Source organism: Pseudooceanicola profundi (genome assembly GCF_050897955.1).
Lineage (GTDB): Bacteria > Pseudomonadota > Alphaproteobacteria > Rhodobacterales > Rhodobacteraceae > Pseudooceanicola.
Genome location: NZ_JBPAXZ010000004.1, coordinates 56,649 through 110,088 on the forward strand (window position 1 = coordinate 56,649; position 53,440 = coordinate 110,088).

Annotated in this window: 67 protein-coding genes and 1 pseudogene (2 of these 68 only partly in view); 19 read left to right on the top strand and 49 right to left on the bottom strand. The window is 61.1% G+C overall.

Annotated features, from left to right (window positions below):
- The 13 genes from ACRARG_RS18855 to ACRARG_RS18915 form a co-directional block, all read right to left on the bottom strand.
- A protein-coding gene (locus ACRARG_RS18855) for a TrbI/VirB10 family protein (protein WP_432691734.1) crosses the window boundary here: on the bottom strand, positions 1-932 show its 5' portion. The gene continues 511 nt to the left of window position 1, outside the view; 932 of the gene's 1,443 nt are visible here — the first part of the coding sequence; the start codon lies at positions 930-932; its stop codon lies off the left edge, out of view.
- Between the two features lie 2 nt (positions 933-934).
- Positions 935-1,657, bottom strand: a complete 723-nt coding sequence (locus ACRARG_RS18860; protein WP_432691735.1) for a TrbG/VirB9 family P-type conjugative transfer protein — start codon at positions 1,655-1,657, stop codon at positions 935-937.
- 5 nt (positions 1,658-1,662) lie between these two features.
- Entirely contained in the window at positions 1,663-2,343 is a 681-nt protein-coding gene (locus ACRARG_RS18865) for a VirB8 family type IV secretion system protein (protein WP_432691736.1), read from the bottom strand.
- A gap of 17 nt (positions 2,344-2,360) precedes the next feature.
- Positions 2,361-3,374, bottom strand: coding sequence for a TrbL/VirB6 family protein (locus ACRARG_RS18870; protein ID WP_432691737.1), 1,014 nt, complete (start codon positions 3,372-3,374; stop codon positions 2,361-2,363).
- Entirely contained in the window at positions 3,375-3,809 is a 435-nt protein-coding gene (locus tag ACRARG_RS18875; RefSeq protein ID WP_432691738.1) for a hypothetical protein, read from the bottom strand.
- On the bottom strand, positions 3,806-4,573 hold the full coding sequence (locus tag ACRARG_RS18880) for a type IV secretion system protein (protein WP_306286047.1): 768 nt from the start codon (positions 4,571-4,573) through the stop codon (positions 3,806-3,808). Before ACRARG_RS18880 ends, ACRARG_RS18875 begins: the two co-directional genes overlap by 4 nt.
- Positions 4,570-5,682, bottom strand: coding sequence for a lytic transglycosylase domain-containing protein (locus ACRARG_RS18885; protein WP_432691739.1), 1,113 nt, complete (start codon positions 5,680-5,682; stop codon positions 4,570-4,572). The genes ACRARG_RS18880 and ACRARG_RS18885 overlap by 4 nt, the downstream gene beginning before the upstream one ends.
- Positions 5,679-5,888 (bottom strand): hypothetical protein, encoded by a 210-nt coding sequence (locus ACRARG_RS18890; protein ID WP_432691740.1) that lies wholly within the window; start codon positions 5,886-5,888, stop codon positions 5,679-5,681. The genes ACRARG_RS18885 and ACRARG_RS18890 overlap by 4 nt, the downstream gene beginning before the upstream one ends.
- Positions 5,885-8,314 carry a VirB4 family type IV secretion/conjugal transfer ATPase gene (locus ACRARG_RS18895; RefSeq protein WP_432691741.1) on the bottom strand — a complete coding sequence of 810 codons (2,430 nt, stop codon included), beginning with the start codon at positions 8,312-8,314 and terminating at the stop codon, positions 5,885-5,887. The genes ACRARG_RS18890 and ACRARG_RS18895 overlap by 4 nt, the downstream gene beginning before the upstream one ends.
- The gene (locus tag ACRARG_RS18900; protein ID WP_038070148.1) at positions 8,253-8,531 is read right to left on the bottom strand and encodes a VirB3 family type IV secretion system protein; all 279 of its coding nucleotides are present in this window, start codon (positions 8,529-8,531) and stop codon (positions 8,253-8,255) included. The genes ACRARG_RS18895 and ACRARG_RS18900 overlap by 62 nt, the downstream gene beginning before the upstream one ends.
- Positions 8,532-8,662: 131 nt before the next feature.
- The gene (locus ACRARG_RS18905; protein WP_065335126.1) at positions 8,663-8,944 is read right to left on the bottom strand and encodes a TrbC/VirB2 family protein; all 282 of its coding nucleotides are present in this window, start codon (positions 8,942-8,944) and stop codon (positions 8,663-8,665) included.
- A gap of 16 nt (positions 8,945-8,960) precedes the next feature.
- A complete protein-coding gene (locus ACRARG_RS18910) occupies positions 8,961-9,494 on the bottom strand; it encodes a lytic transglycosylase domain-containing protein (protein WP_432691742.1) in 534 nt (177 codons plus the stop codon).
- 103 nt (positions 9,495-9,597) lie between these two features.
- On the bottom strand, positions 9,598-9,912 hold the full coding sequence (locus ACRARG_RS18915) for a hypothetical protein (protein ID WP_040181319.1): 315 nt from the start codon (positions 9,910-9,912) through the stop codon (positions 9,598-9,600).
- A 132-nt stretch (positions 9,913-10,044) separates the two neighbouring features.
- Here ACRARG_RS18915 and ACRARG_RS18920 point away from each other — a divergent pair, with 132 nt between their 5' ends.
- On the top strand, positions 10,045-10,623 hold the full coding sequence (locus tag ACRARG_RS18920; protein ID WP_040181322.1) for a hypothetical protein: 579 nt from the start codon (positions 10,045-10,047) through the stop codon (positions 10,621-10,623).
- Here ACRARG_RS18920 and ACRARG_RS18925 read toward each other — a convergent pair.
- From ACRARG_RS18925 to ACRARG_RS18980, 12 genes are all read right to left on the bottom strand, one after another.
- Positions 10,617-10,817, bottom strand: a complete 201-nt coding sequence (locus tag ACRARG_RS18925) for a hypothetical protein (protein ID WP_037210192.1) — start codon at positions 10,815-10,817, stop codon at positions 10,617-10,619. The two genes, ACRARG_RS18920 and ACRARG_RS18925, sit on opposite strands and share 7 nt — an antisense overlap.
- 76 nt (positions 10,818-10,893) lie before the next feature.
- Positions 10,894-11,079: a helix-turn-helix transcriptional regulator gene (locus ACRARG_RS18930; RefSeq protein WP_227513933.1), complete on the bottom strand. Its 186-nt coding sequence runs from the start codon at positions 11,077-11,079 to the stop codon at positions 10,894-10,896.
- A gap of 347 nt (positions 11,080-11,426) precedes the next feature.
- On the bottom strand, positions 11,427-11,696 hold the full coding sequence (locus tag ACRARG_RS18935; protein ID WP_432691743.1) for a hypothetical protein: 270 nt from the start codon (positions 11,694-11,696) through the stop codon (positions 11,427-11,429).
- Positions 11,697-11,712: 16 nt separating this feature from the next.
- Complete coding sequence (locus ACRARG_RS18940; protein ID WP_432691744.1) at positions 11,713-13,059, bottom strand: ISNCY family transposase; 1,347 nt, start codon at positions 13,057-13,059, stop codon at positions 11,713-11,715.
- Between the two features lie 111 nt (positions 13,060-13,170).
- Positions 13,171-14,004: an MBL fold metallo-hydrolase gene (locus ACRARG_RS18945; RefSeq protein ID WP_240672155.1), complete on the bottom strand. Its 834-nt coding sequence runs from the start codon at positions 14,002-14,004 to the stop codon at positions 13,171-13,173.
- Positions 14,005-14,142: 138 nt separating this feature from the next.
- Positions 14,143-14,709 (bottom strand): biotin transporter BioY, encoded by a 567-nt coding sequence (locus ACRARG_RS18950; protein WP_074838768.1) that lies wholly within the window; start codon positions 14,707-14,709, stop codon positions 14,143-14,145.
- Positions 14,710-14,758: 49 nt separating this feature from the next.
- Entirely contained in the window at positions 14,759-15,127 is a 369-nt protein-coding gene (locus ACRARG_RS18955; RefSeq protein ID WP_074838771.1) for an acyl-CoA dehydrogenase family protein, read from the bottom strand.
- Positions 15,128-15,203: 76 nt separating this feature from the next.
- A complete protein-coding gene (locus tag ACRARG_RS18960; protein WP_283984061.1) occupies positions 15,204-18,284 on the bottom strand; it encodes an efflux RND transporter permease subunit in 3,081 nt (1,026 codons plus the stop codon).
- 31 nt (positions 18,285-18,315) lie between these two features.
- Complete coding sequence (locus tag ACRARG_RS18965) at positions 18,316-19,437, bottom strand: efflux RND transporter periplasmic adaptor subunit (RefSeq protein WP_276154497.1); 1,122 nt, start codon at positions 19,435-19,437, stop codon at positions 18,316-18,318.
- Positions 19,438-19,450: 13 nt separating this feature from the next.
- Positions 19,451-20,002: a TetR/AcrR family transcriptional regulator gene (locus tag ACRARG_RS18970; protein ID WP_224769550.1), complete on the bottom strand. Its 552-nt coding sequence runs from the start codon at positions 20,000-20,002 to the stop codon at positions 19,451-19,453.
- Between the two features lie 72 nt (positions 20,003-20,074).
- Complete coding sequence (locus tag ACRARG_RS18975; RefSeq protein WP_036540318.1) at positions 20,075-20,677, bottom strand: TetR/AcrR family transcriptional regulator; 603 nt, start codon at positions 20,675-20,677, stop codon at positions 20,075-20,077.
- Positions 20,678-20,914: 237 nt separating this feature from the next.
- A complete protein-coding gene (locus ACRARG_RS18980) occupies positions 20,915-21,268 on the bottom strand; it encodes a winged helix-turn-helix transcriptional regulator (protein WP_224556225.1) in 354 nt (117 codons plus the stop codon).
- Between the two features lie 132 nt (positions 21,269-21,400).
- On the opposite strand from ACRARG_RS18980, the gene ACRARG_RS18985 reads away from it, so the two are divergent.
- The 5 genes from ACRARG_RS18985 to ACRARG_RS19005 all read left to right on the top strand — a co-directional run bounded on the left by ACRARG_RS18985 (position 21,401) and on the right by ACRARG_RS19005 (position 24,771).
- Positions 21,401-21,808 carry a DoxX family protein gene (locus tag ACRARG_RS18985; protein ID WP_157802081.1) on the top strand — a complete coding sequence of 136 codons (408 nt, stop codon included), beginning with the start codon at positions 21,401-21,403 and terminating at the stop codon, positions 21,806-21,808.
- A 63-nt stretch (positions 21,809-21,871) separates the two neighbouring features.
- Positions 21,872-22,687 carry a DODA-type extradiol aromatic ring-opening family dioxygenase gene (locus ACRARG_RS18990; protein ID WP_037931959.1) on the top strand — a complete coding sequence of 272 codons (816 nt, stop codon included), beginning with the start codon at positions 21,872-21,874 and terminating at the stop codon, positions 22,685-22,687.
- 8 nt (positions 22,688-22,695) lie between these two features.
- Positions 22,696-23,193 (top strand): luciferase domain-containing protein, encoded by a 498-nt coding sequence (locus tag ACRARG_RS18995; protein ID WP_037931962.1) that lies wholly within the window; start codon positions 22,696-22,698, stop codon positions 23,191-23,193.
- A gap of 28 nt (positions 23,194-23,221) precedes the next feature.
- Positions 23,222-24,118 (top strand): SDR family oxidoreductase, encoded by an 897-nt coding sequence (locus ACRARG_RS19000; protein ID WP_037931965.1) that lies wholly within the window; start codon positions 23,222-23,224, stop codon positions 24,116-24,118.
- Positions 24,119-24,138: 20 nt separating this feature from the next.
- Positions 24,139-24,771, top strand: a complete 633-nt coding sequence (locus ACRARG_RS19005) for a glutathione S-transferase family protein (protein WP_027238702.1) — start codon at positions 24,139-24,141, stop codon at positions 24,769-24,771.
- 101 nt (positions 24,772-24,872) lie between these two features.
- Here the strand turns inward: ACRARG_RS19005 and ACRARG_RS19010 are convergent.
- The 7 genes and pseudogenes from ACRARG_RS19010 to ACRARG_RS19040 all read right to left on the bottom strand — a co-directional run.
- A pseudogene (locus ACRARG_RS19010) lies at positions 24,873-25,193 on the bottom strand (IS3 family transposase); the annotation flags it as partial.
- Positions 25,194-25,216: 23 nt separating this feature from the next.
- Positions 25,217-26,578, bottom strand: a complete 1,362-nt coding sequence (locus ACRARG_RS19015) for an ISKra4-like element ISUnCu19 family transposase (RefSeq protein ID WP_076612408.1) — start codon at positions 26,576-26,578, stop codon at positions 25,217-25,219.
- A gap of 376 nt (positions 26,579-26,954) precedes the next feature.
- The gene (locus tag ACRARG_RS19020; protein ID WP_089852425.1) at positions 26,955-27,644 is read right to left on the bottom strand and encodes a copper-binding protein; all 690 of its coding nucleotides are present in this window, start codon (positions 27,642-27,644) and stop codon (positions 26,955-26,957) included.
- 47 nt (positions 27,645-27,691) lie between these two features.
- Complete coding sequence (locus ACRARG_RS19025) at positions 27,692-29,050, bottom strand: multicopper oxidase family protein (RefSeq protein ID WP_110506225.1); 1,359 nt, start codon at positions 29,048-29,050, stop codon at positions 27,692-27,694.
- Between the two features lie 11 nt (positions 29,051-29,061).
- Entirely contained in the window at positions 29,062-30,525 is a 1,464-nt protein-coding gene (locus tag ACRARG_RS19030) for a TolC family protein (protein ID WP_089852428.1), read from the bottom strand.
- 294 nt (positions 30,526-30,819) lie between these two features.
- Entirely contained in the window at positions 30,820-31,242 is a 423-nt protein-coding gene (locus tag ACRARG_RS19035) for a hypothetical protein (protein ID WP_089852430.1), read from the bottom strand.
- Positions 31,243-31,440: 198 nt separating this feature from the next.
- On the bottom strand, positions 31,441-31,641 hold the full coding sequence (locus ACRARG_RS19040; RefSeq protein WP_009815466.1) for a heavy-metal-associated domain-containing protein: 201 nt from the start codon (positions 31,639-31,641) through the stop codon (positions 31,441-31,443).
- A 140-nt stretch (positions 31,642-31,781) separates the two neighbouring features.
- On the opposite strand from ACRARG_RS19040, the gene ACRARG_RS19045 reads away from it, so the two are divergent.
- The 4 genes from ACRARG_RS19045 to ACRARG_RS19060 all read left to right on the top strand — a co-directional run bounded on the left by ACRARG_RS19045 (position 31,782) and on the right by ACRARG_RS19060 (position 36,520).
- Positions 31,782-34,289 carry a heavy metal translocating P-type ATPase gene (locus tag ACRARG_RS19045; protein WP_089852432.1) on the top strand — a complete coding sequence of 836 codons (2,508 nt, stop codon included), beginning with the start codon at positions 31,782-31,784 and terminating at the stop codon, positions 34,287-34,289.
- A gap of 19 nt (positions 34,290-34,308) precedes the next feature.
- Positions 34,309-34,728 (top strand): Cu(I)-responsive transcriptional regulator, encoded by a 420-nt coding sequence (gene cueR, locus ACRARG_RS19050; protein ID WP_037941731.1) that lies wholly within the window; start codon positions 34,309-34,311, stop codon positions 34,726-34,728.
- A 132-nt stretch (positions 34,729-34,860) separates the two neighbouring features.
- The gene (locus ACRARG_RS19055) at positions 34,861-35,733 is read left to right on the top strand and encodes a DUF305 domain-containing protein (protein WP_089852434.1); all 873 of its coding nucleotides are present in this window, start codon (positions 34,861-34,863) and stop codon (positions 35,731-35,733) included.
- A 22-nt stretch (positions 35,734-35,755) separates the two neighbouring features.
- Complete coding sequence (locus tag ACRARG_RS19060) at positions 35,756-36,520, top strand: MauE/DoxX family redox-associated membrane protein (RefSeq protein WP_205964851.1); 765 nt, start codon at positions 35,756-35,758, stop codon at positions 36,518-36,520.
- 103 nt (positions 36,521-36,623) lie between these two features.
- Here ACRARG_RS19060 and ACRARG_RS19065 read toward each other — a convergent pair whose 3' ends face one another.
- The 11 genes from ACRARG_RS19065 to ACRARG_RS19115 form a co-directional block, all read right to left on the bottom strand.
- Entirely contained in the window at positions 36,624-37,361 is a 738-nt protein-coding gene (locus tag ACRARG_RS19065) for a cytochrome c biogenesis CcdA family protein (RefSeq protein WP_089852005.1), read from the bottom strand.
- The gene (locus ACRARG_RS19070) at positions 37,361-37,852 is read right to left on the bottom strand and encodes a hypothetical protein (RefSeq protein WP_089852003.1); all 492 of its coding nucleotides are present in this window, start codon (positions 37,850-37,852) and stop codon (positions 37,361-37,363) included. Before ACRARG_RS19070 ends, ACRARG_RS19065 begins: the two co-directional genes overlap by 1 nt.
- Entirely contained in the window at positions 37,849-38,544 is a 696-nt protein-coding gene (locus ACRARG_RS19075) for an SCO family protein (protein WP_242656847.1), read from the bottom strand. Before ACRARG_RS19075 ends, ACRARG_RS19070 begins: the two co-directional genes overlap by 4 nt.
- Before the next feature lie 60 nt (positions 38,545-38,604).
- Entirely contained in the window at positions 38,605-38,877 is a 273-nt protein-coding gene (locus tag ACRARG_RS19080) for a hypothetical protein (protein WP_089851998.1), read from the bottom strand.
- A 40-nt stretch (positions 38,878-38,917) separates the two neighbouring features.
- The gene (locus ACRARG_RS19085) at positions 38,918-39,073 is read right to left on the bottom strand and encodes a hypothetical protein (RefSeq protein WP_432691745.1); all 156 of its coding nucleotides are present in this window, start codon (positions 39,071-39,073) and stop codon (positions 38,918-38,920) included.
- A 208-nt stretch (positions 39,074-39,281) separates the two neighbouring features.
- Complete coding sequence (locus tag ACRARG_RS19090; RefSeq protein WP_066010346.1) at positions 39,282-39,794, bottom strand: TlpA family protein disulfide reductase; 513 nt, start codon at positions 39,792-39,794, stop codon at positions 39,282-39,284.
- The gene (locus ACRARG_RS19095; protein WP_043772511.1) at positions 39,791-40,387 is read right to left on the bottom strand and encodes a DsbE family thiol:disulfide interchange protein; all 597 of its coding nucleotides are present in this window, start codon (positions 40,385-40,387) and stop codon (positions 39,791-39,793) included. The genes ACRARG_RS19090 and ACRARG_RS19095 overlap by 4 nt, the downstream gene beginning before the upstream one ends.
- Entirely contained in the window at positions 40,384-40,761 is a 378-nt protein-coding gene (locus tag ACRARG_RS19100; protein ID WP_237267629.1) for a c-type cytochrome, read from the bottom strand. The genes ACRARG_RS19095 and ACRARG_RS19100 overlap by 4 nt, the downstream gene beginning before the upstream one ends.
- Before the next feature lie 202 nt (positions 40,762-40,963).
- Entirely contained in the window at positions 40,964-41,098 is a 135-nt protein-coding gene (locus ACRARG_RS19105; RefSeq protein WP_009503829.1) for a hypothetical protein, read from the bottom strand.
- A gap of 66 nt (positions 41,099-41,164) precedes the next feature.
- Entirely contained in the window at positions 41,165-41,632 is a 468-nt protein-coding gene (locus tag ACRARG_RS19110; protein ID WP_242656846.1) for a DUF411 domain-containing protein, read from the bottom strand.
- A gap of 25 nt (positions 41,633-41,657) precedes the next feature.
- Positions 41,658-43,070, bottom strand: a complete 1,413-nt coding sequence (locus tag ACRARG_RS19115) for a multicopper oxidase family protein (RefSeq protein WP_432691746.1) — start codon at positions 43,068-43,070, stop codon at positions 41,658-41,660.
- Positions 43,071-43,086: 16 nt separating this feature from the next.
- On the opposite strand from ACRARG_RS19115, the gene tnpA reads away from it, so the two are divergent.
- From tnpA to tnpC, 3 genes are all read left to right on the top strand, one after another.
- Positions 43,087-43,524, top strand: coding sequence for an IS66-like element accessory protein TnpA (gene tnpA, locus ACRARG_RS19120; protein WP_432691747.1), 438 nt, complete (start codon positions 43,087-43,089; stop codon positions 43,522-43,524).
- Positions 43,521-43,874 carry an IS66 family insertion sequence element accessory protein TnpB gene (tnpB, locus tag ACRARG_RS19125; RefSeq protein ID WP_432691748.1) on the top strand — a complete coding sequence of 118 codons (354 nt, stop codon included), beginning with the start codon at positions 43,521-43,523 and terminating at the stop codon, positions 43,872-43,874. The genes tnpA and tnpB overlap by 4 nt, the downstream gene beginning before the upstream one ends.
- A gap of 68 nt (positions 43,875-43,942) precedes the next feature.
- Entirely contained in the window at positions 43,943-45,508 is a 1,566-nt protein-coding gene (gene tnpC / locus ACRARG_RS19130; RefSeq protein ID WP_432691749.1) for an IS66 family transposase, read from the top strand.
- A 211-nt stretch (positions 45,509-45,719) separates the two neighbouring features.
- Here the strand turns inward: tnpC and ACRARG_RS19135 are convergent, their stop codons facing one another.
- The 6 genes from ACRARG_RS19135 to ACRARG_RS19160 all read right to left on the bottom strand — a co-directional run bounded on the left by ACRARG_RS19135 (position 45,720) and on the right by ACRARG_RS19160 (position 49,551).
- Complete coding sequence (locus tag ACRARG_RS19135; protein WP_089851992.1) at positions 45,720-46,079, bottom strand: hypothetical protein; 360 nt, start codon at positions 46,077-46,079, stop codon at positions 45,720-45,722.
- Between the two features lie 221 nt (positions 46,080-46,300).
- Positions 46,301-46,663 carry a SpoIIAA family protein gene (locus tag ACRARG_RS19140; RefSeq protein WP_089851990.1) on the bottom strand — a complete coding sequence of 121 codons (363 nt, stop codon included), beginning with the start codon at positions 46,661-46,663 and terminating at the stop codon, positions 46,301-46,303.
- On the bottom strand, positions 46,635-47,600 hold the full coding sequence (locus ACRARG_RS19145) for a cation diffusion facilitator family transporter (RefSeq protein WP_089851988.1): 966 nt from the start codon (positions 47,598-47,600) through the stop codon (positions 46,635-46,637). Before ACRARG_RS19145 ends, ACRARG_RS19140 begins: the two co-directional genes overlap by 29 nt.
- Positions 47,590-48,345, bottom strand: coding sequence for a transglutaminase-like domain-containing protein (locus ACRARG_RS19150; protein ID WP_066010342.1), 756 nt, complete (start codon positions 48,343-48,345; stop codon positions 47,590-47,592). The genes ACRARG_RS19145 and ACRARG_RS19150 overlap by 11 nt, the downstream gene beginning before the upstream one ends.
- Before the next feature lie 95 nt (positions 48,346-48,440).
- On the bottom strand, positions 48,441-49,019 hold the full coding sequence (locus ACRARG_RS19155) for a cation efflux transmembrane domain-containing protein (RefSeq protein WP_037941752.1): 579 nt from the start codon (positions 49,017-49,019) through the stop codon (positions 48,441-48,443).
- A 103-nt stretch (positions 49,020-49,122) separates the two neighbouring features.
- Positions 49,123-49,551, bottom strand: coding sequence for a MerR family transcriptional regulator (locus ACRARG_RS19160; protein ID WP_037954972.1), 429 nt, complete (start codon positions 49,549-49,551; stop codon positions 49,123-49,125).
- A 171-nt stretch (positions 49,552-49,722) separates the two neighbouring features.
- On the opposite strand from ACRARG_RS19160, the gene ACRARG_RS19165 reads away from it, so the two are divergent.
- The 6 genes in view from ACRARG_RS19165 to ACRARG_RS19190 are tightly spaced (at most 23 nt apart) and all read left to right on the top strand, a layout consistent with a single transcriptional unit that may run on beyond the window.
- Positions 49,723-50,325 (top strand): SCO family protein, encoded by a 603-nt coding sequence (locus tag ACRARG_RS19165; protein ID WP_242656845.1) that lies wholly within the window; start codon positions 49,723-49,725, stop codon positions 50,323-50,325.
- A 5-nt stretch (positions 50,326-50,330) separates the two neighbouring features.
- Positions 50,331-50,753 carry a disulfide bond formation protein B gene (locus tag ACRARG_RS19170; RefSeq protein ID WP_089851986.1) on the top strand — a complete coding sequence of 141 codons (423 nt, stop codon included), beginning with the start codon at positions 50,331-50,333 and terminating at the stop codon, positions 50,751-50,753.
- Positions 50,750-51,409 carry a DsbA family protein gene (locus tag ACRARG_RS19175; RefSeq protein WP_432691750.1) on the top strand — a complete coding sequence of 220 codons (660 nt, stop codon included), beginning with the start codon at positions 50,750-50,752 and terminating at the stop codon, positions 51,407-51,409. The genes ACRARG_RS19170 and ACRARG_RS19175 overlap by 4 nt, the downstream gene beginning before the upstream one ends.
- A gap of 23 nt (positions 51,410-51,432) precedes the next feature.
- On the top strand, positions 51,433-51,900 hold the full coding sequence (locus ACRARG_RS19180) for a copper chaperone PCu(A)C (RefSeq protein ID WP_089851983.1): 468 nt from the start codon (positions 51,433-51,435) through the stop codon (positions 51,898-51,900).
- Positions 51,900-52,526 carry an SCO family protein gene (locus tag ACRARG_RS19185; RefSeq protein WP_089851981.1) on the top strand — a complete coding sequence of 209 codons (627 nt, stop codon included), beginning with the start codon at positions 51,900-51,902 and terminating at the stop codon, positions 52,524-52,526. Before ACRARG_RS19180 ends, ACRARG_RS19185 begins: the two co-directional genes overlap by 1 nt.
- Positions 52,523-53,440, top strand: partial view of a M23 family metallopeptidase gene (locus ACRARG_RS19190; RefSeq protein ID WP_089851979.1) — the 5' portion only. The gene runs 456 nt beyond the window's last position; only the first 918 of its 1,374 coding nucleotides appear in the window; the start codon lies at positions 52,523-52,525; its stop codon lies beyond the right edge, outside the window. The genes ACRARG_RS19185 and ACRARG_RS19190 overlap by 4 nt, the downstream gene beginning before the upstream one ends.

A 53,440-nucleotide genomic window follows, 5' to 3' on the forward strand; every position in this document is an offset into this window, starting at 1 on the left:
GCGGTCTGGAGCGCGGCCTGGATGACCGAGCCTTGCGTTAGCGTGCGCTCGGGATGGGTGAGGCGGGCGGCCTCCTGCACCTCGAGCGGTCGCGCACTCTGCAGGAACTGCTCGTTGCCCGAGAGGACCGGCCCGCCAGTGACAGCGCCAGCAGGATCGGCAACCCCCGCGCCACTTTGGCCACCGCGCGGACCGTCAGCGTAGACCACGGCGGGGGATTTGATCTGCGCGGACAGAAGCTCCTCGGCGACCCGCGCGGCCTCGCGCTGGCGCTGCTCCTCTTCCTGACGGCGGCGTTCTTCGAGAAGGCGCTGATCGGCGATCAGCCCTTCGCGGTCGAGCTCAGCCTCGAGCCCCTCGCGCTGCGCCCGCTCGGCGTCGAGCATGGCCTGCAGACCTTCGATGCGGGTCTCGGTTTGGCGCTGTAGGTTGGCAAGCTCGGCCTCTTTCTCCGCTATAAGTGCTTGCAAGGCTGCCTTCTGTTCGTCGAAGGCCTCTCGCAGGTCGGCAACGGCGGATTGAATTTCCGAGTTGCGGGCGGCCTGGCTGGCGGCAAGGGCTTCGCGTAGCTTGGCGATTTCGGCCAGCACCTCGGCGCCCGGTTCCGGGGCAGGGGCGGCGGGTACGTCGAGCGCTTCCTCGACGGCGATCAGCGCGTCATTGACCCGCTGTTCTGTCTCGTCGGGCGGGAACTCCAGCCGCCCGCCGGTGCCGGGGCGTCGGTCCTGGAAGGTCTCGACATCGGAGGTCTCAAGCGCGCTGTCGCCCTCCTGCAATCCGGTGGCCAGGAAATACGCGGCCCCGGCACCACCGAGGGCGAGGGCGGCGGCGAGCGCGCCGACCCCAAGGCTGTTGCCGCGGCGTTTCTGTTTACCGCGCTGGTTGAACTGGTCGAGGCGGTTCTGCAGGTCAGGAGGGGTTTGATCTGCCATGGTCAGTTACTCACATAGATGGCGCTCTCGTCCCGCCAGGCGCAGATCGCCTCGTCGCCGATGCGGAGCGTCCAGTAGGTGTTCACCCCGAGCACGCGGACGGTGTTGCCTTGCAGCGTCCAGTTGACCGTGCGTTCGCGGCCCTGGTCGTCGGCCTTGAAGAGGGCGGGCTGGCGGCCGTTTTCCGGGAACACGAAATACGTGTAGCGCCCGTCGTCATAGATATGGCTGGGCCGGAAATCGCCCTCTCCCGAGACGCGGTAATTGTAGTTGTGCGGGGCCTCAAAGCCCTTGGGGTGGGAGGCGGCCGCAGTGCGGCGTTCCTCGTCGGGGTAGCGGAAGCGGACCTCAAAGAACATGCCGGTGCGGTTCGGGATCGAGCCCTCGCGCAGGTGGAAGGAATAGGTGCGGCGGTTGGTGATCACCGTCATGTTGGTCGAGGCATTGGCCACATGCGGCTTGATGGTCAGCACGTTGCCGAGCTCCGGGATCGGGTCGACCTGGAAGCTTTCGGTGTCGCCGACGATCACCGCCTCGAAGCGTTCCCCCGCCCCGAAATGGATCGTCGTCGAATGTCTGAGATCGGTTTCGATCCGGTAGACCTGGTTTTCGTTATAGACGGCGGTGCGGATGCGGATGTCGAGCGGGCCGCCTTGCGGCGTGGCCTCGGCCAAAGCGGCAACAGGAAGGGCAAGCGCGAGGAAGAGCGCGGGCAGGGATTTCATCTTGATCAGTTCTCCAGGGTCTCGGCGTCGACGCGGTAGGAGGTCACCACGAAGCCCAAGGGGTTGGCCCAGACATCCTGAAGGCGCTGGCGGGTTTCGGGTTGGAAGTCGTAGCCGACAGTGGCAACATAGGACCGGGTGACAGTGCGCGTGTCGCGGGGACGGCGCAGCGTGCGGGTGAAGCGGACCTGGGCCACGCCGCGCTCGATCTGGTTGACGGACTTGATCACCACCTCGATCTTGGCATCGCGCCCATAGACGGTGATCGGGTAATCCTCGTTGGTGGAAGACCAGAGATCGCGCAGCGTCCGGGCGGCATCGCCGTCCGAACGGTCGAGTACCGAGTTGATACGCTGCTCGCCATCGGTCAGGTCATAGGTCTCGCGGTCGTCGACATAGGCCACGAGGTTGGCCTGGATGATGGCGTCGCTCTCGGAGAGCGTCAGCGCCTGAACGGCGGCAACCCGGTCCATCTCGCCGGTTTCCTTGTCTACCACGACCACGAAGGTCTCAGTCGACTTGAGGGGAAAGAGGCTTGCGCCCGCGACCATGCCAGCCACGCCGACCACCACGCCTGCCGCCGCGACAAACCAGGCGAAGCGCTCGCGCCGCCTTGGCCCGTAGATGAAATCCGCCTCGAAAGCGTCGCGGTCAGGCGCGGGGGAACTGGTCACAGGTTTCTTCAAGTCAGTCGTCTTTCACATCAGGGTTTGCGGAAGGATTTGGCGGCGGAGAGAAGCGCGCCGGGGCTTTGACGGATCATCTCGCCGGTCTTCACCACGCCCGCATTGGCCATCTGGTTCAGCTCGTGTGGGGATTTGCCGGTGACGAGGCGGGAGGTCGCGCCGGTGCCGTATTGGCGCGTGTTCACGAACCCCTGCCGCGCAAGGCCGGTCAGGCCCACGGCGTTCGACGCAATACCCACCACGCCGGTGAGGTTGGAGGCGATGTAGGGAACGGACGCCATAATCCCAGCACTGAGGATCAGGATCACGAGGAAGGGCAGGATAAGGCTGACGGTCTCGACATCGCCGGGATCGGCGGAGGCGTCCCCGATCGCTTCGGCGATGGCGACGATGATGCCCGCGGCCCCGGCGGCCGCGACGGGCATGAGCGCATAGCCGATGGTGGCGCGGGTCCAGGCCTCGAAGAGGGAATGGGTCGGTTTGAAGAGCGAGGTCACGATCATGAAAGGGGCGATGACGATCATCAGCGCGAAGACGATGCGGGCGAAGGCGATGATCCCGGCGGTGACGGCGGCGAAGACGGCGGAAAGCACGAAGAAGATCGCACCGAGGACCGCGCCGAAAACCCAGCCCGCGCGGTCGCCGATCGTGTCGCCATAGGCGGTGATGCGGGCGACCATGTTGTCGAGGCTCTCATAGACCCCGGCCTCGTCGCCCGACCCGGTGAGGGCTAAGATGGAGGCGCCGATAGAGTCGGGGACTTGTGTAACAATGCCATAGATGACGCTGAAATTGTCCCAGCTCTGCGCGAAGATCCCGACCAGTGCCACCTTCATCCCGAAGGCAAAGCCGGTGCCGAAGGGCAGGGGACGGAGTTGCATGACCGCGTTGACCCCGAGAAGCACGACGAGGAGCGCGGCCCCGGCGGAGATCACGTCGCCGACGGCACCCGCCGAGGAGACAAAGCCGTCCTGTGCCACGGTATCTACCGCGGCGTCGACCTGGCTCAGGATGTCGCGAATGACCCCCATCTATTCCGCACAGACCTCCGCAACTTGCGCCTCGAGCGCGTCGGCTTGGGCGTAGAGATCGAGCACCTTGAACGGCAGGCGCGGGTTGTCCGAGGTCTGAAACCGGGGCAGTGCGTCAAGCGCCTGATCCCAGGTGAACTGGTCCAGCAGGCAGGTGCAGGTTTCCGAGGCCAGCGCCTCTTCGGCGATCAGGATGCGCAGGATCGCGCGGTAGCCATTGCGCAAGTATGCGGTCTCGGCGATATCCATGGGGGGTTTTGGGACGCGGCACGCATCGTCGTCCTCTCGTGCGATCTCCATAGAGGTGAAGGGCCGATCCTGACCTGATGCCGCGTCAGGCAAGACAAGGAGGCCGAGCGGCAGGGCAAGCGAAAGGCTCAGAAGTCCGGCTTCCATCAGGGTGAAGCGGCTCGTGGTAAGCTTGGAGGTCCTCATGGATCCACCGCCATCGAGCGGAACTTGCGCTCATCCGCGAGGGTGGCTGCATCGACGACGCCAAGCTGGCCGGCACTGACGCCCTGGGCCGCTTCCAGCCGCCAGATCTGGGTCAGGATGATCCCGAGCTCGGCGGTGACGCGGGTGTTGAGATCGACCGCGGACTTCAGCCCGTCCTGATCGTCGATGAGCCCGACCATGGTCTCGAGCCGCTCAAGGCTTTGCCCGGCTTCCTCATGGCTTTCCTGCGCCGCGACCGACAACATGGCGCTGGCCCCGGCGGAAGCGGCGATGCGGTTGTCGGCAGGCTGATCCGATCCCGAAAGCGTGCTCAGTCGTTCCGAGGTGAAGCCGCTGCCTGAAAGTACGCGCTCGACCGAGGCCGACAGTTCGGTACCGGGATTGAAGCCGCTCAGGAAATCGCCGCTCGCCAAAGACTGCGCGGTGTTGAGGGGCGCGACCAGCTTACCACGCAGCGCGCGGAACTCTTCGACCGTGGCAAAAAGCTCGCCCAACCCGCTGCCCTCAATGAGCGAGGTCAGTTGCGCCTCGAGGTTCGTCAGCTGCGACAGCTGGGTCTCCAGTTCCAGCCGCATGGTGGCGAGCTGCTGCATCTGGACGTTCAGATCCTCAGCCATGTGTTCGAGCTGCGCCACGAGTTGACCAAGCTGCGAGCCATCGAAGGTTGGTACGCCCTGGGCCGTTGCGGGCGAGGCAAACCCGAGTGTGGTGACCGTGGCCACCGTCAGAAGCAGGTGTCTCATTCGGGAACTCCCATCTGCATGAAGTCGCGCTCGGCCAGCCGGTCGGCGACGAGGTGTTGGGCGTAGGCCGCCTCACGTTGCTGGTTTGCCGCCATCAGCCGGACGCGAAGGTTGAGGATGCGGCCGATCTCGGCCTTGGCGTAGGTGTTGAGTTCCCAGGCCGCCTTGGCATTGGGTTGGGCATCGATCTGCAGGATGATCGCGCGGAGGCGGTTGATCACTTGCTCGGTCGTGGCGGAACTGTCGGCGGCATAATAGACGCCCGCCTCGGAGATGCTGGCATATTCGGCCAGCGCAAAGTCCGAAGGCGAGAGCGTGCCGAGCGCGTCGGCTCCGCCCACCACGGCCAGGTATTCGTTGTAGAACTTGGAGATGTTGCGGACATAGCCTTGGGTCTCAGTGAAGGGCGGCACGCCACCGTATTCGATGACCCGGCCGGGGCCCGCGTTATAGGCCGCGAGCGCATGGGGGATGTTGCCGAAACGGTTGAGCTGCGTGGTGATGTAACGTGCGCCGCCGCGGAGGTTGTCTTTCACGTCATAGCGGTCGACTCCAAGATCGGAGGCGGTGCCGGGCATGAGCTGAGTCAGGCCATAGGCCCCGACCGGGCTTTGGGCGGCGACGTTGAATCGGCTCTCCTGCTTGATCAGGGCCTGGAAGAGGCAGCGCCACTGGGTGGCCGAGAGACCCGCGCGGGCCACGCCGGGGGCGCCTGCGAACTCGCCGGCGACCTCGACGATCATCATCTCGACCGTCTCGCGGCCCTCGCCGAAGAGGCGGCTGTTCATCGGGCTTGGATCGGTGTTCGGATAGACCGCAGCCACCCCGAAATCCGCATTGCCCTCGAGCGCGCGGATATCGAAGCCGGGTCCGGTGATGGCCGCGGTCATCTCCTCGAGGACGCGCAGCTGGTCGGCCTGGACATCGGCCAGAGTGGACTCCGTCCGATCCTTGTCCTGCTGGACGCCCAGATCCTCGGCAAGCGCCGTTACCCGCGCTATGGCGCGGCCGATCGCGGAATTGTCCTGCGTCGGCACGCCTTGGGCGAGCGCGGGCAGCGCACCGAGGCCGAGGCAGAGCCCGGCGGATATGATCGCGGCACGGCTCATTCCGGACGCGGCAGGGGCTCGAAGCTGCAGTCAGACTTTGCAGCCTGCTGGACCGGAGCGCCCATGGTCGAGACCGAAAACGCGGACCGTGTCACCTGCGGCTCGCCATTGCGTCCGAAGCAGGGCGAGGTCTGTTCGGTGTATTTTTCGCAAGCCGAGAGAAGGCCAACGGCGGCGCAAAGCACGAGGAGAGGTTTCGAACTCATATCACATGTCTCCAGAAATCGGGATTGGCGCGCCAATCGGCGGGCACGCGGGCCTCGCCGGTGGCGCCGCCGCCAAGGATGGGAAGGAGGTTGCCGAGGGCGGAGAGGTCGGCGTCCACAAAGACGCTGTCGCCCGCCGAGCGGACAAGGGCGATGCGCTGGCCAATGGTGGGCTGGACAAGGAGGGCGGCCTCCTTGGCGTTCACGCGCAGGAAGTCGTAGTCCGAGATGGTGGCGCGGTCGTTGGGGAAGAGGATCTGCGTCGGCACCGTCTCGACGATGGTCTTGCCGACGCGGCTGTCGCGCAGCTGGCTCGGATATTGCGTCATCATGATCACGACGCAGTTCATCTTGCGCAGCGTCACCAGCCAGTTTTCCAGCCGCGCCCCGAAGTAGGGATCGTCCAAGAGCTTCCAAGCCTCGTCGAGCACGATGATGGTGGGGCGGCGATCCTCGACCACGCGTTCGATCTGGCGGAAGATATAGGAGAGCACGGCCATGCGTTCGGTGGTCATGTCGAGGATTTCGGTCATGTCGAAACCGATGATGTCGGAGGCCAGTTCAAGCCCGGCACCCTGTTCCGGCTCATCGAAGACCCAGCCATAGCGGCCGCCCGGGGCCCATTCGGCGACGCGGGACTGCAGCTCGCCATCGTCATCGAGCGATTGAAACAGCGTCTCGAAACTCGCGAAGCGCCGGAGTGAGCCCTCGGCATGGGCATTTTGTGAGACCGCGCCTTGGATGTGTCGTGACTGCTCGCCCGTTAGGGTTCCATTGCGTGTGAGAAGTGTCGCAAGCCAATCCGAGAGCCAGGCGCGGCCACGTTCGTCGATTTCGGTATCGAGCGGGTTCAGGCCCGTGGGCACGCCCGCGCGGATCTCGTTATAGCGGCCACCGAGGGCGCGCACGGCCATCTCGAGGCCGCGATCCTTGTCGAAGAAGAAAAGCCGCGCGCCGACCCGTTGCGCTTGGGCTGCGAGGAAAGCCGTGGTCAGTGTCTTGCCGGTGCCGGTGCGTCCCAGAACCAGCGTATGGCCGACGGTCGGTTCCTTGCCGGGACTGCCCGCCTCGTGGAAATTGAAGCGATAACCGGAGGTGCCGACCGTCGGCAGGACCGAAATGGTATGACCCCAGGGCGACTGGTCACGTCCGCGTCCCTCGACGCTGCCATGAAGCGCCGCGAAATCCGCGAAATTGATCGAGGAGATCGGCGTCTTGCGCGCCCGGTAGCCGAAGTTGCCGGGCGATTGCGCGAAGTAGGTGACTTTCAGCGCCATGTTCTCGCGCACGATGACAGACATGATCTCCTGGCCCACGCGTTTGATCTGGGCGGCGGCGCGTTCGAGCGTGTCGCGGTCTGGGGCATAGACGGCGATCGAGAGGTGATGATCGCCAAAGGCGATGCGCCCCGCCTCCTGGTCATCGGCGGCCTGACCCAGCTGTTCGCGCAGGGAGACGGCGGCATCGTCGGAAGCCTGCATCTGGCGGATGATCCGCTGTATCCGCTCGGCCATAATATTGTTCGGGATCGGGCTGAAGGAATTCGTCAGCACGAAGTCGAGCGGCAGGTCGAGCGCGTCGAGCAGCGTCACATCGGTCAATGCCGGGTAGGTCTTCATCGAAAAGAGCGCGCCGTATTTGACCTGACCGGTCACGGCGTCGGTGAGGGTGACAACGTCGCCGTCGAAGGTCGCGCGGCAATTGCTCAAGGTATGCGAGAGGGGCAGGGCGCTTTGCCCGAAGGCGATGGGGGAGAAGCTGCCTGCGTTCAGCGTGTTGAGGTAGCCCAGCCACTCGCCGCCCGATTTCGTGAGCCTGACGGGGTTGGCCGAGGCAAGCGCAACCTCGAAGAAGCCCATGACCTCGTTCAATTCCTGCATCCGTGTCGCGCGGTCCTTGACCCAAGCCTTGCGGGCCAGCGCGCGCAGGAGCGGAATGCGCGCCGAAATGTCGGGCCGCCTGATGACGCTGAGATAGAGCTGGCGCTTGGCCGGTCGCAGGTCTTTGACATGGGCCTGCCAGCGCGCGTCGATCGCGGCTGCGAAACTGTCTCCCTCGATAGGGCGCATGCCGAGATCCTGCGGCACGGAGATCCGGTGGACGTAGAAACCGAAGGCGTTGCCGGTCTGGGCGACGATGGCTGCGACCGCGCGTTTGAGCGCATCGAGCCGGGCATCCTCGGTGGTCATCGGGTTCAGCCCGTCGAGGCGCAGGGTCGCCAGGAGATCGCCCTCGCGCAGGACCATGACATCGTCATCGGCGAGGGCAAAATACGGCAGGTGTTCGGCGAGATAGCTCTCCCGCGCGAACGCCCCGCCGCCCGCTTGATGCAGGGCTGTTCCGTGAGTGGAAAGAGTGCCTGCATCAAGCGCCAAAGCTGTCGCCCCCGTGCAGGGCCCGGTTCTTCGTCGGGCGCACCGATCCATAGGAGACGCGCAGCACTTCGAAGAAATGCGGCTCGCGGTCAGCGACGAACCAGAGGATCGGATAGGCGACGAGACCAATCAGGAAGAAGACCATCGACTTCGTCCAGATAAACGGCAGAACGACCCCGGTCGCCAGCACCACGAGGTATCCGACAGGGAGGCCCAGATACTTGGGCGGACGGGCGAGGCCCAGAAAGAGGGGGGATCGCTCTGCCATTTAGTGACTTTCCCGCTCAGCAAAAGGCGGGCATCCGGAGGGCAACTCGAGGCAGCGTTTGCGCAGCACAACGCGTTCGAGTTGACCGCAGGATTCCGTTTTGCGGGAAAGACACAGTGCTTTCCCGCTCATCAGGAGAACCCATCCACAATCGTCCCGGCCGAGAAGATCAGCACGATCCCGATAATAACCGAGGCAAACCAGCCCCAGTTCAGCCGCCCCATCATGCACATGAAGCCGGTGCCGATCACGGCGAGCGTGGCGACCGCGATCCCGATCGGGCCGGTCAGGGCGGCCTCTACGGTTTCCAGCATGGTCTGGATCGGCGACAAGTCCTGCGCGAAGGCGGGCGTTGCGAAAGCCGCCAGGGTTGTGGCGACAGGCAAGAGGCGGCTGAGGCGATGTCGGAGCATGCGAAGTTTCCTTGTTTTACTGAAGATCGATGAGGACGGGCGCGCGGGCTGGAACACCGTCTGCGACGCGGATGTCCGGAGCGGAAACAGGCTTACCTGCCAGCCGGGACCGGATCCGATGGATGCGCGCGATATAGTCGCGGGTCTCGGTGAAAGGCGGGACGCCTGAATACTCGATCACGCGGTGCGGCCCGGCATTATAGGCTGCGAGCGCCAGGTCGATGTCCTTGAACGTGGCGAGCTGCGCGAGCAGATAGCGCGCCGCGCCATCGAGGTTCTGGGAGGGATCGCGCGGATCGACTCCGAGGCCGCGGGCCGTGTCTGGCATCAGCTGGCCGAGACCATAGGCGCCCTTGGGGCTGACGGCAGTTGGGTTGTAGCTGCTTTCGGCCTCGACCAGTGCTCGGAAGAGGAACTGCCAGTCGTCGGCATCGAGGTCGACCTGGCGCAGGGCACGGTTCCCCTGGTGGCGATCAGCAGTCGTCCGGATCAGGGAGAGGATGTCGTCGCGTCCGGACGGCGGCGTGGCGACCAGCGAGGCCAGAACCACTTCGGCCTCAGCGCTATCATCCAGCCCCGCCCAAGCAGGCCTCGCGCCGTGGAAAGTCCAGCCCGAGGTCCGGGCCGTGCCGTCGCGACCGAAGGCGATGACGTCAGCCGCGCTCCTCGAGGGTGATGCTGTAGTCAGGACCAAAGCGCAGATCGCGCCCGTCACCGAACTCGAGATGATGTTTGAAGAGCCCCGGCCATATGTTGAAATACCGCGGCTCAGGTCCGTGTGGGGTAATCCGGGTCGAGACCAGAATGGCTTCCGGCTCGCCCGCGCGCAGGTAGATGCACTGGTAGCGCGGCTTGCCATCGTCCGTGAACCCCACGAGTTCATACCGGCAGCGGAACGCGATGCCTTCTTCTTGAAGGTCTTTCACACCATCGATGGTGATCAGGATCTGGTTGCGCGCTATCGGCATGTTCGGACTCTCCCCACGAGAGCCCTTCTACTTCACGACACTAAGGCCATAAAGACATATAGAGTCAATACGACATATTGCAGAAAAAAACAAATTGCACGATAGTTGCCGCAACTTTTGCGGGAGAGTGACATGAAACGGCAGGCGATGGCGGCGATAATCGGGGTGTTTGGTGCTCTTGGGGTGCCGGTGAAGGCGCAGGCCTATGATATCGACTGCGCCATCATGCTCTGCATGGCGGGTGGTTTCCCACCGAGTGCCGTCTGCGCGCGGGCCTATCGCACGATGATTCGTCGGATCACACCCTGGCCGAGCCTGCCGCCTTTCGGGGTCTGCACCTTTGCCCATGTGCCGGTCGAGCTGGGTGGGCCCGGCGGAGAGGGCGAGCTCGATACAAACTTGCCGGAGTATGAATGGCTGAACCGCACTCATGTGATCTGGTTCACCGGGCGCTCCTACGAGCCGCGCGACGAACCGCGCCAGTGGGACTGGTCGATCCGCTCCTGCGATCGCGAAAACCGGACCTGCCGCTACATCCAGCGGGTCTACGGTTCCCACACGCCCTGGCCCGCGACATTCGTCTCCGAAAGCGGGCAGGAAATCGCCTACCCGACCAGCGGAGGCCTATGGCACTTCTATTCCCGCAGCATCATGGTCGAATACGGCGACTACGAGGGCAACATGGGCCACTCGGAGTGGTTCTCCTACTGATTCGGATCGCCCGATGCCTTCAGAGAAATGGGGCGAAGCTCGGCAAGGCAGGTATCATAGCCATCAGGATCGACATGCCAGCGGCGGCTCACCGAGCCATCATTCCAACGGTAATCGGTGAACAGGTGAATCTCCTGCGCACCGTCGTTCAGAAACCCTTCCTGGAAAGGCCAGCCTGTCTTTCTCTTCGCCATGTAACCGCGCCACTCGTACCGTTCTTGCCGTTCTGTCTTTCGTAATCGGGGCGGGATCAAAGCCTCGGGAAGCGGATTAGCGCTTCGCGAAAAGCTCTTCGGGATCGACGTTTAGCGCCCGGGCGATGCGTTCGAGAAGATCGAGGGAGGCTGCGAACTTCGAGTTCTCGAGCCTGCCCATGTGACCGCGGCTTACGTTGGCCTGATGAGCAAGCGCTTCCTGGCTGAGGCCGCGGGCGCGTCTCAAGTCCTGGATGTTCAATGCTACACGGTCCCGCAAGTTCATGCCCGCGAAACGGACACGGTGCACGAAATATCGCCACGCGATATATGTTACATTCGAAGATGAGGGAGCAGAAAAATCGAAAATCAGTGCTTAGAGACAGAGGACCAATGTGCATGCAGTTCCGGGTACTTGGTGTTGCAAATGCTACTAGGGCGAGTAGCGATGACCGTCAATACACCATGACACGAAACAGCGTCATGTAAACGCCATTCAGAAATGTCACTGGCTGTGCAAAGCAGAAGTGTCACCCGAGGCCCTGAGGGTGGCAAGGCTTAGCAGCCCGGAGACCTCATATATCGTAGGGTTGGTCGGCCTTGCGAAGGTCAGTGGAAAAGCTGGCGTTTTTCTTTTTTGGTGAGGAATGCAGCGAGGCCTTCTTCATGCAAGGTCTTTTCAAACTGCTGCCATGCCAGGCCATCAGCCAGGAACGGGTCATCGAAGACGGTAGACGTGCCGAACTCATTGACGACTTCCAGAATCCAACCAGGATCGATGTCGCTTTTGTAGATATCGACCGTCAGAAAATGGCCGTCGACCTCAACGTCGGCACACAGATCGGACATGATGATCTCGGGTTCTTCTTCAGCATTCATAGCGTCAATTCTGAGCTTATTTTGCCGCCTGCACAATCGTCTTTTTGGTGCGTGATCCGGAGGGGCGGCCGGGACGTCTGCCGTTTGATTTATAGCCCATCTTCTCAGAATTTGTCCTGACTGGATATTTTGGCGGTGCCTTATCTTGCATCTCTTTGATATGCTCGAGCACGGCACCAAGGCGCTTGTTGTCGGTGATGGCCGCATGGGTCACGCGCTGATCCATATCGAAGATTTTGTAGGGCAGGGATCGGCCTTTTGAGCGGACTTCGAACCGCCCATCCACGAAGGCGTAGGTGTCGACGTATTTGCCAACCAGCCCGCGTGTCACATCGCTTTCTTCCAGCATGATCCGCTTGCGGTCATAGGAAAACGTCAGCTGCTTGCCGACATAACGTGTATCGCGCCAGCATAGCACATCATCAAGCCGATCTGGTTCGACATTTAAGGCGCGGTGTAGGTTATCAGGCTTGGCCGGAACTTTGGCGAATTGAGCGTTGAAGCGTTCTCTAAAGCCTTGCAAATAGGCGTTCCCAGCCTCCATGTCCGAGATACCAGCAAGGCGTAGTTCTTTGACCAAACGATCCTGCAATGTGCGGTTGGCGCGTTCGACGCGGCCCTTGGCCTGAGAGCTGTTGGCGCATAAAATCTCAACGTTTAACGCGTTCAGCGCACGCCCAAACTGGGTCATGCGCGCACCGCCTTTGGCGTCGTCCTTGGCCACACGGAACACAGTGTGTTTGTCGCTGTAGAAAGCAACAGGGCGACCATGTGCGAGCAGATAGCTTTCCAGTGCTTCGAAATAGCTGAACGTACTCTCGGACTTCACGAACCGCAGTTCCATGAGCGTGCTGGTGGCATCATCAATGAAGACGAGCAGGGTGCAGGGCTTATTCCGATCCTCGAACCAACGGTGATCTGAGCCATCAATCTGGATCAACTCACCAAAACATTCCCGGCGCAATCTGGGCTGGTGAAACCTGCGGCGTTGCTTGCGGGGCAGCCAGATACCGTCGTCTTGCATCCATTTGCGCAGCGTCTCACGCGAGACTCTGAACCCGTGATGTTCAGCCAGCATCTCGGCGGCCAGCGTCGGCCCGAAATCCGGATAGTTCTCTTTGATCAGTCCGAGCGCATAATCCCGTTTGGCCTGATGGATCAGGTTGTTCGGAGACTTCCCACGCGCCTCATGCCGGATCGCCGATGCGCCATCCTGACGATACCGCTTCAGCAACCGGAATATCTGCCGACGCGTCAGATCTAACATGTTCGCCGCGTTGTCGACGCTCAGCCGACCATCATCGACCTGCGCCAATACTTCCACACGGTTCAACTCGCGCTCGCTCATCATCACCCATCCCATGTCCGCTCATCCTCACATCGTTTTGCGAGGAGAGTGACACTTCTGCTTTGCTCACGGGTGACATTATCGCTTTGCGGCCACAAGCGTCAGTCACGCATAATTAAGTTTATGTTAATTTACCCTCCAGATCCCTTCTTCCTGAGCCACTCGCGATTCAGAAAGAAGTTTCTGTAAATGAGCCACAACATTCCTTTCGGCGGCCATTGCAATATGCGGGTCAGATTTCTTGTAGACTGAAGCGGCGATATTCTGGACTGTATCGGAAGTATTTAGGAGATGCTTGAGGATCTGGGTCTCGCGGCGCATCCGGTTGGCAAGTAACCGTTCGATGTAAGGGCGCGGATCCTGGAGTACGGGCCCGTGACCCGGCAGGCAGATCCTATCGTCGCGATCAATAAGCCGTTGAAGCTGGTCGCAGTAATCACGCATGTTGCCGTCAGGGGGGCTGACGATCGAACTGTTCCAACTCATCACGTGGTCGCCCGTGAATAACACTCCATCCAGCCTCGCAAAGCAGAGGTGATCGCTCGCGTGACCGGGTGTGTGAAGGACAGTAAGACCGGCAATCCTTTGCCCGTCTTCCAAAAACCCGTCGGGTTGAAATGCATCGTCTGGAAAGGCACGCGAAACATAAACGGGCAGACCTGTCCGTTCGCGCAATCCCGGCACGGCACCGAAATGATCGGAATGGTGGTGTGACACTAGAATTCCGGCCGGGTTGCCTCCCAGATTCTCGACAATTGCTTCGAAATGTGCACTGTCTTCTGCTGGACCCGGATCGAGAATGAACCGACCGTCAGGTGTATCAATGATGTAGCTGTTCGTCCCGTGATAGGTCATCTTCCCGGGATTGCTCGCAACGATCCTCAGGATTCCCTCGGCCACCTGTTCTGCACGCGCGCGACACGGTTCCGGCTCTGTGTGAAACATGCTGCGTTTTGTCATTGAATACGACCACTTTCTGACAGTGAAAAGTCTGGGACTTGCAAAGCCGCCTTTTGCTTTGCATAGCTTTGGAAGCCTCGGGCTGGCGTCCAGCGCCGGTCAGAACCGGCGCTGGAACAAGGCAACAAAGCCCAGCAGTCAAGCGTGACCCCGATTATGGAAACCTGTATACAGCACTACAGCAATTGCTGCCTTCGTCAGGTCTCCAAGCAGGAACGGGTAAAGCCCGGCGTTCAGCAATTTTTCGCCATAGCCGACAAAGCCACCCAACCAGAATAGCCCTGCGCAATACATAAGTATCGAACCGGAGAGGACCGCTACAGATGCTCTGATTGAAGGCGGAAGCCCTGCCAGCTTTTGAACCATCCATCCTGCAGCCGCCGCCGCGAGCGCAAACCCAATCAAGAATCCGCCAGTGGGACCCGCAAAATAGGCCAGACCCGCCGGTGCGGGAGGCGTGCCAGCGAAAACCGGCAGGCCAAACAGACCTTCCAGAAGGTACGCAGCGACAACTAGACTACTGCGCACCGGCCCCAGGAAAAGGCCGAGACCCAAGACCACCAGGGTTTGTGTTGACATCGGTACCGGGTAGAACGGCACCGCGATTTTGGCGGATAGTGTCAGAAGTATTGTGCCGATGAGTATTATTGAGATCTCTCGGGTCAGTCTTGCGACCGGTTGGCGTTGAGTGGCTTCCAAATTCATCTGTTTCGTCCTTGTTTCTGTAGATCGTTGATTTGCTGGATAGGGAAGCTCACATGCGCTTGGCGACTTCTTCCAGCATGACCTCGCTCGCACCGCCGCCGATGGCCTGAACACGGGCGTCGCGCGACATGCGTTCAACCGGGGTTTCGCGCATATAGCCCATGCCGCCGTGAAACTGGACGCAGTCGTAGAGCACGCTGTTTACCAGTTCGCCGCAATAGGCCTTGACCATCGAGACCTCTTGCACGCAATCGTGGCCCGCCGCGTCCAGACCTGCGGCATGATAGACCAGCTGCCGTCCCGCCGCGATCCTCGTCTGGCAGTCTGCCAGCCGCTGGCGCACCACCTGCTTGTCCCATAGGACACCGCACGAGGCGCCCTGGGATCGTCGGACTCCCGGAGCTTCGCGACGATCCACTCCGGTTTTGTTTTTTCTGGGCCATTCCGCTATCCTCAAATTGGCTCGAAATCCTATTTTAGGGAGGATCGTTGTGTCAGGCGGTCGCCGCTAGGCCGTCCGACTGTGCGTCCCGTTTCGGTGGCCGTATCCGGAACAGAAGCGCATAGAGCACCGGAACCGCGACGAGCGTCAGGACCGAAGCAAAGGCGAGGCCGCCCATGATCGTCACCGCCATCGAGGCAAAAAACGCATCGGGCAGAAGCGGAATCATGCCAAAGATCGTCGTGCCGGCGGCGAGCACCACAGGGCGAAGACGGCTGACTGAGCCGTCGATCACCGCCTTGTAATCGGGCACACCCTGTGCACGTAGAAAGTCGATCTCTTCGATGAGAACGATTGCGTTCTTCATCAACATTCCCGAAAGCGACAGGAAGCCGAGCAGGGCCGTAAATGTGAAGGGCAGACCGGTGAACAGCAACCCCAGGACCATGCCCGTCACGGACATTGGCACCACGAGCCACAGGATCAGCGGTTGGCGGACTTTGTTGAACATCAAAATCGAAATCGTCAACATGACCAGGAAGCCCAGGGGAAGCTGCTTGCCAAGCGACTCCTGAGCCATCTGCGCACTTTCGAATTCGCCGCCCCATTCCATTGCATAACCGTCGGGAAGCGGGATGGATTCGATCTCGGTGCGGACGCTTCGGAATGCCTCATCCGCGGTGAGATCGCTGCGGGCACCGCCGAGGGCGGCGATTGTCCGCTCTCGGTCGCGCCTGTGAATGAGTGCCTCGACAAGACGGGGATCGAACCTTTCGACGAGGTTGGCCATGGGGACATAGGCCCCTGCCCCGTCGGACCATACCGACAGGTCACGAAGGCGGTCGACCCCGTCGCGTTCGTTCTCGGGAAGCCGGAGTTGGATCGGGATCAACACGTCGTCCTCGCGCAGGTCGCCAACGCGCAGTCCGGACGTTCCATAGCGGATGGTATCCGAAATCGCTCCGCGCGTCGCGCCGGCCAGCCGCATTCGTGCCTCGTCGACGACGGGTTCGACAAGGATTTCACGCTGCCGCCAATTGGTGCGCGGATTGGTGATGGTTCCTGCCTCCTCGTATATCCTGATCGCATCATCCGCGAGCTGGCGCAGGACGACCGGATCGGGGCCCGAGAAACGAACTGCAACATCGGCACCGGCCGGCGGTCCGAACACGATTTCTTCGACACGGATCAGAGCGTGGGGGAATTCGGCTGGCAAATCCCGGTTGAGCCTGCTCGCGATCGCCGGGATCGTTGCGGCGTCCGCAACCCGGACGATGAGCTGGCCATAGCTGGCATCCGCCTGTTCCGGATTGTATGTCAGCATGAAGCGGCTTGCCCCCCGCCCTACGAGGGCCGTTACCCCGGTCACAGCATCCTCATCCAGAAGTATCCGCTCAAGCCGCAGCATCTCTTCGTCGGTCGTGTTGATATCGGTTCCCTGCGGCATCTGGAACTCGACGTAGAAAATAGGCGTGTTCGAGGCGGGGAAGAAGGCCTGCTTGACCTGGGCGAAAGCCATGACCGACCAGACGGTGATCCCGATGATCGTCAGAACGACCGGGATGCGGGCGCGCAGCGCCGTCCACAGAACCCCGCGGTAAATCCCGTAGAACGGGCCCTTGTAGGGATCGTCCGAGGTGTTCTTGGGGGCCTTGAGCAGCAGCTTGCCAAGATACGGCGTGACCGTGACTGCCAGAACCCAGCTTGATAGCAGCGAAATGGCGATCACGGCGAAAAGCGAAAACAGGAACTCGCCCGTCGCATCGGGCGACAGCCCGATACCGGAAAACGCCATGATCCCGATAACGGTTGCCCCCAGCAAGGGAATGGACGTCGAGGATTCCGTCTCGGCCGCCGCGTCTTCCGCGCTTTTGCCACGCGCCATGCCGATCACCATGCCTTCGGTGATGACGATGGCGTTGTCGACCAGCATACCCATCGCGATGATCAGGGCGCCAAGGCTGATCCGTTCCATCTGTATCCCGAACACCGACATGAAGAACAGCGTGGAGAAAACGGTAAGTCCGAGGGTCGCGCCCACCACGAGGCCGGCGCGCCACCCCATGGTCAGCATCAGGGCACCGACCACGATCGCGACCGACTGTCCGAGACTGACGAGAAAGCTTGAAACGGCTTCGTCCACCACGACATGCTGCTCGTAGATCGGAATGATCTCGACACTTTCGGGAAGCTCCGACTTGAGCCGTTCCAGCCGCGCTGAAACCTCCTGGCCGACAGCGACCACGTTTCGGTCCGTCAACGCGGAAACGCCAAGGGTGAAGGCCGCCTTGCCGTTCTGCCGGATGATCTGGCTGGGCTGTTCGGCCGCCTCCCGTGTGACGGTGGCGATGTCGCTGACGGCGATCTGGCCGACATTTCCGGCCGTGCCCAGCCGCAACTCCTCTATGCCTTCGGGGCTGATATAGCCCGGCGGAACGGACAGGCCGATGCGGGCGGGGCCCTCGGTGATCTCGCCGTTGAAGAACACCTGGTTTTCGTCTGCGAGAATTCCCAGGATCTGGGTCGGCGGAAGGCCCAGTTTCTCGAGGCGTGCAGACGGGATCGAGAGGGTGATCACCTCTTCGGAGAGGCCTTGAACCTCGGCCTTGGCGACGCCATCGACAGTGACCAGCCCGAGCCGCAGCGTCGTGGCCAAGTCCCTTTGCTCCGATGGGCTCAGACCTTCGGTCGTCACCGCATAGAACATGCCATAGACGTCGCCGAAATCGTCATTGATGATGGGCGGTTGCGCCCCTGCCGGAAGATCCCCCTCGATATCACTGATGCGGCGGCGCATCTCGTCCCAAACCTGCGGGATCTCGTCCGGGCCATAGGTCATCTCGATCTCGACGGTGATCTGCGCCATGCCCGGCATCGATTTCGATTCCACCCGGTCGAGCTGCTTCATCTGCTGCAGCGCGTTTTCGACGACGTCTGCGACCTCCTCTTCAACCTCCATTGCCGTGGCGCCGGGATACGGCACGAAGATGAGTGCCGTCTTGAGGGTGAAGCTCGGGTCTTCAAGGCGGCCGACCGTATTCAGCCCCCAATAGCCGCCGAGAACGCAGAAGATGATGGTGAGCCAGACCGCCACAGGACGCTCGATGCTCGCTCGTGTGATGCTGAGTGCCATGTTTTTATTCTTGTCCTGCCGAAAACCGGGGTCAGAGCCCAGAAACTGTCACGGTCTGATTGTCCCTGAGCCGCCACCAGCCGCCGGAAACAACCAATTCATTGGCCTCCACGCCATCCTGAACGACGATCTCGTTGTCGATCGGAAGGCCCAGACGGACCGTCCGACGCTCGACCTGGCCGGACGTTTCTTCGTAGATCCAGATGGACGGTTCGGTTCGGCTGGTCGTGTCCACCGCCGAAACCGGAACGATCACGGAGCGCCGGCGATCTTCCTCAGCGGCGATGGAGATGCGCACATCCGCGGTCATTCCGGGCAAAAGACGCGGGTCGATATCACCCGTGATCGCAAATTCCACGTCGTAGGTCTGCGCCGTCCGGTCGGCATCGGTCGCAAACGAGCGAAGCACCAGAGGCGCGGTGTAACCCGGAACAGCCGGAAAAGTTGCAACGATCTCGAAGGCATCGGGTGCCGACCGCGCAATGGCCGCAAGTTCCTCTGGCAGGGAGATCACGAGCCGCATCTCGCTGACATCCTGTAGACGCGCGACAGGCGCGGTCGACGTGACGTTGACATATTCTTCAACGAAGGTGCGCGCCACAATCGCGTCGAATGGCGCGACGATTTTCGTTTGGGACAGGCGCCGCTCGGCCTCGCGGAGCGCGACTTCTGCCTGGAAGAACTGCGCGCGGGCCGTGTCGAGGCGCGCGTCGGACGCCACGCCACGATCGGCGAGGCCCGAGGCGCGCGCGAGTTCGGAATTCGCCAGGTCGTAGGACGCCTGAGCCCGGTCGACGGCGAGTTCGAAATCGATTTGGTCGAGCTCCGCGATCACCTCGCCCTCGCGAATCGTGTCGCCGGGCTCAACCTCAAGGCGAATGATCTGCCCGGGTATCTGAAACGCAAGGTCCACCGTTCGAGCAGGTTCAACGCGGCCTGCAACGGTGCGAGACTGACTTACGACGCGATTGAGCGCACGGGTCACTTCGACCGTGACTGGTCGCTCCACGTTCGCTGCAGGCCTTGTATCGACTTCTGCCTCCAGGGTGTCCGTCGCGGTCTGGGCCAGCACATCGGTCAGGAACGGCGAAACAAACGGGACGGCAACGGCCGACACGGCCGCTACCGCAATAACAAAAACGATCCGCTTCAAACTTCGTGTCTCTCTATTCGAGTTCATTAATCATGGCCCTCAATTGCTCGATGACGCGTCCCCTGAGATCCGCGCCACCGTCGGGAAGGCCCAGAAGTTTCTGGAACCGAAGTCCCTGGATCGCTAGGACGACAACCATAGCACCCGGAGTGTCTTGTGTGTCGGACAGGATACGCTCAAGGTCGCCGGTCAGTTCAGCCCGTAGCGGATCGAGCAGCCGCGGATCTGACGCGGCAGCCGCGAGAATCGCCATCGAGAGGTCGTCATCGACGGCTCTGGCTTGCACGATTGCTTCCAGGTGCCCACGCAGGGTGCGGGATCTGCGATCTTCCGGGACTGATGCCAGGCGTTCGTGATGTTCTGCGAGCATCTCATCAAGCAGCCCGGCAAGAAGCGCTCTCTTGGTCGGAAAATTGTATAAGACCCCGCCTTTACTGAGATCGGCCTCACGCGCGACGGCGTCGATCGTAATCTTTCCCGCGCCCTCTCTGTGCGCAATTGCCCGCGCAGCGCCGAGGATCCTTGGTGACGCATTCTTTGCCTGCATTTTGGATTGTATGGTCATTATTCACTGTCCATTCGGCAATTTTATTGAGAGATTTGGAGCACTGCCCCGTTGTCGGAAAGCAAGGTCAGTTCAGAGCTCTACTCTATGTCCGCTCCCGTAGAGTCGCAGGAATGCAGTGACTGCATCGGCCGCATGCTTGTCCCGCTCGACTGTTCTTTGCACGGCCAGCAGGCGTGGCATCAACAGTCCAGAAACGCAAAGATGTATGAAGTGATCCGCAACACGCGGGGGGTTGTCGATCTCAAGCGCGCCTTCCCGGGAAAGGCGTTCCAGAACTTTACTGATGAGTTCGCGTGCCCGTTTCGGTCCGGCACGAAAATACACCTCCCCGACCTCGGGAAGCATCTCGGTGGCACCGATACACGTCCGCAGAAGGCGGATGTAGGTTTCGTCCAGAACGAGATCGATCATGCGCAGGGCAAGTTTTTCCAACTGGGCGCGCGGCTCGGGACCTGCGGACAAGGGTCGGAGGATCTCTTCCGCAAGCCGACCGCATTCGGATTCCACGACGCTCAGAAACAGCTGCTCCTTGGTCGGGAAATACGAATACATTGTTGCCTTCGACACTTTCCCTTCGGCGGCAATGGCATCGACGGTGGCGCCTTCATAACCGCACCGGAAGAAGACCTCCCGCGCGCCGAACAAAACCTCGGCCATTTTTCTCTCGCGCATCTCGCTCTTCCTGTCCTGTGCAGCATTGCGGGATTTCAAACTTGACTGTACCGTCTAGTCGGTACAGTAAATTGATTTTTATGTGGCGGCAAGCCGCAAACCTGGGCGGATCGTTCGGAGTGAGTGCCGCCTGTCAGGCATACCCAACGCGGCTTTCAATTCGTCATGAGCTTCGGGCCGTGCTCCGTTCGCGGTGCTTTCTGGCGCGGGATTATTCCGCGAACAGGACGGACGTCATCATTCCGCCGAGCGTGCCGTCCCGTCGAAAGCACCCTCCGCCTCCCAGCGGCGTGCAATGGATCCAAGGGTGTCCAGCACACCGCGCAGCTCCGCGCCGCGTTCAGTCAGCCCGTATGTGACAGCGGGCGGGATGGTCATGGCCTGCTCGCGCCAGACCACGCCGGCATGTTCCAGCATTCTCAGCCTCTCAGTCAGGACCCGGGTGGAAATTCCAGGCACCAGCCGTTTGGTCGCGCCGAAACGCTGTGGACCCTGTTCGGACAGAACCCAAAGGATATAAATCGTCCAAGGTCCCGTGATGACACGCAGCAGCGCCTCCATCGGGCAGGAAGCTGGTTGGACGCTTTTCATTGTGGATAGCCCTCGCAGCCCACGAAAGTAAGTTACTTTTAAGTGCCTACTTTAACTGATGAAGCAAGGCACCTAATGATACTATATGGAAAACGGCAGCCTAACAACCCGCCGAAAACCGGGAGAGCGGCAGTGAGTGACAACGTGGCAAAATATGTCTACTGGATCGCGACCGGCCTTGTGGCATTGGTCTATCTGGGTGCGGCGGCCTTCTACATCTCATCCCACGACATGGTCGCGGGCATGTATCGCGAGGTGTTGGGCTATCCCACATACATCATCTGGCCACTCGCAATTTTGAAGATCGTCGGTGCCGTTGTGATCCTCTGGCGCCCTTCGGCGGTGCTGGCAGATTGGGCCTATGCGGCAATGTTCTGGCATCTGGTGCTCGCCTTCGGGGCCCATGTGGGCGCAGGCGATCCGGGTTGGTCGCCGGCTCTGGCGACCTGGGTACTCCTGATCGTCTCGTGGCTGACCGCCAATCGCGTGCGTGCGGTCAAGTCGGCCTATGCACCGGCAGTTCCGGCAGCGCCAATCTGATCTGCTGCGGAGTTGCCACGGGGGTGCCCATAGCCTCGGACTTGGGTTTAAAAGGACGACAACATGACTGAAAAGCAGCCGACATTGTTTGTTCCCCATGGGGGTGGCCCCTGTTTCTTCATGGACTGGAACCCGCCTGACGCCTGGGATCGGCACCGCAAATTCCTTGAGGACTTGCCTGCGAGCCTGCCGGCAAGGCCCAAGGCGCTCCTCGTGATCTCGGGCCATTGGGAAGAGCGGGTCTTTACCTTGCAGACCAACCCCGCCCCGCCTCTGCTGTTCGACTATCAGGGATTTCCGCAGCATACCTATCAGCTAACCTGGCCCGCGCCGGGCGAGCCCGCGCTGGCGACCCGCGTACGCGCACTTTTAGAAGACGCGGGATTCCAAACCGGGGCCGATGCTGCGCGTGGCTTCGATCACGGGGTATTCGTTCCACTAAAGGTGGCTTTTCCTGAGGCCGACATCCCCACCGTCCAATTGAGCCTGCGCGACGATCTCGACCCCGAGGCGCATCTTGCCGTCGGTCGCGCGTTGGCGCCCTTGCGCGACGAAGGGGTGCTGATCATCGGATCCGGCAATACCTATCATAACATGGGCAAGATGATGCGGGCGATGAGGGGCGGACCGGACGGCCCGGTGAACGGCGGAGACTTTGACCGATGGCTCACGAGTGCGGTGACCCATGAAGACCCCGCAGTGCGCCATGCCATGCTGGCCGAGTGGGATCAGGCGCCCGGCGCACGCGATGCCAATCCGCGCGAGGAACATCTGATCCCGTTGCACGTCGTGGCCGGGGCTGCGCTTGCGGATCGGGGGGAGAAGACCCTCGAGGATCACGTGTTGGGCGCGGTCGAAAGCGCGTTCAGATTTGGATAGGACCAACCATGAGCTTCGAACTTCCCCCGCGGCAGGGCCCGCGCCCCGACACCACCGATTGCGCCCCGCATGAGCAGGTGTCGCAGAACTCCTCGGCAGAGATCCACGCATTTTTCAAGGAGAAGGCCTTCGCCCTGCCCTTCGTCGAGCGCTGCCGGTCGGGCATCTCGGTGCCCGGCGCCGAAGCACTGGTCTTGCCGGTGGCGCATGCCTGCGGCCCGCGTGAAGCCTTCATGATCGGACGCGAATTTGCCCATGTGCATCCCTCCTATGACGGTTCGTCGCACATGATGCTGCCGCTGGCGGCGGTCGATGAACTCATCGCCAAGGGATGGGGCGAACCGCACCCGATGGCGTCGGCCGGACACATCCCGGCAAATGCCGTCATGGCCTTTGCGCCGCGCGATGGGTCAGAGGTCGACGTCATGATCAAAATCCTGACAACGAGCTGGGACTTCGCCCGCGGCAAGCTGGCCAACCCCGCGCAGGTTCACATCCACGGCTGACTCTCTCTCAAAGAACAGGAATACGCCCATGGCAAGCTTTCAGAACGGACCATTTATCGTCACAGGCGCCTCCGGCCAGCTTGGACGCCAGGTAATCGATCAACTGATCGAGGCGGGCGCCGGTCCGATCATCGCGGTCACGCGCAACGCCGACAAACTCGCCGAGTTCAGGGACAAGGGGGTGGATGTTCGCCAAGGCGATTTCAACGCGCCCGAAACACTGGGTCCGGCCATCGCGGGCGGCAAGCGGATCCTGATCATCTCCACCGACGATCTGGAGCCGGGCAAACGGCTCGCGGCTCATTCCAATGCGATCACCGCCGCACGCGAGGCGGGTATCGACCACATCGTCTATACCTCGCTTGCCAGCCCGGTACCCGAAAGCCCCATCACTTTCAGCAAGGATCATCAGAACACCGAGAAGCTGATCGAGCAAAGCGGCGCCAGCTACACGATCCTTCGCAACAACCTTTACACGGATCTGTTGCTTATGAGCGGACCGCAGGCGATCGACATGGGGCAGCTCTTTGCCGCGGCAGGGGACGGACGGGCGAGTTACGTCACGCGCGCCGACTGCGCCCGCGCCGCCGCTGCCGCGCTGATGAATGCGACCGACCGCGAGGTCCTGGACATCACCGGGCCCGAATCCACCGGCCAGGCCGATATCGCGGCGCTTTTGTCGGACATCGCCGGCAAGGACATCCCCTACGTTCCGATGCCGGCCGAAGACATGGTGCAGGCGATGATCGCAAATGGCCTGCCCGAGTTCATGGCGCGTGTTTTCGTCTCTTTCGACCAGGCAATCGCCGAAGGCTACCTTGATGTGGCCAGCGACGATCTCAAGACGCTCACCGGCAAGTCCGGACAGTCGGTTACCGATTTCCTGACCGAAAACCGGGCGGTGCTTCTTCGGGCGCCGCAGTAACTATAGAGGCGGACAAAATCATGAAACTCTACAACGCGAATTTCTCGCCCAATGCGCTGCGTGTGCGGGCGGTGGCACACGAACTGGGCGTGGACCTCGAAATCGTCCAGGTCGACATCCGGGCCGGGGACAACCGCGCGGCGGAATTTCTCGCTCGCAATCCCAATGCAAAGGTGCCCGTTTTGGAGGACGGGAATTTCGTGCTTTGGGAATCCCGGGCAATTTGTGCCTATCTGGCGGGGCTTCGGCCCGAGGCGGGCCTCTATCCTGAGGGCCGCAAGGCGCGGTCCCTCGTCGATCAATGGACCTGGTGGCAAGCGATCCACCTTGGCCCGGCGATGCAGAAATTGTCCTTTGAGCTGTTTCTCAAAGAGAAATTCGGCATGGGCGATCCCGATCCGACTGTGGTCGAAGCGGAACGAAAAGCCACAGATCAGTTCCTTGCCGTTCTGGAAACCGGACTCGACGGCAAGGACTGGATCGCAGGCGCACTCAGCCTTGCCGACTTCTATCTTGCGACCACCTTCATGTATCGCGATCAAGCGGGGATTTTACTGGACCAGTACCCAGGAGTTGCGAGTTGGATCGACCGGCTAGAAGCGCGTGACAGCTGGCAAGAGGCTGTGGCACCCCTAAGGGCGCTTTTCCGCTGACGTCGTGATCCAGGGGGTAACATACCCCTGACGAGTGCCGAGGTTGACGATACGGTCGGCCGTTGTCATCGCTTTGATCTGATCGTGGGTCAGAAAGTCAACTGACCCAGCCTCCCGATCAGGTCATCCAGTTCGCGGATCATCCGCTCACCTGACAGTGAGCGATCCACCACAGTGGCCGCCAAGGCTTCGCGCGTGCAGTCATCCACGATGCACAACACACGGAACCTTTGGCCATTAGCAAAGGCATCGGACACGAAGTCCAACGACCAACGCTGATTGGCGCGATCCGGCACTAGGATGGGCCTGCGCGTACCCAGTGCGCGTTTGCGTGATCACCTGCGGCGCACGGCCAGCCCTTCCTCGCGATAGAGACGGAAAAGCTTCTAATGGTTCACTTCAAAACCCTCTCTGGCCAAAAGGGGGAGTGGACAAAACATGGGGGTCATGCGGCGCGTTTTCTGTTTGCGACGGTCAGCCGACCATCGAGAACTGCGGCCCTTGTGACGGCTACTCGGTGAGCCCCTTTGGGCGACCACCGCATCCTTCTGCGCTTTCCCATGCGGGCATTGGCAATGTCATCGACTGATCCTTCGGCACGAGATGACGAGATGGGCAGCCCGTTACGGTACCGTCGGCCATAGTCGACAAGGGATTCCATGTTGTTCGCGAGATAGGTGTACAGTGTCCCGCATCGGGCCTGCACACGAGCGGCAGCGGTGCGGACAGCCAGAGGTTCTTCCGCAAGGCGGGTGCAATCGTGCATGAGCCATCTCAGATAAGTTTCCGCGACCCGTGCTCTGCCATGCCACAGCCACCAGCGAAGGCTTTTCGCGGGGCGCTCGAACAGCACCGGAATTCCAGTGAATCCCTGTGTCTGGACCAGACCCTGAACGGCGGCCTCGACATGTCGAATGCGCATCGAGATGTGCCACCAGTCGAGGATGTGCTTCACCTGGCCGTCGCCACCCATGGCATTCCGTATGAGGTTCGGGAGAGCAAGCTCGCCATCAGAGATTACCGTCAACAGACGGCCCGGCTTCCATCCAAAGTCTGACAGCTCTTCTCGCATCCGGCTGCCTGGCGATGCCGTCGCATTAGCGACCAAGCCAAATCGTCGGCACATATTGCGACTTTCAATCTTTCCGACCACAATATCCAGGTGTCGCTGCTGATACTCCGGTCGACAGCGGATATGCGCACCGTCCAGAAAAACCGTCAAACCACCTTTGGGCGGTGTTTCAACGGGATCGCCTGATGCCCTTCGATTTTTCTCGAGCGCAGTGGCTACTCTTCCCAACCGGTCACGCACCGTGGTGTGATGGGGCGGATGGCAGGGGAGGAAGCTTTTCATCAGCCGCGCGGCTTCGCGAAAGGAATGCCGGGACCCGAGTTCCGCATGGAGCCGCTGCAGCTCCGGGGTAGCCCGGTCAGGAAAGAAATGGGCCAGCGGAGAAATAGGTCCGCCGGGCATCGCCGCTGACCTGGCATCACAAGAACAGCGGCGCAAGCGCGCGGCTTTGACCCGAACCCGCCCAAAGAGCGTGTCGAGATCGCGCGTGCGATAGTCATGAATGGCACGAACCGAGGCGCACTCCGGGCATACGCGGCTTTCTCGGATGATTTCCTCAACCTGATCGCAAAGAATTGCCCGCTGAATCTGTTCGACAACCCTCTTCCCATCCTCAAGGCGCAACCCGATCCCGTCTGGACAGGTCACCCGGTAGGGTCGTGAAATGCCGTCAAGCTGATGAGTGCGCTTCTCCCCGTTGTCGAAGGTAGTTTCGATTGTAATCCGTACGTCCATGGCAGCCCCACACGCAAAGAACTCACCTTAGCACGGGCCGCAACGACGAAGATGACCCCCATGTTTTGTCCACTCCCCTGTAGTTGCTTGTCCCCATGGTCGCCTCCTCGGCTCAAAGTAAGGAGGCAAAGCGTCTACAAATCTAGGGGCACCTCATTCCCGATCGCATCATGGCCAGGCAATTCAAAGGCCCGCGCATGAGGTTGCTGGCCTTTGCCACTGGAAGCGTTCACTGAGAAAGCCGGAAAGACAAGCATAAGGGCGGCGGTGCAGATTATCAGGAAATTCATAATGCTCGGCTACCTCCGTAGCGCTTGATTTTATTGCCTCAAAGCGTTGGGGCCGGGCGTGTTCGCCTCGGCCCCATTGTCTATCTTCACTTCATCTGCGTGACAGTAAGCTTGCCCTTGACCCGGTCGGCGACGAACTCGATGTCCTGTCCTTCCGCCATCTTGGCCATCATCGCTTCGTCCGCGCGGAATACCATCGTCATCGCGGGCATATCGAGGTTGACCAGAGGGCCGTGGATGATTGTGACCTTGCCGGCCTTGGCGTCGATCTTCTTGATGGTCCCGCTCGTGTATTCCACGTCAGCCTGAGCCATCTGGTCCCCCACTGAGACCGCTCGGTGCATGCCGGATTCGTAGTGACCCGGGATCAGGCACGCGGCTTCGAACGTACCAGCATTCGCGAACGTCCAGACGACCTCGCCCGTGGCACCCGGATCAAGACGGATACGGTTCGGGTCGTCGTGTTCCATGTCCATCTTGGCCATTTCGATCTTGTGCTCGGCGTTATTTTCCAGCGTGTCGAGAACAAACTCGTGTTCCAGCTCACCCTTGTTCGTGATGTTGAAGCGGATGGTTTCACCCTGCTTGATGGTCATCTCCTCACTCTCGATCAGCATTTCGCCTTCGTCGTTTTCAAGCAGGGTTACATCAATCGACCGGTCGACTTTTGCCGTATGGCCGGGCATACCGACGGCCATTTTGGCATGACCAACGTCAGCGAAAGCCCCCGTTGAAGCGAAAAGGACGAGAGAGGTGCTCAGAAGAAGTTTTTTCATTTGGTTTTCCTGTAGGTTTGGTTTGGTTGGAGTCGACGAAGGGCCGTTCAGCCCTCCGAGTTTGGTTTTGGTGTGAGAATGGTCTTGGGACTGTTGTTCGAGGCGAACTCGGGCAATTCGCCAGTCCATTCGTAGGCCATCTCGCCCGGAGGATTTTCGTACCAGCCGGGATCGGAGTAATCGTCCGCGTCGATGCCGTCCCGCACCTTTACGACCGAAAACATGCCGCCCATCTCGATGGGGCCGTAGGGCCCCCAACCCGTCATCATCGGGATCGTGTTGTCAGGCAGCGGCATTTCCATTTTCGCCATGTCCCCCATGCCGGACATGCCCATGGGCATGTATTCCGGCTGGAACTGACGGATCTTCTGGGTCAGCGGCTTCTTGTTGACCCCGATGAACGTCGGCACATCGTGACCCATGGCATTCATCGTGTGGTGCGACTTGTGGCAGTGAATCGCCCAGTCACCCAGATGGTCTGCGACGAACTCATAGGCGCGCATCGCGCCCACGGGGATGTCGATGCTGACCTCCGGCCATTGCGCTTCTGGCGGCACCCAGCCACCATCCGTGCAGGTGACCTTGAAGTCATAGCCATGCATGTGGATCGGGTGGTTTGTCATCGTGAGGTTGCCGACGCGTACTCGCACCTTGTCGCCCTTGTTCACGACCAGCGGATCGATGTCGGGGAAGATCCGACTGTTCCACGTCCACAGGTTGAAGTCCGTCATCGTCATGATGCGGGGCACGTATGTGCCGGGATCGATGTCAAAGGCATTCAGCATGATCAGAAAATCGCGATCCACCGGCATGAAGGTGGGATCCTTGGGATGGACCACGAACATGCCCATCATCCCCATCGCCATCTGGGTCATTTCGTCGCCATGGGGGTGGTACATGAACGTGCCGGACTTCACCAAGTCGAATTCGTAGACAAACGTTTTTCCTGGCGGGATGCTGGGATGACTCAACCCGGAGACCCCATCCATGCCCGAGGGCAGGATGAGCCCGTGCCAATGCACCGTGGTGCCTTCCGGCAGCTTGTTGGTGACGTAGATGCGGACCCGGTCGCCTTCGACTGCTTCGATCGTTGGACCGGTGGACTGGCCGTTGTAACCCCATAGATGCGCGATCATGCCGTCTGCAAGTTCGCGCTCTACCGGTTCGGCGACGAGGTGAAATTCCTTGACCCCGTTGTTCATCCGGTGCGGCAGGGTCCACCCGTTCAGCGTGACCACAGGTGTGTAGTCCGGCCCTGACGACGGACGCGCCGTAATCGCCGTTGCCGCACTGTCCATCTGCGCGGCTTCGGGGAGGCCCATGTTCAGGGTTTGACCCCAGGCTTTTGAAGAGACCAGCGTTGCACCTGCGGCGCCGGCTCCGAGTAATTGACGTCTGTTCAACATGTCAGTTCCTTTCAGTGTCCTGCGCCGCCACCGGCGGCAAGCGTTGCGCCTTCTCCACCAGCACCACCGCCGCCTTCGCCGCCGCCATAGATCGCAGCGGTCAGATCGGCCTGTGCCATGTAGAACTCGCGTTTTGCGTTTGCCGCTTCCAGGGATGCGCCAAGTTTCTCGCGCACATCAGTCAGCAGCTCGAAAGTGTTGGTGATCATGCCGTTGTAAGACAGCAAACCCTCTTCTTCGACGGTCGTGCGTAGCGGCACCAGAACGTCGCGGTAGTGGCGCGCGATTTTATAGGCGGCATGATAGGAAGTCTCAGCACCGCGCGCTTCGGACCGGACGTTCACGGCCTTCTCTGCGAGCACGTTGGCCGCTTGTAGATAAGACAATTCCGCCTTGCGCATCCGGGCCTTGCCGGTGTCATAGATCGGGATCGCGAACTCCACTTCCACCTGAGGGGTGGTCACGGTTTCCGTTTCTCCGTCCTCAATTTCCCGCTCCGCCTCGAACCCGGCAATGAACTCAAGATCGCTGACAATGCGGGTCTGATCGGTCAGCCCAAACGCCTTGGCCTGCGCTTCCAGGCCAAGTTTGGCAACACGGAGATCCACCCGGTTTCGGAGCGCCTTTGCCTCGATGTCGGTCACACGGCCGACAGAACGCGGCAGTGCAGGAAGGGCATCTGGCACATAGTAATCGACTTCGGTGCCCCAGAGACCCATCAACCTGGTCAAAGCCTCCTTGGACCGAGTGGCGTTCAATCGTGCCTGTGCAAGTTGCCCCGCCAGTTCGGCATTGAATGCCTGTTCGCGGGCCTGCCCAGCTTTGTTGAGTGCGCCGGTCTCGCCCAACCGCATAGCCAGTTCCGAGCCGGCGTCAGAGGTCGCTTTCGCGCGCCGCAGATAGCTCACTGCCTCGAAGGCGGCGACTGCATCGACCCATGCCTTTCGCGTCTGATTGGCCAGTGCAAGTGTGTCATTCACGGCATTGAGCTGAGCCTGCCGGAAGCTTGCATCAGCAATGGCCATGCGCTGTTTGCGCGTGGTGGCATCGAGGACGTTCGACCGGATCAGCCCTTCGATCGCCCTGTAGGCACCGAGTTCAGGCGCACCGATTCCCAAGACACCAATTGAGACGATCGGGTTTTCCGGCGTCGATTGCTGCCAAGCCTCAGCGGCCGAGAGGCCAACATTGGCGTAAGACGCTTGCAGACCCTTATTGTTCAGCAGCGCAACCTGAACCGCCGTATCGGCCGAGATCGTCTTCCGATGCACCATGCTGTGCACCTGTTTCTTGAGAGCTTCGTTTTCGGCCTGGGTTTCGGCGAAGGCCGTCCGTTTGCCGATGGCCGGTGTGACCTGACTGGAAATGTTGGCGAAGCCGGCTTTCGGTTCCGTGTAGATACCCGGTACAGAGGTAGCGCAGGCACCCAAAATTAGGGGAAAGCCAAGAACCAGCGGAATCTTAGATACCCGCATCAGTTGCCCTCCGTCTGCTCTTGATTGACGGAACGCCAATCACGGGGGCCGGTCGGACCACGATAGGTGTAGCCAGCCAATGGATCTTGATAGCTGATCGGAGACGAAACGGTCGCGTTGACGACAGCCTGTTGTGTCGCAACGGAGGGCAAAGGGGTAGGCTCATAGGCGCATGCGCCAAGCCCGAGGGCCGAAGCCCCCATAAGTAGATGAATTTTCATGAAGGTAACCTGATTGATGAACGATGTCTCACGCAGAGTCTGCGCAAGGCTCACACCCGGATTGGGCGCCGTTTCAGATCAGGAATCGAGGGGGCCGCAGAAACCCTGATGTTTCGACGGAATGCGTCTGACCGCTCAGGATCATATATTCTTTCGCCGCAATAGGATCCGGGAATACCAAGTCTGCGTCTGGAATGACGACAGATATGCATATTCCGTTACAACACTGATTTGATTGTTGCTCTGTTTCACCCATGTCGGAGGATATGTCATCCACGTCAACTGTCGCCGGGTGTTTCATGTGGTCGGCGTGGATATCGGTTCCCTGACCAGCTGTCGGTTTGCTGAGAAGGGAGCTGATCGATCCAGAATGCTGACCATCATGCATTCCCGAGGCCGCGTGTGCCGCAGAAGGTGGAGACAGAACCAATGCCAACGCAAAAGCGAAGCAAGTGAGGAATTTCACCCATACCGAAGTGGCGACACGCATTCTCATGGATAGTAACCTGGACGTTTTGACAAATTAGTCAACGCTTACAGCGCGGGAAGGTTTGGCACATTTTAGCGAGGCTGGCGAATTCTCGCTGCGAGCGCTCAAAACTGTTGCGCAATAGATACATAGCAACGTTCACCAGTCAGACAGAAGACGCGAAAATGGTAGTGAGTACTTCAGTAATGACTGGAAGTGCCGGGACTAACTCAGTCTTTGCGATCCGTAGCCCGCATCGTGAATCGCTGCCTTCAGAGCGCTTTCATCCAATGCGCTATCTACCTCGACGGAACGCGCAGTCAGGTCACAGGTGACAGTCGCGTGTGGGTCTATCGTCACAATGGCCTTCTCTATCGACGCGGTGCAATGTCCGCAGTTCATGTCCGGCACGCTGAACCTGATCATCACGATCTCCTTCTTACTGCTGCCATCTAGGTCGTTCCCCTATGGGAAGGTCAATGCCCGAAAAAATTCCTCGATGCATCTGTTGACCTTCCAGCGAATGGAACCCCTATCTCTCGGAGGACCAGGATCAGGAGTCACCCATGTCGGATTCGCATACCCTTCGACTTTCCCTGCAGAACATGTCCTGCGCCTCTTGCGTCGGGCGGGTGGAGCGTGGGCTTTCCGGCTTGCCGGGTGTCAGCGACGTTCACGTCAACCTTGCCAGCGAGACGGCCAAGGCGCAGATCGACGCGCAAGGGCGCATTTCGAACATCGTCGAAAAGCTGGAAGAGATTGGCTATCCGGCCCGTACGCAGAGCATTCGCCTGAACGTGGCCTCCATGTCTTGTGCGTCCTGCGTTGGGCGGGTGGACAAGGCGCTGGCGGCGGTGCCGGGCGTGCTGGACGTGAACGTCAATCTGGCATCGGAAACTGCGACGGTAACGTATCTCGAAGGCTCGGTTGCGGTTGCGGACCTGCTGAAGGCGGCGGGTGACGCAGGCTATCCCGCGACCTTGCCGCAGGACAGCGCGCCGGAAGACACGAGTGCCCGCAAGGATGAAGAGGCGCGGACGCTGGCTCGCAGGACCGCGCTGGCGGCGGCCCTCGCCCTGCCTGTGTTTCTGCTGGAAATGGGCGCGCACCTGATCCCCGGCATGCATGGTCTGATCGGCGACACGATCGGCCATCGGACAAGCTGGCTGATCCAGTTCGGTCTGACCACCGTGGTCCTGTTCTGGCCGGGGCGCAGCTTCTATACGCGCGGGTTTCCAGCCCTGCTCAAGCGTGCGCCGGACATGAACAGCCTTGTTGCGGTCGGCACCTCTGCCGCCTATCTCTATTCTCTGGTCGCTCTTTTCGCGCCCGCGCTGCTGCCCGAAGGGTCGCGCGCCGTCTATTTCGAGGCGGCGGCGGTGATCGTCGTTCTGATCCTGCTGGGCCGCTGGCTGGAGGCACGCGCCAAGGGCCGCACCGGCGCAGCGATCCAGAAGCTGCTGGGCCTTCAGGCCAAGACCGCCCGCGTGCTGGTGGACGGAGAGCCTGAGGACGTGGCCATCGAGCGCATCGCCGCGGGCGACATCCTGCTCGTGCGCCCCGGAGAGCGGATTGCCGTGGACGGCGAAGTGACCGAAGGCAGCGCCCGCGTCGACGAGAGCATGATCACCGGCGAGCCGGTGCCTGTGGCCAAGTCGGTGGGCGATCCCGTCACCGGCGGGACCGTCAACGGCACCGGTGCTGTCCAGTTCCGCGCGACGCGCGTGGGGGCGGATACGACGCTGGCGCAAATCATCCGTATGGTCGAAGAGGCGCAGGGGGCCAAGTTGCCCATCCAGGGTCTGGTGGATCGGATCACCCTGTGGTTCGTGCCCGCGGTCATGGCGCTGGCGCTGCTGACGGTGATCGTCTGGCTGCTGGTCGGGCCATCGCCCGCCCTGTCCTATGCGCTCGTCGCGGGTGTGTCCGTGCTGATCATCGCCTGCCCCTGCGCGATGGGGCTGGCCACGCCGACCTCAATCATGGTGGGCACCGGCCGTGCCGCCGAAATGGGTGTGCTGTTCCGCAAGGGTGACGCCCTGCAACAGCTTTCGACGGTCGATGTGGTCGCGCTGGACAAGACCGGCACGGTGACCGAAGGACGTCCCGAACTGACCGATCTGGTGCTAACAGAAGGATTTGAACGGGCCGAGGTGCTGGCTCTGGTCGCGGCGGTCGAGGCGCGGTCGGAACACCCCATCGCCGAGGCCATCCTGCGGGCGGCGGAGGCCGAGGGCGTTGCTCGGCACGACGCGCAGAAATTCACGTCCATCACCGGCCACGGTGTCCGGGCCGAGGTCGCGGGCCGCGAGGTGCTGGTGGGGGCCGACCGTCTGATGACCCGCGAAGGGCTGGACATCGGCGCGCTGGCGGACGCGGAACGCCGCCTGGCCGAACAGGGCCGTACCGCGCTTTACGCCGCTATCGACGGACGCGTTGCCGCCATGATCGCCGTAGCCGATCCGGTCAAGCCGTCCAGCGCCGCGGCCATCCGCGCCTTGCACGATCTCGGCCTGAAGGTCGCCATGATCACCGGCGACAAGCGCGAGACGGCAGAAGCCATCGCGCGGGAGACGGGCATCGACCACGTGATCGCGGGCGTGCTGCCGGACGGCAAGGTCGCGGCACTGGATGAACTGCGTGGCACGGGCCAGCATATCGCCTTCGTCGGCGACGGCATCAACGACGCGCCCGCGCTTGCCCATGCGGATGTGGGCATCGCCATCGGCACCGGCACTGACGTCGCCATCGAATCCGCCGACGTGGTGCTGATGTCGGGCGACCTGCGCGGCGTGGTCAACGCGCTGGAAATATCGCGGCGCACCATGCGCAACATCCGCCAGAACCTGTTCTGGGCCTTCGGCTACAATGTCGCGCTGATCCCGGTTGCGGCGGGGGCGCTTTACCCGGTGTCGGGCCTGCTGCTGTCGCCGGTGCTGGCGGCGGGGGCGATGGCGCTCAGCTCGGTCTTCGTACTGACGAACGCGCTGCGCCTGCGCCGTGTGCGCCCGGCGATGGACGAGGCGGCGAAGGCCGTGACCGACCCCCGCCTGTCCCCCGTTCCGGCTGAATGAAAACAAGGAGAAGACGATCATGAATATCGGAGACGTGGCCGACCTGTCCGGCCTTCCCGCGAAAACCATCCGCTACTACGAGGACATCGGGCTGGTCGAGCCGCTGCGCAGCGCGAACGGTTATCGCAGCTTTCGGCAGAGCGACGTCCACAAGTTGGCGTTTCTCGGGCGAGCGCGTGCGCTTGGCTTCACCATCGAGGACTGCCGGAGCCTGCTGAAACTCTATGCCGATACCGACCGCGCCAGCGCGGAGGTCAAGCAGATCGCCGAGGAACACCTCGACCGGATCGACCGGAAAATCGCAGAACTGACCGAGATGCGCGCGACGTTGTCGCACCTTGTCGATGCCTGCGCTGGCGATCACAGGCCTAATTGTCCGATTCTCGCAGATCTGGCGATGGAAGAGGATAAGACCCGGACCGCCAGGGCAGCGGATTAAGCGGGCTTAGATACGTCCCGCAGCGGGCAGCGCCACCCATAAGGTGCGACTGGCTGCAGCTATTTCGGAACATTCCAGCGCGGGAAAGTTGTTCCACCTTTAGACTTCACGATTTCGAGAGAGGACAACTTCATGTCATATGGCCGCTTTTTCGCGATGATCGCCACATCTACCGTCGTCATGTTCGGTCTGATGTATCTCAATACCTACCTCTGGACGCATGTGTTCTGGTCGGAAACGCGGGCCTACATGGCTCTCCTGATGGGTGCCACCATGGCGATCATCATGCTGGGCTTCATGCTGTCGATGTATTCCAGCAAGATGGCTAACGCCGCCATCTTCATCGGTGCCGTTGTGGTCTTTGCCGCCTCCCTTTGGCTGGTCCGCAGCCAGGTGACGGTGGGCGACACCAGCTACATGCGGGCAATGATCCCGCACCACTCGATCGCGATCATGACCTCCAGCCGCGCCGATATCTCGGACCCGCGCGTGCGCAAGCTGGCGGATGAGATCATCTATGCGCAGGACAAGGAAATCGCCGAGATGCGTTATCTGGTGAACGATATCGACGCCAACGGTGACAGTCCGGCACAGTCAGAAAGCGGACCGGCGCAGATCGTGAGCCTCGACGAGGCGCTATCAACCCCGGAAGTCGCCATTCTCGACCTCGAATTTCTTACTTCGGAGGACATTGCTCAGATGTTTCCCGGCGGCGCCGCGTGCACGTTCACCTACACCACCACAAGCAGGCCTGCGCTGGCGGTGGGCCGCATCGACGGTGGGAGTGTAGCTCTCGCCAAGATCAGCGGCGATCTGGTGCGGCTGGAGGCTGGCGACGCCGGAAGCACTTGGGGCACGGAGGGCATGACAGTGGCGTTGAGCGCGCCGAGCGGAACCGGCACATTGGACGCAAATAGTGGCGAAATGCAGGACGCCGATCTCGTTCTCGAACTTGGGTCCGGTCTGCGTGCAGGGTATCGCGGATATTACGGTTGCGGTGCCTGAACCAGAAACTGGAGGAAACACCATGCCGAAAGACGCATCGAAATCAGCCCAACTCTACCGGATGGTCATGCAGGATCATCTTTGCCCTTATGGTCTCAAGTCCAAAGACCTGCTCGAACGGGAAGGGTACGAGGTCGAGGATCATCACCTGACGACACGTGAGGAAACCGATGCCTTCATGGAAAAGCACGGGGTCGAGACCACGCCGCAGACCTGGATCGGCGACAAGCGGATTGGCGGCTACGACGATCTGCGGGTCCATTTCGGCCTCGACGCGCCGGAAAGCGAGCGCTCGGACACCTCCTATCAGCCGGTGATCGCGATCTTTGCCATCGCGTTTCTGATGGCGCTCGGCCTGTCGTGGTACAGCTTTGGAACCATCCTCAGCCTGCGTGCGCTGGAATGGTTCATCTCGATCTCGATGTGCTTGCTTGCAGTGCAGAAACTTCAGGACGTCGAAAGCTTTTCGACCATGTTCCTGAATTACGACCTGCTGGCGCGCCGCTGGGTGCGCTACGGCTATCTTTATCCCTTCGGAGAGGCCTTCGCCGGCATCCTTATGGTCGCCGGGGCGCTCACCTGGCTTTCGGCTCCCGTGGCCCTCTTCATCGGAACGGTCGGTGCAGTTTCGGTCTTCAAGGCGGTCTATATCGACAAGCGCGAGTTGAAATGCGCCTGCGTCGGGGGGGACAGCAACGTGCCACTAGGGTTCGTCTCGCTCACCGAGAACTTGATGATGATGATCATGGGTATCTGGATGCCGATCCGGGTCTACCTGATCGGCTGACGGCCCCGCGACCTCTATAGGGGCGCGGCGTGTACGACCTTTTTGAGTGGGGGAGATGATCCCCACTTATCAGCCATCACGCCAAGAGCTGGTTCGAGGTTCGTCAGCCGATCGTCGCGAGAAAGGGAAACGTCCCCAGCAGCCAATAGGCAAACCGTGACAGTTGCCCGGTCATGATGGCAACTCCCATGATGATCATGGCAACACCCGCGCCCTTGTAGAGCCAGCGACCGGCCTTGCCGATCTGCCTTACCCGCGCGGCGATGGCGTCGGTGAACAGCGCAGCCAGCAGGAAAGGCACCCCCAGACCAGCGGAATAGATCGACAGCAGCCAGATGCCGTCCGACATGCCGCCGGAGGTCGAACTGAGTGTCAGGATCGCGCCGAGGATCGGTCCGATGCAAGGTGTCCAGCCAAAGGCGAAGGCCAGTCCCAGCACGTAGGCCCCAAACGGGCGACCGCCGGGAATGTCGAGATTGAAACGGGTATCGCGCGAGAACGCATTGAGACGAAAGACACCCAGCATGACCAGTCCGAACAGAATGATGATCGCGCCGCCGAGATAGTTCAGCTCGGTGCGCCATGTCAGCAGCAGGGATCCGAGCGCGCTGGCCCCGGCCCCGAGGGCGACGAAGACCGTCGAAAAGCCCAAGACAAAGCAGGCACTCAACCCGAGCGCCCCGGCGCGCGCCCGCAAGCCGACCGACCGCGTCATGCGCAAATCCGGCTGCCCTGCGATGTACGAGACATAGCCCGGCACAAGCGGCAGGACGCAAGGCGACAGGAACGAAATGGCCCCCGCCAGAAAGGCCGCGAAGATGCCGATGCCGGAGATGTCCATCACGCGTCACGCTCGGTGCTGAAGGGCCACACGGCCCACCAGAACGCGACCAGCGGGACCACGATCCATTGCAACACAGGTGACAGGCCCGCATCGAGGACCGGAATGATTGGCATCAGGTCCGAATAGGCCCAGGCGGCGCGGATCACGATGTTGAGCCATTCGCTGAACAGCGTGTATCCGAGCCCGAACACCACCGTCAGGACGGTCACAGACCGCCGCGTCGAGGCGACCAGGGGCCAGCCCCAGCCCGACAGCATGAGGGCAAGCATCAGCGCGCTCATGGCGATCAGGATATCACCACCCGTGCAATGGACGGCTGCGAAGACAATCTCACCCCAGGTGCCCTCGTTCCATATCGTGTAGAGCGGCATATGCGCGAACTCCCAGATCAAGTTGGCCGGGATGATCACCGCAAAATACCGACGCAGAGCTGTCAGGGAAATTCCGTCTGTCGAGGACAGCCTGACGCCAGTCGCGACGACACTCATTGAAACACACCTGTCAGCCGGTCCCACCAGCTGGGCTCCCGGCGTCGATGCTGGACGTTGTTGGTCAACTCGCTGACATAGAGGATCAGGTTCACGTTCTTGAAGTCCATGCCATGGAATTTTGCAGCGAACCGCCCGCCGATGTCCACGACATGGGTGACCGCTCCGTGCATCATCATGTCGCTGTCGGCGGTCATCGTGAACTCCAGCCCATAGTCCCGCGCCAGAACGCGCGTTGCATTTTCAGTCTGATCGGGACGTTTGGTTAGAATAACCCAATTGCTTGGATCGAGCCCATGCCGGTCCGAGTAATCGCGCAACACGTCTGGCGTGTCGTTCACAGGATCGGTCGTGATCGAGATGAACTGCACAAGCTCCTTCATCGGCCCGTCGTTGATCGAAGCCTGGACCGCCGCGATCTTTTCCGCATGGAGCGGGCAGATATCCGGGCAGTTGGCATAGATGAAATGAAGGATGACCACCTTGTCGCTGAAATCCGACAGGCGCACGGGATTCCCCTCGGAATCCTGCAGCTCGAAACCCGGAGCCTGCGCTGCATCGATGGCTTGGAAGTAGGGCTCCATCTCGAACATGCGCGCATCCAGGTTTTCCCCCGGATGATTGGCGAAGGCCGGAGACGAAATCGTGGCCGCGAGTATCGCTAAAGCGGCGCGCCGTGTCAGTGCTGTCAATTCTTGTATCCTTACAATAAATGCCTGCCGATCCGTTGACCGACAGGCATTTGGGCAAATCTAGCCGTCAGACTTTTCCGACGGCATCATGCCGCCGTCCATATTCTCGGTCATGGACGCCATCATCTCGGTGCAGGCTTCCATCATGGGTTTCATTTCGGCCATCATCTTCATCATGCCCATCATGTCGCCGTCCATCATGCCGCCTTGCATGGCCCCCTCATTCTGCATCATTTCGCCCGTTTCCGGCGTGGTCTGTTCCTGGGCGCTGACGGCAAATGCACTTGCGGTAAGGGCCGTCGCAACGACGAAAGTTGTAAGTGTTTCTCTCATGGTTTTCTCCTTGGGTTGATCGTGTGGTTATCGAAAGAACTCAGTCGGGAGACGCCCCGTCCGGCGAGTTGGAGCATCCCTTTCCAGACCCGCCCTTCATGCACAGACCCAGGCCGCACATCGCGGCACAGGGGGCCAGCGAGACCAGAACAGGCGCGAGCCCGATCGCGGTGAGCCATCCCCAGTTCAGGGCCATGCCGCCCCCCATCACGGTTGCCGCACCGACGAACAGCAATCGTCTGCGCGTCAACCACCGGGGCCAATTTCCTGCGCTTTCGATGTTGGCGGCACCCGCAATGTTGGAAGGTGATATTTCGGTCATCCGGAAAGTCCTTTCGATGATTAAAAGCTAGTCATTCCAGTTACTGGAAGGTCAAGGGTGAGCAGTGGACTTTTGCTGGGATTCATTCAATAAAGCTTCGCAAAAAGGACACCATCTCGGGATCATCCCATTCGGCCGGGCCGACCAGTCGCCCGAGCTCCCGCCCCTGCGCGTCGATCAGGATCGTCGTCGGCAGGCCAACGGTGCGCAGCGCGGTCATCGAAAGCATGGTCTGGTCGACATACATATTGAGATTGGTGACACCGATCTCGTCGTAGAAACGCCGAACGATCTGTGATCCGGCCCGGTCGATGGAAAGGGCAACCACTTCGAAGTCGTCGCCGCCAAGTTCCGCCTGAAGCGCATCGAGCGTCGGCATCTCTTCGCGGCAGGGGACGCACCAGGTTGCCCAGACATTCACGAGGATCACTTTGCCGCGAAAATCTTCCATGTCTCCGCGGCTGCCGTCATCTTTCTCGTAGCGCACATTGGCGACAGGCTGCGGGGTGTCGTGAAGTGCAAACCCTTGCGGTGTCGCGAAAGCCGCGCCGACGGACAGTGCCCAGGCGATCAGCGCCGGTTTCAGATTTTTCATGGCGTTTTCTCCTTGGCGGATTGGGTTTTGTGGTCACGGACGATCGGCAGCAGCGTTTCCTGCAGGATTGCTCGTGTGATCGGACCAACATGGCGGTAGGCGATGGTGCCGTCGGGCGCGATGACGTAGGTTTCGGGCACGCCATAGACGCCCCATTCGATACCGGCGCGTCCGTTGATGTCGGCCCCGATGCGCGCGTAGGGATCACCCAACTCGTCGAGCCAGGCGCGCGCCTGATCGGGCGGGTCCTTGTAGTTGATTCCGTAGAGCGGCACCTCACCGGTTGCACTCAACTCCATGAACAACGGGTGTTCGGCACGGCAGGGCACACACCACGAGGCGAAGACGTTCACCAGTGACACGTGTCCGATCAGGTCCTGCGTCGAAAGACCTTCTTCTCGGCCGAGCACCGGGGGCAGCGCGAAGTCGGGCACGGGTTTGCCGAGAAGTGCCGACGGCAAGTCGTCGCCACCCCTGAAAAGCCCCCAACCGAACAGGACCATGAGGGCAAAAGCTATCAGCGGAACCAGCACGAACCCGGAGATACTGCGTCGCGACACAGGGTCGGCATTTCCCTCGACCTCTTCCGTCATGGCTGGGCCTGCTCATCGGCAAGGGATCGGCTTTCCTGCGACGCGCGGATCCGGTTGGGCCATGTGCTCTTGATGTAGTCAATGATCGCCGTGATCTCATCGTCTGTCAGCACATCCTCATATCCGGGCATGTCGCTTTCGTACCCGTTCCCGACAATCGCCGCCGGTCCGCGTTTCACGATGTCGAGCAATACGCGGTCGGGGTGATGCCAGGTATGGCCGGAGGCGTCGTGCGGCGGGGCAGGCAACCTGCCGTTCGGCAATCGTGTGCGCCAATCTGATTGCCCCTCCAGGTTTGCCCCATGGCAACTGGCACAATTCTCTTGATAAAGGCGCTCGCCCATGAGCACGTCGCTCTGCGCCGCTACGGGCAAAACCGTCGTGGCGAGCAGGACAGCCGAGAGCCTAATCGTGTTTTTCACTAAGTTTCAGCCTTCTTGTTACGAGCCACCTACAGAGGACGATTAGTGCCGCGAGCGACGACAGGACAAGCAGGACGCAAAGCGCCCAGACCAACCCCATCGACAACAGGCTATCGCCGCTGCTGGCACCCTCAATCCGCATTCTGGCACATTTCTATTTTCCGCTGTCCGAGCGGATGTATTTGACCAAGGCGATCGCCGCGAGCACCAGCACACCCACGATCAGCAACCAGACGAGGCCCATCGCAATCATCATGCCGCCGCCCATCATTCCACCGTCCATCATCATGCATTCCATCCTTTGTTTTCCCTTGAAACCGGTCTGGCACGGGTTCGCACCAGACCGCGCGATTGATCATTCGACCGCATATACGGTCGGGCTCACACCTTCCTCGATGGTGTAAATCTTGAAGGGCTCCTGTTTCGCGCCGCCCATACCCGGCGACCCCAATGGCATGCCGGGAAGAGACACACCGGCAATTTCCGGGCGCTCTTCCAGCAGCCTGTTGACGACATCAATCGGCACGTGGCCGCTGATGACGTAATCGTCCAAAAAGGCTGTATGGCAGCCTTGGAAGTCATCCGGGATGCCCGCTTCGCGGCTGATCTGCGCCAGATCGTGGGTCGGCTTCACCTCCACCGTGAAACCGTTCTCGCGCAGATAGTCCGCGTAACTCTCGCAACATCCGCATTGTGGGTTCTTGTAGAGCGTGACCTCCTGCGCCGCGGCAGGCGCGGCATTCAGGCTCATCGCAAGGACGGCGACGGCACCTGCCGTGCCGAGGCTGGCAAATCCAAGTATCTTCTTCATCGGTTCCTTCATTTTCATCGTCCTAAGTGTGTGAGTTTCAGGTTTTGGTCGTGCCGGGTTCGACACGGATGACGCCCATCATGCCCGCCGCCTGGTGTTCCAGAATGTGGCAATGGAACATCCAATCACCGGGATTGTCCGCGACGAAGGCGATCTCGACCCGTTCTTCGGGTGCCATCAGGACAGTGTCCTGCCATTCGCGATACCGAGTCGGTTGTCCGTTGCGGGCGATCACACGGAACGAATGCCCATGAAAATGGATCGGATGGTGCCAGACGGTGCGGTTATCCATCTCGAACACGTGCGACGTGCCCTGCGGCAGGACCAGCAACGGGTCTATCATGTGACCCGTCGCGGCTTCGCCGTTGATGAACCACATGTTGCCCTTGCGCATCTGTTCCATCATCGACCCCATGCCGCCGCCCATCATCATCTGCCCCATCATTCCGCCGTTGAAGACGATCTGATGCCGCGCGGCCGACGCCATGTCCGGTTCGGCCAACGGGTTGGGGGGCAGATCCATCGACCAATCCGGCACCGTGTCCCGCAACCTGTCCGGCCCGTAGGCGAGATCGACCAGACGGTATTCAAGTCCCTCGTAGAAGGCATCGATGACGGTTACGGCATCTCCGGGCTTGCCGGTCAAGTCGATGACCAAATCGACACGCATCGCCGGGCCGATCACCACGACCCCGCCGTCAGGGGCATGGGGCGTCACGGGTTGACCGTCCAGCGCGACCACGACCGGAGCAAGACCCCCGAAATCCAGCCCGAATATCCGCGCTTTCGCCGCGTTGACTAGCCGCAAGCGGATGCGTTCGCCGGATCGCACCGCGATGCGTTCGGGTATCTGACCGTTGATGGTCACGGAATTGCCGATACGACCGCCGTGCATGGCGTCGTGGCGGCTGCCGAAGTCACCCGCAATCTGTCCGTGCCGGGTCATGCGCCAGTCGTCCAGCATCCAAGTCAGGTCACGATCCACGCGGATCGGGTCCGCTTCCTCGACAATCAGCGGCCCGTAAAGGCCGCGTCCAACCTGTTCCGAACTGCGCTGGTGCGGATGGTACCAGAACGTGCCCGCATCCAGCGCATCGAACTCGTAGAGAAAATCGCCATCAACCGGGGTCGGATCCTGTGTAAGGAACGGCACTCCGTCCATCGCATTGGGCGTGCGGATGCCATGCCAGTGGATTGTGGTTCCTTCATCCAATCCATTCTGAGCCAGAACGCGGAGTAGGTCGCCCTGGCGTACTCGGATTTTAGGGCCGGGGACGGATCCATTATAGCTCCAGACATTAATCGGGCCGTATGGTGACGGGCGCAGGGCGGCCTGTCCGGATGCCGCGCGTAGGACGAATGGGTCCCCAGTTGGATCGTAAGCGCCTCGGCGATCCCCTCCTGCCGCTCTGAGGCTATCCGTGCGAGTCCTGTTGTCGAGATGAGGCATCGGACTGGACGGCAAAATGGACGGCTCTTTAGACGGCCCAACGGATGGCTACGCTGGCAGGATCGAGGTTTTCGAAGGGCGGTCGGGCCGGCGCATGCGGAGCGCGGCCGAACGGGCGCGGATCGCGGCGGAGAGCCTGGTTCCCGGAGCGAAGGTGACAGATGTCGCTCGGCGGCATGATGTGACCCGCTGGCAGGTCTACGATTGGCGCAAGAAGCTGATGGCCGGTGCGCTGGTTCTGCCTGCCGAAACGGCTGACGAACCGATGTTCGCGGCGCTTGTCGTTGAGCCAAAGCCGGCCCGGCCTGCACCCGGCCCGAAACGCTGCGGCGGTGCGACCAGGTCCAGCAGGATCGAGATGATGGTCGATGGCGTGACCCTGCATGTGCCGCCGGATGTCGATGAGGCGCAATTGACCCGGATGATCCGCGCGATCCGGGCGGCATCGCAATGATCTCGCCGGCTGGCGGGCTGCGCGTCTACGTTGCCACGCGCCCGACGGATTTCCGGAAGGGCATAGACGGCCTTGCGCTGCTGGTTCAGGAGACGATGGGCCTGGACCCGTTCAGCGGCGCAGCTTTTGTGTTCCGGGCCAAGCGTGCTGACCGCATCAAGATCCTGGTCTGGGATCAGACCGGCATCGTGCTGGTCCACAAGCGCCTGGAAGGCGCGAAGTTTGTCTGGCCCAAGGCGCAGGACGGCGTGATGAAGATGTCGCCTGCGCAGTTCTCGGCGCTGTTCGAAGGTCTCGATTGGCGGCTTGTCCGTCCCGAACGTGTGCGGCGACCGGAACTGGCCGGGTAGCTGCGGCAGAGTGACTCGGCGATGATTTGTCGGTGGTGGGGATCCCGCCCATGTGCTTGATCGCAGCCATGACCGACACCGCCCTGGCCGAAGAGAATGCGCTTCTGAAGGCCCGCCTCGCCGAGACCGAGGCGGCACTGGCAGATGCGGTCGAGGCCCAGAAACGGCTGGAAAGCATTGTCAGCGAGTTGCGGCGGGAGAAGTTCGGACGGAAATCCGAAAAGCTCGATCCGGAGCAGTTCAACCTGCCGCTCGAAGATGTCGAACTGGCGCAGGGCGTGCTGGACGCGGCGCAGGAGAAGGCGCGGCGCGCGCTGAAGGGGCAAGGTGCTGCCGAGAGCGGCGCGCCGAACCGCAACCGCGGGCATCTCCCGAAGCATCTGCCCCGGGTCGAACGGATCATCGAACCGGAGACCACGATGTGTCCGTGCGGTTGCGGTGAGATGGCCAGGATTGGCGAGGATGTCTCCGAGCGGCTGGACGTGGTGCCAGCCCAGCTCCGCGTGCTGGTTACCCGGCGCCCCAGATATGCCTGCCGGCGCTGCTCCGGCACCGTGGTCCAGGCGCATGCGCCGGAACATGTCGTGCCCGGCGGTCTGCCCACCGAAGCGCTGATTGCGCAGGTCATGGTCGCCAAGTTCGGCGACCACCTTCCATTCTACCGCCAGGCCGAAATCTATACCCGGCAGGGGATCACCCTGGACCGGGCCACGCTCGGCAACTGGGTCGGGCGCGCCTGCTTCCACCTGCGCCCGATCGCCGATCACCTGAAGGAGCGGCTGAAGGGCGCGGACCGGGTGTTCATGGATGAGACCCGGGCCCCGGTGCTGGATCCCGGACGACGAAAAACGAAAACCGGCTACTTCTGGGCCATTGTCGCCGATGACCGGGGTCACGGCGGTGCCGGCCCTCCCGTGGTGATGTTCCACTACGCGCCCGGCCGTGGCGCCGTGCATGCGCTTCGCTTCCTCGAGGGCTATCGCGGGCACTTCGTGCAATGCGACGGTTATGAAGCCTATGACAAGCTCACCAAGGTCGACCGGCCTGTGGGCCCATGGACCCTCGTCCATTGCTGGACCCATGCGCGTCGGCGGTTCGTGAAACGCCTGGAAAAGGACGGCTCACCGATTGCCGAGGAAGCCCTGCGCCAGATCGCCGAGCTCTATGCCATCGAGAAATCCGTGCGCGGGCTGGGTCCCGAAGCACGGCTTGCCGCCCGGCGCGAACTCTCCGCACCGATCATTGCCGCCTTCCGCCCTTGGCTCGAGGCGCAGCTGTCGCGCATCCCGCGTTCGTCAAAGCTGGCCGAGGACATCCGCTACACCCTGGCGCGCTGGCCCGGCCTGACGCGCTTCCTTAACGACGGCCGTCTGGAGCTGGACACCAACCCGGTCGAGAACCAGATCAGGAAAATTGCTCTGACTCGGAAAAACGCCCTCTTCGCCGGGCACGAGGTCGGCGCAGAGAACTGGGCATTGCTCGCCAGCCTGATCGCGAACTGCAAGATGTGCGACGTCGATCCGGTCAGCTACCTCTCCGACACGTTGCGCGCGTTGCTCGACGGTCATCCCAGAAGCCGCATCGACGATCTCATGCCCTGGAACTTCGCGGCCGCGTCAAGCCGCGCCGCGTAGGGGATCGCCGAGGCGCTTACGTTGGATCGGCCATCGCCATTTGTGCAGGTGACAGAGCGGATAGGGCTGTGAATGCGGCACCTGTGCGAAGCACGTGCCTTCGTGAAATCGGTCTGTGGAGGATCATCGCAACTGCCTTGATCTGAAAAGGTCGCACTCAGCCAGCTTCGGCCAAGGCAACAATCAGGCCTCGCAGCAGGCGAGGCCGGTTTCAGGTTCCGAGAGGCAGTTTGGGAGGGAATGGATCAAGCGACGGATTCGCGCCGAGTGGGATCAAAGGTTCGGCACCCCGGACGGCAGTACCAAACGGCATCGCGAGCCGCGCTGACGGCATCTTGGCAAGGAGGCCAGCCGTACCGCTGGAGCCGCAGGGAACAGGACACCCACCTTCACAGGCAGTACCGTCAGCAAATCCGGCGGGATAGCAACCATTGCAGAGGCCATCGGCGCTTTCGGCGGTTTCCATCTGCGCCATCGCCGTGTCCGACATATTGGCCGACGACACATCCGGCGCAGTCACGGCACCGAAGGTCAGCATGAGAATCAAAACAAGGCGAAAAACGCGGAACATGAACAATTCTTAGAACCTTCCAGTAAGGGGAGGTCAAGCGATATTCTGTAACTTGGACGTGATGCCCCTGTAGCCTCACGATCTTGAGGCGGATCTCATTTCACTCGAATCGCACATCGGCACACAGTACCCGGTTAACGTCGCTACGTAGTAGGGCCGGATCCGCCAGAAGCATTATTCCATATTCAATTCAGTTAGTCCTTTTCTTGCAGAATCGTTGGCTACCCGTCATGCGCCCACGCAATTGCGGACTCGGTATCGCTGGATTCGAACCACTGCATCTCGGAGCCCGTCAGTAGGTTGACCACCCGTGCGCCCCATTTCATCCATCTGCGTTCTCCGACAACCGCTATGCGACGGAAATCGTTCACGTGGGCGGTGTCGATCTTCAGATCTTCCAGGATCGCCGAAGGCTCTTCGTAGCCCTCGAAACTTGTAAGGTCGAGAACCAGACCCGGATTATCGGTTGTTCCAAGACGTTCATGAAGCAGCGCGTGCATTTTCTTGAAGTCTGCCTCTGTCAACTTGCCTTCGCAGACGAGCCCGATGACATCATCATGCTCGGTCAGCGTTTCCTTGAACATTGGTCTTCTCCTTTTCACTTGCGTTGCCGTGACCGTAGAGATCGGCGTACTGATGAGCGCGATCCTCATGCTCAAATTCGAGACTGGAATGGCTGATGCCGAACTCTTCCTTCAGCCGCTTCTTGATCGCGCTCTTGATCTCTTCGATCTTCGACCAGCCCTCGGCTGCCACGACGACATGGCAGTCGAGCGCAGCCTCGTGCTCTTGCATTTGCCAGAGATGGACGTAGTGGACGTCGGCGACGCCTTCGACTTTCCGCATCGCTTCGACGACGGCCTCGTTGTCGATGTCCGGCGGGCTCCCGAGCATCAGGGTTCGGATTGGGCCGCCTATTTCAGTGAAAGACAGATACAGGATGTAGATCGCGATGCCGATGGTGATGGCAGGATCGACCCAACGCATGTCGTAAAGGATGATCAGCGACCCACCGACGATAACCGCGACCGAAGCAAGCGCGTCCGACAGGTTATGCAGGAAAAGCGCGCGGATGTTCACGCTGCCCTTCTGCATCGAATAGGTCAGCATTGCGGTCAGCGTGTCGACCACAAGCGCAATTCCACCGAGAATGACGACGGTCCACCCCATGACTTCGGGTGGATCAATCATGCGCATGCCACCTTCGTAGATCAGATAGAAGCCGATCACGATGAGGGTGGTGTAGTTGATCAGGGCCGCCACGATCTCGACCCGGCCATAGCCGAAGGTCATGCGTTCATCGGCCGGGCGGCGCGCGATCTTGCGTGCGGCGAAGGCAATGACAAGCGAGGCCATATCGGAAAAGTTGTGCAGCGCATCGGCGATCAGTGCCAGACTACCCGAGAATATGCCCCCGACGATCTGCGCAACGGTAAGAAGCCCGTTCGCCCAGATGGCGATGGCAACCCGCCGGTCCCCAGAATTCGGATCGATAGGCGCGTGCCCGTGGTCATGTGGCATTGGCAGGCTCCGCGTGCGCGTGTGTCGCGCGTCGGTCAGTCTTCAGGCGGCCGCTGCGGAAACCACGTACGCGCGCATTCATCCAGTGGCGTATTATATGACGGTAAAGGGCGCCACGCAGCCATCCAAAGGATTGCTCATGGGACAAATAGAAGGCGTCCGGCGTATCGTACACGCCAAAATCTTGCACAATGCCGGTTTTCTGAATGTAGGTATCTTCTCCGTTCCAGGCGACGGGAGGCGCGCCAAGGCAATCCGTGCCCGCGCCATAACCGCAGAGACTTTCTGTGTTCGAGAATGACGTTTGCAGGACATCGAGGAAAGCGTCATCCAGGATGAAGCCTTCAAGGTTGATCCAGGCACCTTGAAATTCGATCTCGACCCATGAGTGGAGAATTTCCTGCGGAGCAAGCGGATACACCAGCTCAGGGACAACACCGCGCTGCAAGCCTTTGTGGATCGTGAAGCCATGCAACCGGCAACGAATGCCAACACCACGCAGCAGCGCCATCAAGAGCGTGCCTTTGGTATTGCACTGCCCGTAGCCGTCGGAAAGCACTTCGGATGCGGGGATGTCGTCAGCTCGATTGTATCCGAACGCGATTTCATTCCGAACGAAATCATAGGCAGCTCCGACCCGATCGTATTCGGATAAGCCGCGCCAGCTGCGGTTCTCAATTAGATGCGCAAGAGGCGCGGCATCAAAATCCAGTAGTTTGGTGGGTACAAGTAGGGGGTCGGTCATCTGCAACGGGTCGCTCCTCGAATCGTCTTGGAACAAGACTAATTGCTATAGTCACTGTAGCTTCAATCCTTTCTTTCAGAAAGAATCTCCCGCAATTATTTGCCCGTATGAACTGCTTTGTGGTGTTCGCCGTGTGCGTCGCGCAGAATGTCGATACCTCCCCAGGCCGCGATCCCGGCGACAATCACGCCGACGACGAGGTCCGGCCAGTTGGTTCCCAGCCAGGCGACGAGGCCGCCAGCCACGACGATTCCGAGGTTCGCGGCGAAATCGTTGTAACTGAAGGTGTTGGCCGCGCGGATGTTGACGTCCGGATCTTTGAGCTTAGCGAGCAGCCAGACGCAGACTGCGTTGATGGCCGCCGCAATCAGGGCCATGGCGATCATGATCGTCCCGAGCGGATCTGACCCGCCGATGTAGCGGCGCCACGCATCGTAGAGGATGCCTGCAGCGAACAGGATCAGCAGCCCACCGGAAACGTTCGCCGCCCCGCGTTTCCATTTGTCGGATCGGGACAAAGCGAAAAGGCTGATCGCGTAGACGAAGCTGTCGGAGAGGTTATCGAGCCCGTTGGCGATCAGAGCACTTGAATCGCCGAAGGCGCCTGTTGCGAAAAACGCCACGGCCAAACCGATATTGAGCGCCAGAACGATCCAAAGCGTCCGTCTCTCCATTGAATCTTGTCTAGCGGCCATTTTGTGGTTCCAGCTTGTGTTGTGCAACACATTAACTTCTGCGGCTGATCTGCGTTCCAGCCGGAATGTTGGCTGAATTCCTTCAGACCCCGATTTCCTCGTGCTCGGTCAAGCATTCCGAATGGTCCCGCAACACCTCAAGCACCTTGCAATCTCCCGTCCGCCCGCCGCTGCATTCGTGAACCATGCGTTTCAGTTCCGTGCGCAGCGCCTTCAGGCGCGCCATGCGCTGCTCCACCTGTTTGAGCTGGCGACGCGCGATGGCATCGGCCTCGTGGCAGGGCCGGTTGGGATGGTCGCTGAGGTCGAGCAGCTCGCGGATCGCATCGAGCGAGAAACCGAGTTGCCGCGAGTGGCGGATGAAGGACAGTCGATCGAGCTGTGCATTGTCGTAGCGCCTCTGTCCGCCTTCGGTCCTGCCAGGTTCGGGCATGAGTCCGATCTGTTCGTAGTACCGGATGGTCTGCACTTTTGTGCCAGTCTTCTTTGACAGAGTACCGATCGTGAGCATTTTCGCCTCCATGAAAAAGATACAGTTTGTGTAGGTTTTGCCGTCGAAATAAACAAGTGTCGGATTCACAGACGCGTGAGTTGAAGCTATACCATGATTTCGCGCTTGAACCTCTAGCGGCTAGAGGATGTATCCGCACATGCAATAAGAATCAAAAACAGGCGAACAGGATTGTCCCTTACATCGGCACAGAAGTTTCTTTGGGTTTTGGCAGGCGTTGCAGCGCTTGCCTTCCTATGGCTTTTGCTATGGTCCGATTATCGTGCCGATAGCGCCCGAACTGACGCCGAGCCGCCTTTTTTCGCTCAGTTCGAACTGACGGACCACCAGGGTATGGTTCGAACCGAGGAGGACTTTGCGGGGCGCTGGATGCTGGTTTTTTTCGGCTTTACCAACTGCCCCGACGTTTGCCCAACGACCCTATCTGAGGTCGCGGCGGTGATGAAGGGTCTGGGCGACGATGCCGCCAAGGTCCAGCCGATTTTCATAACAATCGACCCTGAACGAGACACGCCCGCAGCACTCGCCGAATACGTCCCGCTGTTCGATTCGGGCATCATCGGGCTGACGGGCACGCCGGAACAGATCGCCGCCACGTCCGAGACGTTTCCAATCTTCTTTGAGCGCGTCGAAGAGGCCGCAGCGCGGGATGGGTACACCATGGGCCACACGTCGCATCTGTTCCTCTTCGATCCCGACGCGGGCTTCGCCGACTCGTGGCCCTACGGCACCTCCGCCGAAGAGATCCTCGCCGATCTGGAAAAGAGGATCTGACCGAAATGAACCGTATGTCCGGAGAAACAGCCCTCGGGCTGGCGTGGATCATCGCGCTCGTCGCCTCGCTTGCCGTGCTTTTCATCGGCGAGGTGCTGGGGCAGACGCCCTGTGTGCTGTGCTGGTTCCAGCGCGCCTTCATGTTCCCCTTGGCCATTGTCCTCGGGCTCGGCCTTTGGTGGCGGGACGGCCGCGTGGGGCGCTACGGCATCGCATTGGCGCTTGGCGGCGGCGCAATCGCCCTCTGGCACATGGGGCTGTACGTCGGTCTTGTTCCCGAACGCATCCAGCCCTGCTCGGCCACCGGCCCCTCTTGCACCGATGACAACCAACTGGTCTTCGGCATCCCGATCCCGCTGATGGCGCTCGCCGCCTTCGCGCTGATCGGGGCCCTGTCGGCCCTTTCATTGAAGGATACACGAACATGAACCGACGCGGCCTGATCCTGTCCGTTCTCGCCCTCGGCGTCGCCGGTTTCGGCGGAGCCACCTGGTTTGCAACCCGCCCCGGGCCGGTGGCCGAAGCGGAGCCTGTTGCGCCGGAACTCGCGGACGCGATGATCCGCCCCTACTCGCCCATCCTCGGGCCTGCGGAAGCGCCCGTCACGATCGTCGAATTCTTCGATCCGGCCTGCGAGGCCTGTCGCGCCTTTCATCCCATCGTGAAGGACATCATGGCCGAGCATGGGGATGCTGTCCGCGTCGTGATCCGCTACACGCCCTTCCACGGCGCGGCATCCGAGGAAGCGATCCGCGTGCTCGAGGCGGCGCGCATGCAGGACGTTTACGTGCCGGTGCTTGAGGCCGTTCTGCGGGAACAGCCGAGATGGGCGTCGCACGGTGCCCCGGCGCCTGGCCTGATCCTTCAGATCGCCGCCACGGCCGGGCTCGATGCAGACGCCGCGCGCACGCAAATGCTGGCACCGGATGTCGTAGCAATTCTGAACCAGGATCGTGCCGACGTCGAGATCGTGGGAATTCGCCAGACGCCCACATTCTTCGTGAACGGCACGCCGCTCGATCCATTCGGAGAGGCAGAACTGCGTCGCCTAGTGGCCGCCGAAGTCGCTGCCGCGCAAAGCTGAATGGAAAGGGCAGGATCAGAACTATGAAAAAGTATATTTTGACCAGCACACTGGCGGCGCTTTTGACCCTTGGAGGGCTCTCGGTGCCCGCGCTGGCCGGACCCGAGGATGTGGTCGTCGAGAACGCGTGGTCCCGCGCCTCCATCGGGATGAACCGTCCCGGGGCCGCTTACATGACGATCCGCAACACTGGCGACGAGCCAGTGACGCTGATCGGCCTTACAACACCGCTCGCGATGATGCCCGAAATCCACGAGACGAAGACAAATGCCGAAGGTGTGAGTTCCATGACTCCGGCGGGGGAGATCGCGATCGCCCCGGGCGAGAGCGTCGCGCTCGAATCGGGGGGCCTGCACGCAATGCTGATGCGGCTACAAGAACCGATGACGGAAGGGGACACCTTTCCGCTGACCCTGCTTTTCGACGACGGAGGCGAGGTGACGGTCGAGGTGCCGATCCTCGGCATCGCCGCGCGGGGGCCAGATGACTGATGCGGCGACGGGCGATCCTGGGGTATGGTGCGCCTGGTGTCGGGGCGGTCGCCCTGATGCTCTTCGTCGGTTGGTGGCAGGTCGATGGCCCCGGTGGACCTGAGCCTATCGGGCAGCGGCCAGTGGCTCTGACCGCGATGGATTTCCGTCTGACGGATCATGAGGGCAACGCGGTCGGGCCGGAAACCCTGATCGGGCGACCGACGATGGCGTTCTTCGGCTTCACCTACTGTCCCGATGTCTGCCCGACCACGCTCTCGGACATTTCGGGATGGCTCGACGATCTGGGAGACGAAGCCGACGAGATGAACGTGGTTTTCATCACGGTCGATCCCGAGCGCGACACTGTCGAAACGATGGCCGAATATGTCGGCTACTTCCATCCGGCGATTCGCGGCTGGACGGGGCCGGAGGAGCAGATAGCGCGCGTCGCGGACGGCTTCCACGCCACCTACGAAAGGGTGCCGACGGAGAGCGGCGATTACACGATGAACCACAGCGCGAGCGTCTTCCTGTTCGCAGCCTCTGGGCGGTTCGTCACCATGATCGACTATCACGAACCCAGAGAATTCGCGGTGCCGAAAATTCGCCGCGCGCTGGAAGAAGAAACGGAGGGGGCGACATGAGGCTCAGAACTATGGCGGCTTGTGTCGCAATTGCGGGGATGGTTTCGGGAGCGGCTATCGCCCTCTCTGATTTCATGTCGAAAGAACCCGTGCCGCCGGAACTTGCCTCGGCAGGTAAATGGATGCCCCAAGGTCCTGAAGCTCCCCAAAACGTTGACATCCTCGTGACGCTGCCCGCGACGGCATGGGCAGAAGATGCACCCGACCTCGGCCCCCTGCCCCTTCTGCAGGTCGCGTTTTCCGACAGGCCCGTGCAGGCGATCGAGCCACCCCTGTCGACATGGTCGCGCGACATTGCACCTGGCGAGACGCTCGATTTCTTGCTGTCTGAAGCTGGTCTTGCGGCACCTGACAGAGCCGAAGTTGCCCTCGCGCTTGGCGCGGAATACGATCTGCGACGGCTGCGGCCGGGGCACTCGGTCACTGTTGCTTCGACCGTGGACGGCAGCCCCCGCACCGTCTCACTCGCCGTCGAGGACGGAGTGCGGATCGAGGTGGTTTTCGGCGAGCAGTTGTCTGCGCAGGTCGTGGCTCCGGATCCGGAGATCGTAACCCTTGCCGGCGAAGCCGTGATCGACAGCTCGATCTTCGCGGCACTCGACGAAGCCGGCATACCCGCCCGTTTTTCCGTGGACCTTGCGCAGATGCTGGGTGGGACCGTGGATTTCCGCCGCGAGATGGCCGGCGGCGAAACACTAAGGCTTCTCTGGCGCGAGGCGCGGGTCGGCGAGGACAGGATCGGACAGCCCGATCTCGCCTTCGCCGCACTGGAGATCGGCGGTTCGCTTTACGAGATCGTATGGCCAGACGACGGCAGCGGTCAGGCGACGATCTACGTCGATGGCGAGGTGCTGCGCGTCTTCGCACAGCCGGTCGAGGGTGCGCGCCTCAGCTCGGTGTTCGGACGCCGCACG

Bases quoted from the DNA above. Each gene is read 5' to 3' on its own strand.
- ACRARG_RS18860 (WP_432691735.1), bottom strand. From the start codon at position 1,657: ATGAAATCCCTGCCCGCGCTCTTCCTCGCGCTTGCCCTTCCTGTTGCC.
- ACRARG_RS18870 (WP_432691737.1), bottom strand. From the start codon at position 3,374: ATGGGGGTCATTCGCGACATCCTGAGCCAGGTCGACGCCGCGGTAGAT.
- ACRARG_RS18875 (WP_432691738.1), bottom strand. From the start codon at position 3,809: ATGAGGACCTCCAAGCTTACCACGAGCCGCTTCACCCTGATGGAAGCC.
- ACRARG_RS18880 (WP_306286047.1), bottom strand. From the start codon at position 4,573: ATGAGACACCTGCTTCTGACGGTGGCCACGGTCACCACACTCGGGTTT.
- ACRARG_RS18885 (WP_432691739.1), bottom strand. From the start codon at position 5,682: ATGAGCCGTGCCGCGATCATATCCGCCGGGCTCTGCCTCGGCCTCGGT.
- ACRARG_RS18890 (WP_432691740.1), bottom strand. From the start codon at position 5,888: ATGAGTTCGAAACCTCTCCTCGTGCTTTGCGCCGCCGTTGGCCTTCTC.
- ACRARG_RS18895 (WP_432691741.1), bottom strand. From the start codon at position 8,314: ATGGATCGGTGCGCCCGACGAAGAACCGGGCCCTGCACGGGGGCGACA.
- ACRARG_RS18900 (WP_038070148.1), bottom strand. From the start codon at position 8,531: ATGGCAGAGCGATCCCCCCTCTTTCTGGGCCTCGCCCGTCCGCCCAAG.
- ACRARG_RS18905 (WP_065335126.1), bottom strand. From the start codon at position 8,944: ATGCTCCGACATCGCCTCAGCCGCCTCTTGCCTGTCGCCACAACCCTG.
- ACRARG_RS18915 (WP_040181319.1), bottom strand. From the start codon at position 9,912: ATGCCGATAGCGCGCAACCAGATCCTGATCACCATCGATGGTGTGAAA.
- ACRARG_RS18920 (WP_040181322.1), top strand. From the start codon at position 10,045: ATGAAACGGCAGGCGATGGCGGCGATAATCGGGGTGTTTGGTGCTCTT.
- ACRARG_RS18925 (WP_037210192.1), bottom strand. From the start codon at position 10,817: ATGGCGAAGAGAAAGACAGGCTGGCCTTTCCAGGAAGGGTTTCTGAAC.
- ACRARG_RS18935 (WP_432691743.1), bottom strand. From the start codon at position 11,696: ATGAATGCTGAAGAAGAACCCGAGATCATCATGTCCGATCTGTGTGCC.
- ACRARG_RS18940 (WP_432691744.1), bottom strand. From the start codon at position 13,059: ATGGGATGGGTGATGATGAGCGAGCGCGAGTTGAACCGTGTGGAAGTA.
- ACRARG_RS18945 (WP_240672155.1), bottom strand. From the start codon at position 14,004: ATGACAAAACGCAGCATGTTTCACACAGAGCCGGAACCGTGTCGCGCG.
- ACRARG_RS18950 (WP_074838768.1), bottom strand. From the start codon at position 14,709: ATGAATTTGGAAGCCACTCAACGCCAACCGGTCGCAAGACTGACCCGA.
- ACRARG_RS18960 (WP_283984061.1), bottom strand. From the start codon at position 18,284: ATGGCACTCAGCATCACACGAGCGAGCATCGAGCGTCCTGTGGCGGTC.
- ACRARG_RS18970 (WP_224769550.1), bottom strand. From the start codon at position 20,002: ATGACCATACAATCCAAAATGCAGGCAAAGAATGCGTCACCAAGGATC.
- ACRARG_RS18975 (WP_036540318.1), bottom strand. From the start codon at position 20,677: ATGCGCGAGAGAAAAATGGCCGAGGTTTTGTTCGGCGCGCGGGAGGTC.
- ACRARG_RS18980 (WP_224556225.1), bottom strand. From the start codon at position 21,268: ATGAAAAGCGTCCAACCAGCTTCCTGCCCGATGGAGGCGCTGCTGCGT.
- ACRARG_RS18990 (WP_037931959.1), top strand. From the start codon at position 21,872: ATGACTGAAAAGCAGCCGACATTGTTTGTTCCCCATGGGGGTGGCCCC.
- ACRARG_RS18995 (WP_037931962.1), top strand. From the start codon at position 22,696: ATGAGCTTCGAACTTCCCCCGCGGCAGGGCCCGCGCCCCGACACCACC.
- ACRARG_RS19000 (WP_037931965.1), top strand. From the start codon at position 23,222: ATGGCAAGCTTTCAGAACGGACCATTTATCGTCACAGGCGCCTCCGGC.
- ACRARG_RS19005 (WP_027238702.1), top strand. From the start codon at position 24,139: ATGAAACTCTACAACGCGAATTTCTCGCCCAATGCGCTGCGTGTGCGG.
- ACRARG_RS19015 (WP_076612408.1), bottom strand. From the start codon at position 26,578: ATGGACGTACGGATTACAATCGAAACTACCTTCGACAACGGGGAGAAG.
- ACRARG_RS19020 (WP_089852425.1), bottom strand. From the start codon at position 27,644: ATGAAAAAACTTCTTCTGAGCACCTCTCTCGTCCTTTTCGCTTCAACG.
- ACRARG_RS19025 (WP_110506225.1), bottom strand. From the start codon at position 29,050: ATGTTGAACAGACGTCAATTACTCGGAGCCGGCGCCGCAGGTGCAACG.
- ACRARG_RS19030 (WP_089852428.1), bottom strand. From the start codon at position 30,525: ATGCGGGTATCTAAGATTCCGCTGGTTCTTGGCTTTCCCCTAATTTTG.
- ACRARG_RS19035 (WP_089852430.1), bottom strand. From the start codon at position 31,242: ATGAGAATGCGTGTCGCCACTTCGGTATGGGTGAAATTCCTCACTTGC.
- ACRARG_RS19040 (WP_009815466.1), bottom strand. From the start codon at position 31,641: ATGATCAGGTTCAGCGTGCCGGACATGAACTGCGGACATTGCACCGCG.
- ACRARG_RS19045 (WP_089852432.1), top strand. From the start codon at position 31,782: ATGTCGGATTCGCATACCCTTCGACTTTCCCTGCAGAACATGTCCTGC.
- cueR (WP_037941731.1), top strand. From the start codon at position 34,309: ATGAATATCGGAGACGTGGCCGACCTGTCCGGCCTTCCCGCGAAAACC.
- ACRARG_RS19055 (WP_089852434.1), top strand. From the start codon at position 34,861: ATGTCATATGGCCGCTTTTTCGCGATGATCGCCACATCTACCGTCGTC.
- ACRARG_RS19060 (WP_205964851.1), top strand. From the start codon at position 35,756: ATGCCGAAAGACGCATCGAAATCAGCCCAACTCTACCGGATGGTCATG.
- ACRARG_RS19065 (WP_089852005.1), bottom strand. From the start codon at position 37,361: ATGGACATCTCCGGCATCGGCATCTTCGCGGCCTTTCTGGCGGGGGCC.
- ACRARG_RS19070 (WP_089852003.1), bottom strand. From the start codon at position 37,852: ATGAGTGTCGTCGCGACTGGCGTCAGGCTGTCCTCGACAGACGGAATT.
- ACRARG_RS19080 (WP_089851998.1), bottom strand. From the start codon at position 38,877: ATGAGAGAAACACTTACAACTTTCGTCGTTGCGACGGCCCTTACCGCA.
- ACRARG_RS19085 (WP_432691745.1), bottom strand. From the start codon at position 39,073: ATGGCCCTGAACTGGGGATGGCTCACCGCGATCGGGCTCGCGCCTGTT.
- ACRARG_RS19090 (WP_066010346.1), bottom strand. From the start codon at position 39,794: ATGAAAAATCTGAAACCGGCGCTGATCGCCTGGGCACTGTCCGTCGGC.
- ACRARG_RS19095 (WP_043772511.1), bottom strand. From the start codon at position 40,387: ATGACGGAAGAGGTCGAGGGAAATGCCGACCCTGTGTCGCGACGCAGT.
- ACRARG_RS19105 (WP_009503829.1), bottom strand. From the start codon at position 41,098: ATGATGATGGACGGTGGAATGATGGGCGGCGGCATGATGATTGCGATG.
- ACRARG_RS19110 (WP_242656846.1), bottom strand. From the start codon at position 41,632: ATGAAGGAACCGATGAAGAAGATACTTGGATTTGCCAGCCTCGGCACG.
- ACRARG_RS19115 (WP_432691746.1), bottom strand. From the start codon at position 43,070: ATGCCTCATCTCGACAACAGGACTCGCACGGATAGCCTCAGAGCGGCA.
- tnpA (WP_432691747.1), top strand. From the start codon at position 43,087: ATGGACGGCTCTTTAGACGGCCCAACGGATGGCTACGCTGGCAGGATC.
- tnpB (WP_432691748.1), top strand. From the start codon at position 43,521: ATGATCTCGCCGGCTGGCGGGCTGCGCGTCTACGTTGCCACGCGCCCG.
- tnpC (WP_432691749.1), top strand. From the start codon at position 43,943: ATGACCGACACCGCCCTGGCCGAAGAGAATGCGCTTCTGAAGGCCCGC.
- ACRARG_RS19135 (WP_089851992.1), bottom strand. From the start codon at position 46,079: ATGTTCCGCGTTTTTCGCCTTGTTTTGATTCTCATGCTGACCTTCGGT.
- ACRARG_RS19140 (WP_089851990.1), bottom strand. From the start codon at position 46,663: ATGTTCAAGGAAACGCTGACCGAGCATGATGATGTCATCGGGCTCGTC.
- ACRARG_RS19145 (WP_089851988.1), bottom strand. From the start codon at position 47,600: ATGCCACATGACCACGGGCACGCGCCTATCGATCCGAATTCTGGGGAC.
- ACRARG_RS19150 (WP_066010342.1), bottom strand. From the start codon at position 48,345: ATGACCGACCCCCTACTTGTACCCACCAAACTACTGGATTTTGATGCC.
- ACRARG_RS19155 (WP_037941752.1), bottom strand. From the start codon at position 49,019: ATGGAGAGACGGACGCTTTGGATCGTTCTGGCGCTCAATATCGGTTTG.
- ACRARG_RS19160 (WP_037954972.1), bottom strand. From the start codon at position 49,551: ATGCTCACGATCGGTACTCTGTCAAAGAAGACTGGCACAAAAGTGCAG.
- ACRARG_RS19170 (WP_089851986.1), top strand. From the start codon at position 50,331: ATGAACCGTATGTCCGGAGAAACAGCCCTCGGGCTGGCGTGGATCATC.
- ACRARG_RS19175 (WP_432691750.1), top strand. From the start codon at position 50,750: ATGAACCGACGCGGCCTGATCCTGTCCGTTCTCGCCCTCGGCGTCGCC.
- ACRARG_RS19180 (WP_089851983.1), top strand. From the start codon at position 51,433: ATGAAAAAGTATATTTTGACCAGCACACTGGCGGCGCTTTTGACCCTT.
- ACRARG_RS19185 (WP_089851981.1), top strand. From the start codon at position 51,900: ATGCGGCGACGGGCGATCCTGGGGTATGGTGCGCCTGGTGTCGGGGCG.